General features: G+C 62.0%; 49 protein-coding genes and 2 pseudogenes (1 of these 51 running past the window's edge). 20 read left to right on the forward strand and 31 right to left on the reverse strand.

Annotation, left to right across the window (positions count from 1 at the left end; translation table 11 throughout):
• From GA0061098_RS00005 to GA0061098_RS00045, 9 genes are all read right to left on the reverse strand, one after another.
• A partial coding sequence (locus tag GA0061098_RS00005; RefSeq protein WP_129590793.1) for a transposase occupies window positions 1-282 on the reverse strand: 282 nt, incomplete at its 3' end.
• Window positions 283-441: 159 nt separating this feature from the next.
• Entirely contained in the window at window positions 442-1,860 is a 1,419-nt protein-coding gene (locus GA0061098_RS00010) for a sensor histidine kinase (protein ID WP_091952169.1), read from the reverse strand.
• Window position 1,861: 1 nt separating this feature from the next.
• Window positions 1,862-2,536, reverse strand: a complete 675-nt coding sequence (locus tag GA0061098_RS00015; protein WP_018319980.1) for a response regulator — start codon at window positions 2,534-2,536, stop codon at window positions 1,862-1,864.
• Between the two features lie 196 nt (window positions 2,537-2,732).
• Complete coding sequence (locus GA0061098_RS00020) at window positions 2,733-3,296, reverse strand: MarR family winged helix-turn-helix transcriptional regulator (RefSeq protein ID WP_091952171.1); 564 nt, start codon at window positions 3,294-3,296, stop codon at window positions 2,733-2,735.
• Between the two features lie 458 nt (window positions 3,297-3,754).
• The gene (locus tag GA0061098_RS00025; RefSeq protein WP_091953766.1) at window positions 3,755-4,129 is read right to left on the reverse strand and encodes a YunG family protein; all 375 of its coding nucleotides are present in this window, start codon (window positions 4,127-4,129) and stop codon (window positions 3,755-3,757) included.
• 339 nt (window positions 4,130-4,468) lie between these two features.
• On the reverse strand, window positions 4,469-5,557 hold the full coding sequence (locus GA0061098_RS00030) for a TRAP transporter substrate-binding protein (protein ID WP_091952174.1): 1,089 nt from the start codon (window positions 5,555-5,557) through the stop codon (window positions 4,469-4,471).
• 168 nt (window positions 5,558-5,725) lie between these two features.
• Window positions 5,726-6,814: a TRAP transporter substrate-binding protein gene (locus tag GA0061098_RS00035; RefSeq protein WP_091952177.1), complete on the reverse strand. Its 1,089-nt coding sequence runs from the start codon at window positions 6,812-6,814 to the stop codon at window positions 5,726-5,728.
• A gap of 220 nt (window positions 6,815-7,034) precedes the next feature.
• The gene (locus tag GA0061098_RS00040) at window positions 7,035-8,177 is read right to left on the reverse strand and encodes an Mrp/NBP35 family ATP-binding protein (RefSeq protein WP_091952179.1); all 1,143 of its coding nucleotides are present in this window, start codon (window positions 8,175-8,177) and stop codon (window positions 7,035-7,037) included.
• A gap of 129 nt (window positions 8,178-8,306) precedes the next feature.
• On the reverse strand, window positions 8,307-8,744 hold the full coding sequence (locus tag GA0061098_RS00045; protein ID WP_091952180.1) for a VOC family protein: 438 nt from the start codon (window positions 8,742-8,744) through the stop codon (window positions 8,307-8,309).
• 197 nt (window positions 8,745-8,941) lie between these two features.
• Between GA0061098_RS00045 and GA0061098_RS00050 the strand changes: the two genes are divergently transcribed.
• The 5 genes from GA0061098_RS00050 to GA0061098_RS00070 all read left to right on the forward strand — a co-directional run bounded on the left by GA0061098_RS00050 (window position 8,942) and on the right by GA0061098_RS00070 (window position 13,773).
• A complete protein-coding gene (locus GA0061098_RS00050) occupies window positions 8,942-9,814 on the forward strand; it encodes an NAD(P)-dependent oxidoreductase (RefSeq protein ID WP_091952181.1) in 873 nt (290 codons plus the stop codon).
• A 114-nt stretch (window positions 9,815-9,928) separates the two neighbouring features.
• The gene (gene nhaD / locus GA0061098_RS00055) at window positions 9,929-11,209 is read left to right on the forward strand and encodes a sodium:proton antiporter NhaD (RefSeq protein ID WP_091952182.1); all 1,281 of its coding nucleotides are present in this window, start codon (window positions 9,929-9,931) and stop codon (window positions 11,207-11,209) included.
• A 137-nt stretch (window positions 11,210-11,346) separates the two neighbouring features.
• Complete coding sequence (locus tag GA0061098_RS00060) at window positions 11,347-12,942, forward strand: sensor histidine kinase (protein WP_091952183.1); 1,596 nt, start codon at window positions 11,347-11,349, stop codon at window positions 12,940-12,942.
• 44 nt (window positions 12,943-12,986) lie between these two features.
• A complete protein-coding gene (locus tag GA0061098_RS00065; RefSeq protein ID WP_026202286.1) occupies window positions 12,987-13,190 on the forward strand; it encodes a DUF1289 domain-containing protein in 204 nt (67 codons plus the stop codon).
• Between the two features lie 28 nt (window positions 13,191-13,218).
• A complete protein-coding gene (locus GA0061098_RS00070) occupies window positions 13,219-13,773 on the forward strand; it encodes a TIGR02281 family clan AA aspartic protease (protein WP_091952184.1) in 555 nt (184 codons plus the stop codon).
• Window positions 13,774-14,121: 348 nt separating this feature from the next.
• Here GA0061098_RS00070 and dusA read toward each other — a convergent pair whose 3' ends face one another.
• On the reverse strand, window positions 14,122-15,120 hold the full coding sequence (dusA, locus tag GA0061098_RS00075) for a tRNA dihydrouridine(20/20a) synthase DusA (protein ID WP_091952185.1): 999 nt from the start codon (window positions 15,118-15,120) through the stop codon (window positions 14,122-14,124).
• 669 nt (window positions 15,121-15,789) lie between these two features.
• Here dusA and GA0061098_RS00080 point away from each other — a divergent pair.
• From GA0061098_RS00080 to GA0061098_RS00090, 5 genes are all read left to right on the forward strand, one after another.
• Window positions 15,790-16,797: an AraC family transcriptional regulator gene (locus tag GA0061098_RS00080; protein WP_129590794.1), complete on the forward strand. Its 1,008-nt coding sequence runs from the start codon at window positions 15,790-15,792 to the stop codon at window positions 16,795-16,797.
• Between the two features lie 470 nt (window positions 16,798-17,267).
• Window positions 17,268-18,011 carry a S1 family peptidase gene (locus GA0061098_RS00085; RefSeq protein ID WP_091952189.1) on the forward strand — a complete coding sequence of 248 codons (744 nt, stop codon included), beginning with the start codon at window positions 17,268-17,270 and terminating at the stop codon, window positions 18,009-18,011.
• Between the two features lie 313 nt (window positions 18,012-18,324).
• Window positions 18,325-18,621 (forward strand): hypothetical protein, encoded by a 297-nt coding sequence (locus tag GA0061098_RS43475; RefSeq protein WP_129590795.1) that lies wholly within the window; start codon window positions 18,325-18,327, stop codon window positions 18,619-18,621.
• 233 nt (window positions 18,622-18,854) lie between these two features.
• Window positions 18,855-19,094 carry a hypothetical protein gene (locus tag GA0061098_RS43480; RefSeq protein WP_129590796.1) on the forward strand — a complete coding sequence of 80 codons (240 nt, stop codon included), beginning with the start codon at window positions 18,855-18,857 and terminating at the stop codon, window positions 19,092-19,094.
• A 244-nt stretch (window positions 19,095-19,338) separates the two neighbouring features.
• Window positions 19,339-20,310: an AraC family transcriptional regulator gene (locus GA0061098_RS00090; RefSeq protein ID WP_091952191.1), complete on the forward strand. Its 972-nt coding sequence runs from the start codon at window positions 19,339-19,341 to the stop codon at window positions 20,308-20,310.
• A 5-nt stretch (window positions 20,311-20,315) separates the two neighbouring features.
• Here GA0061098_RS00090 and GA0061098_RS00095 read toward each other — a convergent pair whose 3' ends face one another.
• Window positions 20,316-21,383, reverse strand: coding sequence for a TolC family protein (locus GA0061098_RS00095; protein ID WP_091952193.1), 1,068 nt, complete (start codon window positions 21,381-21,383; stop codon window positions 20,316-20,318).
• A 394-nt stretch (window positions 21,384-21,777) separates the two neighbouring features.
• On the opposite strand from GA0061098_RS00095, the gene GA0061098_RS00100 reads away from it, so the two are divergent.
• The 4 genes from GA0061098_RS00100 (at window position 21,778) to GA0061098_RS00120 (ending at window position 28,330) form a co-directional block, all read left to right on the forward strand.
• Window positions 21,778-22,161, forward strand: a complete 384-nt coding sequence (locus GA0061098_RS00100; protein ID WP_091952194.1) for a hypothetical protein — start codon at window positions 21,778-21,780, stop codon at window positions 22,159-22,161.
• Between the two features lie 1,474 nt (window positions 22,162-23,635).
• A complete protein-coding gene (locus GA0061098_RS00110) occupies window positions 23,636-25,324 on the forward strand; it encodes an arylsulfatase (protein WP_091952196.1) in 1,689 nt (562 codons plus the stop codon).
• Between the two features lie 80 nt (window positions 25,325-25,404).
• Complete coding sequence (locus GA0061098_RS00115; RefSeq protein ID WP_091952197.1) at window positions 25,405-25,782, forward strand: hypothetical protein; 378 nt, start codon at window positions 25,405-25,407, stop codon at window positions 25,780-25,782.
• 415 nt (window positions 25,783-26,197) lie between these two features.
• Window positions 26,198-28,330: a tetratricopeptide repeat protein gene (locus tag GA0061098_RS00120; RefSeq protein ID WP_091953769.1), complete on the forward strand. Its 2,133-nt coding sequence runs from the start codon at window positions 26,198-26,200 to the stop codon at window positions 28,328-28,330.
• 22 nt (window positions 28,331-28,352) lie between these two features.
• Here GA0061098_RS00120 and GA0061098_RS00125 read toward each other — a convergent pair whose 3' ends face one another.
• The 4 genes and pseudogenes from GA0061098_RS00125 to GA0061098_RS00140 form a co-directional block, all read right to left on the reverse strand.
• Entirely contained in the window at window positions 28,353-29,156 is an 804-nt protein-coding gene (locus GA0061098_RS00125) for an LssY C-terminal domain-containing protein (RefSeq protein WP_091952198.1), read from the reverse strand.
• 142 nt (window positions 29,157-29,298) lie between these two features.
• Window positions 29,299-30,309 (reverse strand): SphA family protein, encoded by a 1,011-nt coding sequence (locus GA0061098_RS00130; RefSeq protein WP_091952199.1) that lies wholly within the window; start codon window positions 30,307-30,309, stop codon window positions 29,299-29,301.
• 477 nt (window positions 30,310-30,786) lie between these two features.
• Complete coding sequence (locus tag GA0061098_RS00135; protein ID WP_091952201.1) at window positions 30,787-31,119, reverse strand: hypothetical protein; 333 nt, start codon at window positions 31,117-31,119, stop codon at window positions 30,787-30,789.
• A 1,407-nt stretch (window positions 31,120-32,526) separates the two neighbouring features.
• Window positions 32,527-33,252 (reverse strand): annotated as a pseudogene (locus GA0061098_RS00140) (YiiX/YebB-like N1pC/P60 family cysteine hydrolase); the annotation flags it as partial.
• Window positions 33,253-33,893: 641 nt separating this feature from the next.
• Between GA0061098_RS00140 and GA0061098_RS00145 the strand changes: the two are divergent.
• Entirely contained in the window at window positions 33,894-34,811 is a 918-nt protein-coding gene (locus GA0061098_RS00145) for a catalase (protein ID WP_091952205.1), read from the forward strand.
• A gap of 8 nt (window positions 34,812-34,819) precedes the next feature.
• Here the strand turns inward: GA0061098_RS00145 and GA0061098_RS00150 are convergent, their stop codons facing one another.
• Both GA0061098_RS00150 and GA0061098_RS00155 read right to left on the reverse strand, forming a co-directional pair.
• Window positions 34,820-35,752, reverse strand: a complete 933-nt coding sequence (locus GA0061098_RS00150; protein WP_091953772.1) for a helix-turn-helix domain-containing protein — start codon at window positions 35,750-35,752, stop codon at window positions 34,820-34,822.
• A gap of 106 nt (window positions 35,753-35,858) precedes the next feature.
• Window positions 35,859-36,791, reverse strand: a complete 933-nt coding sequence (locus GA0061098_RS00155; protein WP_091952207.1) for an AraC family transcriptional regulator — start codon at window positions 36,789-36,791, stop codon at window positions 35,859-35,861.
• A 413-nt stretch (window positions 36,792-37,204) separates the two neighbouring features.
• Between GA0061098_RS00155 and GA0061098_RS00160 the strand changes: the two genes are divergently transcribed.
• The 3 genes and pseudogenes from GA0061098_RS00160 to GA0061098_RS45895 form a co-directional block, all read left to right on the forward strand.
• The gene (locus tag GA0061098_RS00160) at window positions 37,205-38,158 is read left to right on the forward strand and encodes a helix-turn-helix transcriptional regulator (protein ID WP_091952208.1); all 954 of its coding nucleotides are present in this window, start codon (window positions 37,205-37,207) and stop codon (window positions 38,156-38,158) included.
• A gap of 18 nt (window positions 38,159-38,176) precedes the next feature.
• A complete protein-coding gene (locus GA0061098_RS00165; protein WP_091952213.1) occupies window positions 38,177-39,127 on the forward strand; it encodes an AraC family transcriptional regulator in 951 nt (316 codons plus the stop codon).
• Window positions 39,128-39,271: 144 nt separating this feature from the next.
• Window positions 39,272-39,475, forward strand: a pseudogene (locus tag GA0061098_RS45895) (MBL fold metallo-hydrolase); the annotation flags it as partial.
• 38 nt (window positions 39,476-39,513) lie between these two features.
• On the opposite strand, the gene GA0061098_RS00175 reads toward GA0061098_RS45895, so the two are convergent.
• The 8 genes from GA0061098_RS00175 to deoC all read right to left on the reverse strand — a co-directional run bounded on the left by GA0061098_RS00175 (window position 39,514) and on the right by deoC (window position 48,868).
• The gene (locus GA0061098_RS00175) at window positions 39,514-40,605 is read right to left on the reverse strand and encodes an ABC transporter ATP-binding protein (protein WP_091952214.1); all 1,092 of its coding nucleotides are present in this window, start codon (window positions 40,603-40,605) and stop codon (window positions 39,514-39,516) included.
• Between the two features lie 84 nt (window positions 40,606-40,689).
• Window positions 40,690-42,150, reverse strand: a complete 1,461-nt coding sequence (locus GA0061098_RS00180) for an extracellular solute-binding protein (protein WP_091952215.1) — start codon at window positions 42,148-42,150, stop codon at window positions 40,690-40,692.
• 28 nt (window positions 42,151-42,178) lie between these two features.
• The gene (locus GA0061098_RS00185) at window positions 42,179-43,216 is read right to left on the reverse strand and encodes a carbohydrate ABC transporter permease (RefSeq protein WP_091952218.1); all 1,038 of its coding nucleotides are present in this window, start codon (window positions 43,214-43,216) and stop codon (window positions 42,179-42,181) included.
• On the reverse strand, window positions 43,213-44,088 hold the full coding sequence (locus GA0061098_RS00190; RefSeq protein ID WP_091953775.1) for a carbohydrate ABC transporter permease: 876 nt from the start codon (window positions 44,086-44,088) through the stop codon (window positions 43,213-43,215). Before GA0061098_RS00190 ends, GA0061098_RS00185 begins: the two co-directional genes overlap by 4 nt.
• 7 nt (window positions 44,089-44,095) lie before the next feature.
• Window positions 44,096-45,019: a ribokinase gene (gene rbsK / locus GA0061098_RS00195; RefSeq protein ID WP_091953778.1), complete on the reverse strand. Its 924-nt coding sequence runs from the start codon at window positions 45,017-45,019 to the stop codon at window positions 44,096-44,098.
• A gap of 5 nt (window positions 45,020-45,024) precedes the next feature.
• On the reverse strand, window positions 45,025-45,480 hold the full coding sequence (locus GA0061098_RS00200) for an RbsD/FucU family protein (RefSeq protein ID WP_091953780.1): 456 nt from the start codon (window positions 45,478-45,480) through the stop codon (window positions 45,025-45,027).
• 80 nt (window positions 45,481-45,560) lie between these two features.
• On the reverse strand, window positions 45,561-47,948 hold the full coding sequence (locus GA0061098_RS00205) for an aldehyde dehydrogenase family protein (protein ID WP_091952221.1): 2,388 nt from the start codon (window positions 47,946-47,948) through the stop codon (window positions 45,561-45,563).
• A gap of 2 nt (window positions 47,949-47,950) precedes the next feature.
• Window positions 47,951-48,868, reverse strand: coding sequence for a deoxyribose-phosphate aldolase (gene deoC, locus GA0061098_RS00210; RefSeq protein ID WP_245323145.1), 918 nt, complete (start codon window positions 48,866-48,868; stop codon window positions 47,951-47,953).
• 341 nt (window positions 48,869-49,209) lie between these two features.
• Here deoC and GA0061098_RS00215 point away from each other — a divergent pair, with 341 nt between their 5' ends.
• Entirely contained in the window at window positions 49,210-50,004 is a 795-nt protein-coding gene (locus GA0061098_RS00215; protein WP_091952227.1) for a DeoR/GlpR family DNA-binding transcription regulator, read from the forward strand.
• 75 nt (window positions 50,005-50,079) lie between these two features.
• Here the strand turns inward: GA0061098_RS00215 and GA0061098_RS00220 are convergent, their stop codons facing one another.
• The 4 genes from GA0061098_RS00220 to GA0061098_RS00230 form a co-directional block, all read right to left on the reverse strand.
• On the reverse strand, window positions 50,080-50,850 hold the full coding sequence (locus tag GA0061098_RS00220; RefSeq protein WP_245323146.1) for a substrate-binding domain-containing protein: 771 nt from the start codon (window positions 50,848-50,850) through the stop codon (window positions 50,080-50,082).
• Window positions 50,736-51,221 (reverse strand): hypothetical protein, encoded by a 486-nt coding sequence (locus tag GA0061098_RS45900; RefSeq protein ID WP_245323151.1) that lies wholly within the window; start codon window positions 51,219-51,221, stop codon window positions 50,736-50,738. The genes GA0061098_RS00220 and GA0061098_RS45900 overlap by 115 nt, the downstream gene beginning before the upstream one ends.
• Before the next feature lie 106 nt (window positions 51,222-51,327).
• Window positions 51,328-52,320, reverse strand: a complete 993-nt coding sequence (locus GA0061098_RS00225) for an ABC transporter permease (RefSeq protein WP_091952229.1) — start codon at window positions 52,318-52,320, stop codon at window positions 51,328-51,330.
• The gene (locus GA0061098_RS00230; RefSeq protein ID WP_091952234.1) at window positions 52,317-53,843 is read right to left on the reverse strand and encodes a sugar ABC transporter ATP-binding protein; all 1,527 of its coding nucleotides are present in this window, start codon (window positions 53,841-53,843) and stop codon (window positions 52,317-52,319) included. Before GA0061098_RS00230 ends, GA0061098_RS00225 begins: the two co-directional genes overlap by 4 nt.
• Window positions 53,844-55,091: 1,248 nt before the next feature.
• On the opposite strand from GA0061098_RS00230, the gene GA0061098_RS00235 reads away from it, so the two are divergent.
• Window positions 55,092-55,988, forward strand: a complete 897-nt coding sequence (locus GA0061098_RS00235) for a LysR family transcriptional regulator (protein ID WP_091952235.1) — start codon at window positions 55,092-55,094, stop codon at window positions 55,986-55,988.
• 6 nt (window positions 55,989-55,994) lie between these two features.
• Here the strand turns inward: GA0061098_RS00235 and GA0061098_RS00240 are convergent, their stop codons facing one another.
• Window positions 55,995-57,074 (reverse strand): isocitrate/isopropylmalate dehydrogenase family protein, encoded by a 1,080-nt coding sequence (locus GA0061098_RS00240; protein ID WP_091952236.1) that lies wholly within the window; start codon window positions 57,072-57,074, stop codon window positions 55,995-55,997.
• A 153-nt stretch (window positions 57,075-57,227) separates the two neighbouring features.
• Window positions 57,228-57,671, reverse strand: the 3' portion of a protein-coding gene (locus GA0061098_RS00245) for an aldehyde dehydrogenase family protein (protein WP_091952237.1). 1,038 nt of this gene lie beyond the right edge of the window; 444 of the gene's 1,482 nt are visible here — the last part of the coding sequence; its start codon lies off the right edge, out of view; the stop codon is at window positions 57,228-57,230.

A 57,671-nucleotide genomic window follows, 5' to 3' on the forward strand; every position in this document is an offset into this window, starting at 1 on the left:
CAAACCAACGAAGCGCTTGAATGACAACCGGTCGCCCAGCGCCTCCTCCAGTTCGCGCTCCGAAAGACCGTAGAGCGACTGCAGCAGCACCGCGCGAAACAGCACAAGCACCGGATAGCCTGGACGACCGGGGCTCCCTTCATCCCGCAAATGGCCGATCAGCTTCTCGAACCGGTACCACTTGACCAGGCCAGCCAACCGATCCAGCGCCGCATTGGCGCCGGCGCCCTTCGGCATCAGCGCTTCCACAAAGCTCGGCTGTCCTGTCCGCTTCACCGCCATCGATACCTCCAAGGCTTTGCCCTAGGGAATCACAACTGGCGGATTACGCAACAGGCCCCTTGTGGGAGAAGGTGGCGCGAAGCGCCGGATGAGGGGTTCTCTCCACGCGCTCGATTGAGAGTGGGACTCGTGGAGAGAACCCCTCACCCGTCTCGCCGCTTATCGCGGCGAGCCACCCTCTCCCACAAGGGGAGAGGGGAAAGAAGCAGCCGCCTCCGCCAGCCGAAACCGCAGCGTGAACTCGGCGCCGCCGCCGGGAAGGTTCTCCACCGCGACCGTGGCCGCGTGATCATCCGCCACGGCGCGCACGATCGAGAGGCCCAGTCCCGCGCCGTCGCTGCGCCGGCGGTCGGCGCGCCAGAAGCGCTGGAAGATCAGCTCGCGCTCGGCCTCCGCGATCCCCGGGCCGCTATCGCGCACGCGCACCGAACCGTCCTCGCGCACCTCGACGTCGACGGTGGTGTCTTTTGCCGTGAACTTGATGGCGTTTTCCGCGAGGTTGAAGACCGCGCGCTGCAGCATCTCCGAATTGCCGTGGATCCTGACAGGCGCGTCGGTACCCCGGAGCGCAATGTCCTTGTGCTGCGCGATCGCAAACGGGGCGATCGAGCCGACCACTTCGGCGCAGACGGCGCGCAGATCCGCGGTTTCGCCGGGATCGAGCACCAGGGTGTCGAGCTCGGCGATCTCCAGCAACTGGGCGACGAGGCGGCTCATGGTTTCGATGTCGGCATGCAGCGCATGCCGTGCCGCCCGATCGTCGAGCGTCTCGATCCGCGTGCGCAGGATCGCGAGCGGCGTGCGCAATTGATGCGCGGCATCCGCTGTGAACTGCCGCTGCACCCGAAAGCCGCCTTCGAGCCGGTCGAGCGCCTGGTTGACGGCGGTGACGAGCGGCAAGATCTCGCGCGGGATCTGCTCCGTCGGCAGGCGGATGTCGGTGCGCGCCGGACCGATATTGCTGGCCTCCTCGGAGGCCTTCCACAGCGGCGCGATCGCGCGGCGGAAGATGATGATGTCGGTGGCGAGCAGGACCAGCAGGATCGGGATGGTGATCCATCCCACGCGCCGGAAGAAATTCGAGACGATGTCGTCGATGATGACGTCGCGGTGTGCGAGGTCCTCGGCGACCTGGATGCGCACCGTCTTGCCGTCGATGTCGCGGGTGACGGCGGCGCCGGAAATGCTCTCCGACGAGCGCGGTGCAGCGGTGGCGGCGGAGCGCCGATGGGAGGAGAACAGCAGCCGGCCCTCGGCATCGCGAATGTCGTACTGATAGCGGCCATACGCTTCCGAATAGAGGCCCTTGAGACTGTCGGGCAGATTGAACGTCAGCAGTCCGCCCGGCTGGACAACGATACGCTCCGCCAGCACCTCGGCCTGGGCGCGCATGGCATCGCGATGCAGCTGGTCGATCTCGGAATTGAGCAGCCAGAACAGCACCAGCGGCAGGAAGATCGCGACCACCGCGACCGCCAGGATATGCAGGAACACGATGCGCCAGATCAGCGATTTGAACGTCGGAGACCTGCCATAGGACCCGGCATAGGATCCGACGTTGGATCCGAGCTGGGCCACGCTATTTCTCCACGTCCATGAGATAGCCGACGCCGCGGATGGTATGGATCACGACCTTGGCGCCGTGTTCGGCGAGCTGCTTGCGCAGCCGAGAGACATAGACCTCGACCGCGTTGGAGGCGACCTCGCCGTCGAGCCCGAAGATGTGGTCCTCGACGTTCTTCTTCGGCACCACCCGCCCCTGCCGGCGCAGCAAAATCTCCAGCACCGAGGTCTCGCGCGCGGAGATGATCCGCGGCTGATCGTCGACGAAGATCTGGCGGCTCTCAGTGTCGTAGACGAGGTTGGCGAGACTGAGCGAGCGGCCGAGCAGCTGGCCCGGCCGGCGCAGGATCGCCTCCAGCCGCGCCACCAGTTCCTCCATCGCGAACGGCTTGGCGAGATAGTCGTCGGCGCCGCTGCGCAGGCCGCTGACACGGTCCTGCAGACCGCCGCGGGCGGTCAGCACCAGCACGGGGAGCGGTTCCATCTTGATGCGCAACTCGCGCAGCACTGACAGGCCGTCGCCGTCGGGCAGCCCGAGATCGAGGATCATCGCGGCATAGCTGACGCTGCTCACCGCCTCGCGCGCCTCGGCCGCGCTGCCCACGATGTCGCTCTGATAGCCGGCCGCCGCCAGCCCGCCAGCGACGAGGCGCGACAGTTCGGCATTGTCCTCGACGATCAGAAGGCGCATCGCATATCCGCCGGATATTCAGGTCACCGCACGCCTCGCGCGGCATCTTCGCTGTCTTCCATCATTCCGGACGCCTCGGCCAGCGAAAAAGCGTCCGGCCGAACCAGCGTCTGTCAGGTTTGTGTCAGCCGACCAGGCGTGCCCCCATAGGTGACCCAAAGGCAGGGGCCTGCAGACGTTCGTAGCAGCTATCCTCCTAGCCTCGTCCCTCGAAATAGGCGCAAAGCAGGGTCGTGTCCTTTGGAGCTATGGATTTCCGGAACAGCCCGCACTTAAAGCGACGATCCTTCCCCTCTCCGCTCTCGATCAGGAACATGCACCTGCCGCAGACGTCGGCGTTGTGACGGCGCTTGGCAACATCGAGCCCATCGAGGACGCGGCGAAGCGTATCGCGCAGCTGAGATCGATCGGGGAGCTCAAGTGTCACGAGCTGATCTCGAAGGACGTTAATTGGATCGCGCTCGAGGAACTTCTCGCCTTCGCTCGTGATGCAGAGCGCAATCGAGCGCTTGTCTTCTGCAGATGGCTTGCGAACCATCAATCCCTTGCTCTCGAGCACGGCGGCGATCTGCGATGCGACGCTGCGGGTCGTGCCCAGAAAGCTGGCGAGAGCCGTGGGCGTCCGCGAGAACCTGTTTGCGCGGGCGAGAAAGCGCAAGGCCATCCATTCCCGATCGCTCAGCCCCGCAAGGCTCCCTTCAAAAAGCCAGCTGTCGGCCGATTGGACCAGGAGTTGTAAAATTTCAATTGCCAGTCTCATTTGAGAAGTCCCACGGGAAACGGCGACCCTGGCATCTCGATCAACGATCGAGAGCCGCCGTGTTCGGTGAATGCTGCATTCCCGTCGGGACTGGTTGAGTCCGGTATACCGTACCGTGAAGCGCGACCGGCGTAATGACACGCCGCGACTTCAGCCCGATTGCCGGATTCCGATAACTCGACCGTTCCGTAAAAGGAACACCGAAAAACTACGCAGCGCCTGGGCGTTGAATGACATGAAATCTCGCGCGTCCGGACGCGATGGTTTCTCGCGGCGCACCGCTGATCAGCAGGCATCAAAGAAGGCCACGCTTGTCAGGTTCGTGTAAGCAATGGCGCTTCAGCATGCAGGATGGAGAGAGCGCAGCGAAGAACCACCTTATGGATTGATACGCTCCGAACAGACACCTCCGGCAAATCTCAACGGAGAGCAACGCATTCACGTTGTCAGATTCACACTCACCTTCGCCTTCTGCCTGATGGTGCTAGCGACCTGGTATGGCTCTGCTGAAATGCTGCCCTTAGTTCGGCTAATTGATCGCTCGTTGCTCCCAGCAATGCGTCGGCCTCATCTGCAGGCAAGTCCGCATAAGCGATCGGCCGGTCGAACTGGCTCGCCGTGAAGTCGTACCTCTTGCCTTCGATCCGATTGTAAAAATGGTCGCCGGCCGGCAGTGGCGTCTTCAGCAGGTCGCCGCCGAAAAGTTCATGAACGAGCAGCGACGTGACATTGCATTGTCCTGCGGCCGGATTGTCCGCCGTCCATTGGCTCGCGGTCGACCGCGACCACGCCTTGAGCAGCGCGCTTTGAACGGCCTCGGGATCGAAACTCATCGTCATGTCCAAACGGCTGCCGACGAACCATATTTCGGATTATTAGATCCTAACATTCTGCTTTGCCCGACAAGTCAAGTGCTCCTGGTTTCAAAGGAGCTGCCGAGCGAAACCATCCCTCGAGAGCCGGTTTCGGAAATAGCCTTCTCCCGCACACCGCAGCACCGACCCGCCTTCACGAAGGCCGCTTGTACCGCCGATTTTTCCCATGACTTATCAAGCCGCTGGCTACTGTGCATGGGGTTGTTTTTCAAATTTTGAGTCGGGCGCCGGCCAGGACGCACAAGAAAACGCCCCGGAGCTTTCGCTCCGGGGCGCTGCATCCCACCGGTGACGCGATCAGCTCTGCGAGCGCCGCGCCATGAAGATGTCGTAGCCGACCTCGGCGACCTGGAACCAGGCGTAGCCGTCGCTCGTGAACTTGGCGAGGGAGTCGTGCACCTTCTTGAAATTGGCATTGGTCGCGCCGACTTCGGCATGCAGCTCCTTGGCGGCCTTGTAGCAGGCATCCATGATCGACGGCGAGAAGGCGTGCAGCTTGGTGCCGCCCGCCAGCAGCTTCTTCAGCGCCAGCGGATTGGCGGTGTCGTAGCGCGCCATCATGTAGTTGTTGGCGTAGTGGCCGGCCTGCTCCAGCACGCTCTGGTAATATTTCGGCAGCGCGTTCCACTTGTCGAGGTTGACGAAGGCCAGCAGCATCGGCCCGCCTTCCCACCAGCCGGGATAGTAGTAGTGCGGCGCGATTTTGTAGAAGCCGAGCTTCTCGTCGTCATAGGGGCCGACCCATTCGGCGGCATCGATGGTGCCCTTCTCCAGCGCCGGATAGATGTCGCCGCCAGCGAGCTGCTGCGGCACCACACCGAGTTTCTGGAGCACACGGCCGGTGAAGCCGCCGATGCGGAATTTCATGCCCTTGAGATCCTCGGGCGTATTGACCTCTTTCCTGAACCAGCCGCCCATCTGGCAACCGGTGTTGCCCGCGAGCAGCGAGACGACGTTGTAGCTCTTGTAGAACTCGTTGAGGACATCGCGCCCGCCGCCCTGCATGTACCAGGCCTGGTTGATGCGCATGTTGGGGCCGAACGGCACGGCCGAACCGAAGGTGAAGGTCGGATCCTTGCCGAAATAATAGTAGGACGCGGTATGACCGATTTCGCAGGTGCCGTTCTGGACGGCGTCGAGCACCTGGAGGCCCGGCACGATCTCGCCGGCCGCGAAGATCTGGATCTGGAATTTGTTGTCGGTCGCCTCGGCGACCATCTTGCACATCATCTCGGCGCCGCCAAACAGCGTGTCGAGCGATTTCGGCCAGCTCGTCGGCATGCGCCATTTGATTTCCGGCATCGACTGCGCGATCGCGGGAGCCGCAAGCGTGGCGGCGCCGGCCGCACCAAGTCCTGTGACCTTGATGAAGTCTCTTCTCTTCATGATTTCCTGCCCTGATGTACCAGTGATTGTGGGCCTTCTTGCCGAGGCTTGGCACCACCATGACGCAAGCCGCCGTTCAATTCCATCCCGATCGCACTGCGGCAAAGAAAAAGCCCGGCCTCCACTGGAGGCCGGGCTTTCCGGTCTTGCGACTTTAGGCCTAGGCGATCAGCCGCGCGTGCGCGAGCGGATCATGAAGCTGTCGTAGGTATATTCGGCAACCTGCCACCACAGATATTCGTCGGAGCGGTAGGCTTGCATGGCGTCGATCGACTTCTTGAAGTCGGGGTTCTTGGCCGAGATATCTGCCCAGAGTTCGTTGGTCGCCTTGAGGCAGGCTTCCAGCACCTCGTTGGTGAAGGGACGAAGCTGGGTGCCGCCGGCAACCAGGCGCTTCAGGGCCGCCGGGTTCTGCATGTCGTAGCGTGCGGCCATCCAGGCGTTGGCGTTGGCCGTCGCGTTGGTGAGGATCGCCTGATAGTTCTTCGGCAGCGCGTTCCACTTCTCCAGGTTGGTGAAGGCATGGACGGTCGGACCACCTTCCCAGAAGCCCGGGTAGTAGTAGTACTTGGCGACCTTGGCGAAGCCGAGCTTCTCGTCATCGTAAGGCCCGACCCACTCGGCGGCGTCGATGGTGCCCTTTTCGAGCGCCGGATAGATGTCGCCGCCGGCGAGCTGCTGCGGCACCACGCCGACCTTCTGGAGCACCTGGCCGGCAATGCCGCCGATGCGCATCTTGAGGCCGGAGAGGTCGGCAACGGTCTTGATCTCCTTGCGGAACCAGCCGCCCATCTGGGTGCCGGTGTTGCCGCAGGGGAAACCGATCACGTTCGACTTCTTGAAGAACTCGTTGGCGAGCTCGTTGCCGCCGCCCTGATAGAGCCACGAATTCTGCTGGCGCGCGTTGAGGCCGAACGGCACCGAGGCGAAGATCGCGAAGGTCGGATCCTTGCCGACGTAGTAATAGGACACCGTGTGGCACATCTCGACGGTGCCGCTGGAGGTCGCATCGAGCGCCTGCAGGCCGGGAACGAGTTCACCGGCGGCGAACACCTGGATCTGGAATTTGTTGTCGGTCATCTCGGCGACGTACTTCGCCAACTGCTCGGCACCGCCATAGATGGTATCAAGCGACTTCGGGAAGCTCGAAGTCAGGCGCCACTTCACCTCGGGCGAGGACTGCGCGATCGCCGGTGAGGCCACCGCGGTTGCCGCCGCGCCTGCTGCCGACACTTTCAGAAAATCACGACGCTTCATCTTCAGGTCTCTCCTTGCTGGGGCGTTTCCCCTTAGCTTCTCTTCTTGCCGCCGCTCATTCCGGCGACGCGTTAGGGCCGCGTCGAACCGAAGGGGCTTGACTGCCGTGGGCCTTTACCACGGAAGCCCCGCTTGCGGAACGCGACAATGGCATGACGGGGCTCTACGAAAGTCGCATGTCTCCCAAAGGGACGAGGAAGGCGTGCCGCGGGCGGCCGGCTCAGGCCGCCGCGATGGCGCCCTTGAGCTGGTCGCGGACCTGCCCTGCAATGGCGCGGTAGATCGCCGCATGAGGACCGTCCGGCTCGCTGTCGACGACGGGATTGCCGGCATCCGAGCTGGCGCGAATCGCCATGTGCAGCGGGATCTCGCCGAGGAAGGGTACCTCGAGCTTCTCGGCCTCGTGCCGCGCCCCGCCATGGCCGAAAATGTCCGACCGCGTGCCGCAATGCGGGCATTGGAAGTAGCTCATGTTCTCGACGATGCCGAGCACGGGCACGTTGACCTTCTTGAACATGGCAAGCCCCCGCCGCGCGTCGATCAGGGACAGATCCTGCGGGGTCGAGACGATCACGGCGCCCTTCAGCGGCACGTTCTGCGCCAGCGTGAGCTGGGCATCGCCGGTGCCCGGCGGCATGTCGACGACCAGCACGTCGAGCTTGCCCCATTCGACGTCGCGCAGCATCTGCGTCACCGCCGACATCACCATGGGACCGCGCCAGATCATCGCGGTCTCTTCCTCGACCAGGAAGCCGATCGACATGATGGCGAGACCGAAGCGCCGAAGCGGAATCATTTTTCGCTCGTCGTTCAGCTCCGGCTTGTCGTGCAGGCCGGTCAGCCGCGGCACCGAGGGGCCGTAGATGTCGGCATCGAGCAGCCCGACCTTGAGGCCGAGGTCGCGCAGGCCCAGCGCCAGGTTCAGCGCGGTGGTCGACTTGCCGACGCCGCCCTTGCCGGAGGCGACCGCGATCACGGCGGCAACGCCGGGGATTTCCGACTGCCGCGCCATCGGCGATTGGGCGCCACCCTGTGGCGGCGGCTTGTGGGCATGGACCGGCTGCACGCCGGGCGTGCCGCGGCTGGGTTGCGGGGGTGGCGGCGGCGCGGAGCCCGGCTTGCGCTCGGCGGTCAGCGCCACCATGACGGTGGTCACGCCTGGAATGGTGCGCACAGCGGCCTCTGCTTCGGCCCGGATGGACTCCCAGGCCCTCGCTTCGGCGGCATCGACATTGATCGAGAAGAACACCTTGCCGTCGGACGCGCTGATCGCGCTCAGCACATTGGCATTGGTGAGCGCGACCCCGCGGGGGGATTTGATCCGGGCGAGAGTGTCGAGAACCTGTTGCTGCGTCACGCTCAAAGCGCATCTCCTGAACGGAGCATGATCCGGACCGGGAGGACGGCACCAGCGCAAAGCGTGGCGCGGCTTTCCGGCAAGGTCATGCTCGAGACTTTAGGATGCCCCATTAGAGCGGAAACGCCCAAAAGGCTACTGCCTGCCGATATCGTCAGCTTTCTCGGCGGGCGCTGCCCCCTGCTCCCTGGCGGCCTCGTAATTCAGCTCGATCATGATCCCGTTGGGGTCGTTGACGAAGATCTGCCAGAGGTCGCCGCCGGGCACCTGGCGGGACTCGAACTTCATGTCCTTGGATGCCAGCCGCTGCTTCATGCCGGCGAAGCCGCGACTGGCGAAGGCGACATGATGGACAACGCCGGAATCCGGCTTTTGTGGCTCGGCCGTCGCAGAAATATCGACGAGGTGCACCACCGCCTTGCCCTCGCTGTACATCCAGGCGCCTGGGAAGGCGAAATTCGGCCGGGCACCTTTTTCCAGGCCGAGCACATCCTCGTAGAAGCGGACGGTCTCGGCCAGATTCCGGGTCCGGATGTTGAAATGATCGAGGACGCCAACGCTCACGCCGCCCATGCTTTCGCTCCCTTTTTTGAAGTCCTTAGGTCCGCCATCCTAGCACAGGGGGCCGCCAAACGAAGCCGTTGCCCTCCCGGCTTAACGGTTTATGGTGCGCCTCCGATCCGCCCTCGCGGCGGAACTTCGAGGACGCCGCCCTGGCGCCCTCGCCCGGCTGCAACCGTAAAACTCAAGCTACGGACAAGGTACCACACATGGCTAAAGTCGCTTTCCTCGGTCTCGGCGTCATGGGCTACCCCATGGCCGGCCACCTCGTGAAAAAAGGGGGCCATGAGGTCACCGTCTACAACCGCACCGCGGCCAAGGCGAAGGAATGGGCGGACAAGTTCGGCGGCAAGACCGCACCGACCCCGAAGGCGGCCGCTGAAGGTCAGGATTACGTGATGTGCTGCGTCGGCAACGACAACGATCTGCGCGCGGTCACGATCGGCCCCGACGGCGCGTTCGCCGGCATGAAGAAGGGTGCAACCTTCGTCGACCACACCACCGCCTCCGCCGAAGTCGCGCGTGAGCTGGATGCGGCCGCGACCAAGGCCGGCTTCAAGTTCATCGACGCGCCGGTCTCCGGCGGCCAGGCAGGCGCCGAGAACGGCGTTCTGACGGTGATGTGCGGCGGCGCGCAGGACTTCTATGCCGGCGCCGAGCCGATCATCACGGGCGCCTATGCGCGGATGTGCAAACTGCTCGGGCCCGCCGGAAGCGGCCAGCTGACGAAGATGGTCAACCAGATCTGCATCGCCGGTCTGGTGCAGGGTCTCTCCGAGGGTATCCACTTCGCCAAGAAGAGCGGCCTCGACGTCGCCGCAGTGATCGAGACCATCTCCAAGGGCGCGGCGCAGTCCTGGCAGATGGAAAATCGCTACAAGACCATGAACGAGGACAAGTACGATTTCGGCTTCGCGGTCGAATGGATGCGCAAGGACCTCTCGATCTCGCTGGCTGAAGCCCGCCGCAACGGCGCCAACCTGCCTGTCACCGCGCTGGTCGATCAGTTCTATTCCGAGGTCGAGAAGATGGGCGGCAAGCGCTGGGATACGTCGAGCCTGCTCGCGCGCCTGCAACGCTGAGGAACGCATTGACGGCCGCAGCCGGGGCAGCTGCGGCCCTCGCGGGTCTCGACGCGGCGCCCGTCGCGACGAGGCTCGTATTGAGCCGAAGAACGGATTCCGGGGGGAATTGACTTGCTGAGCGTGATAGCCGCCGTTTTCATCGTTGCGTATGCTGCCATCGCGCTCGAACATCCGCTCGGTGTCAACAAGAGCGCCTCGGCTCTCCTGGGAGCGGGCCTGCTCTGGACCATTTATGCGCTGTCCGTCGGCGACCCCTCGCTCGTCAACCATCAGCTCGACGAATCCGTCGCCTCGACCGCGCAGATCGTCTTCTTCCTGATCGGCGCCATGACGATCGTCGAGGTGATCGACGCCCACAACGGCTTCGAAGTCATCACCTCGATCATCCGCACCACGAAGCAGACCACGCTGATGTGGATCATCGGCTTCGTGACGTTCTTCCTGAGCGCGATCCTCGACAATCTCACCACCACCATCGTGATGATCTCGCTGATCCAGAAGCTGATCGGCAGCAAGAGCGATCGCCTGCTGTTCGCCTCGATCATCGTCATCGCGGCCAATGCCGGCGGCGCCTGGACCGTGATCGGCGACGTCACGACGACGATGCTCTGGATCGGAGGGCAGATCACTCCCCTCAGCATCATGAAGTCGGTGTTCTTGCCCTCACTGCTCAACCTGCTGATACCGCTGCTCATCATCGGCTATTCGCTCAAGGGAAAGGAGATCGTCCCTCCGCTGCAAGGCCAAGCACAGGCCCTCAGGGTCGAGGTGTTCGAGCGCAATCTGATGTTCTATCTCGGCCTTGGCACCCTGGTTGCCGTTCCGGTTTTCAAGGCCGTGACGCACCTTGCGCCTTTCATGGGTATTCTTTTCGGGCTGGGCATCCTCTGGCTGGTCGGCGAGGTCGTTCACCGCCACAAGGACGAGGATGCGCGCCGTCCCCTCACCCTCGTCCATGCGCTGACGCGCATCGACATGAGTTCCATCGTGTTCTTCGTCGGCATCCTCATGGCCGTCGCGTGCCTGGAGCATGCTCGCGTGCTGGAACTGTTGGCGAGGTGGCTCGACGCCACGGTCGGGCGTCTCGACGTCATCGTCATCCTGCTCGGCCTCCTGAGCGCCATCATCGACAACGTGCCGCTCGTCGCGGCCACGATGGGCATGTACAGTCTGGTGCAACATCCGCCCGACAGCTTCATCTGGGAGTTCATCGCCTATTGCGCCGGCACCGGCGGCTCGATCCTGATCATCGGCTCGGCCGCGGGCGTTGCCGCCATGGGACTCGAGAAGATCGAGTTCTTCTGGTACGCCCGCCGTATCGCAGGCCCCGCCCTGGTGGGGTATCTGGCGGGCGCGATGGTCTACATCGCCCAGTACGCAGCGCTGCATTGACGGCGCAGGCGAGATCAAAATTAACGCCGGGTTAACGTAATTCTTTAGCTCCTTAAGTCACCTCTTAAGGATTTCTTGCCAGAGATAGACAATGCAGAAGGCCCGCGTCCGGCGTGGGCAGGAATCGTTGTTGCTTGATGAGTAACCCCGCTGAAAAGCCTGAGGTTGTGGAGCTTCCGGCCGAGCCGGTGAGCGCTCCATCGGCGAGCAGCCGAAGGGCTGCAGCGCAGCGGGTGCGCGAGGCGCGGGACAAGTTAACGTCGACCAGTGGAACCCGGCCGGCCTTCGACGCCGAGATGCTGCGCCAATATGCCCAGACGCGGCTGTCGGCTTCCTATGTCGTGATGCTGCTGGTGGTCGCGACCGGCGTGCTGTTCGGCCTGTGGATGCAGCCGATCCCGGCCGCGGCCTGGACCGCCGGCATGCTCTGCATCCACAGCGCCATGACCCGCAGTTGCCGGCGCTTCCTGACCGAGCCCGCCTCGCCCGCGGCGACGCGCGCCTGGCGGACGCGGTTCGTCGTACTCGACCTGCTCTATGGCCTGTGCTGGATGGCGATCCTGATCCATCCCGTGCTCGACATGGTCACGGAAACGCTGATGATGTTCCTGATGCTGCTGGTGATCGCAGTGTCGAGCATGCTCGCCGCCAACCTGCCGATCGCGGCCCTCGCCGCCACCGCGCCGGTCGCGGTCGCCATGGCGCTGAGCTTCGTGATGACCGGTTCGCTGGACAATTACATTTTGGCCGCGCTCGCGCTCGCCGCCGAAGGCTATTTCGTCCTGCTGGCGCACCGCCTGCACTCCTCCACCTTCGCCACGCTGGAAGCGCGCGCCGAGAAGGACGCGCTGATCGGCGAGCTCGAACAGGCCAAGGCGATCTCGGACGAGGCACGCCACCGCGCCGAATCCGCCAACGTCGCCAAGTCGCGCTTCCTCGCACAGATGAGCCACGAGCTGCGCACGCCGCTGAACGCCATCCTCGGCTTCTCCGAGGTGATGAAGAGCGAGATTTTTGGCGCGCATGCGGTGCCGGTCTACAAGGAATATTCCGCCGACATCCATAATTCCGGCGTGCACCTGCTCAACCTCATCAACGAGATCCTCGACTTGTCGCGGATCGAGGCCGGCCGCTACGAGCTCAACGAGGAAGCGGTGTCGCTGGTCGGCATCGTCGCCGACTGCCATCACCTGATGAAGCTGCGCGCCTCCAGCCGCGGCATCACCATCCACGAAGTGTTCGAGCAGGCCATGCCGCGGCTGTGGGCCGACGAGCGCGCGATCCGCCAGGTCGTGCTCAACCTGCTCTCCAACTCGATCAAGTTCACTCCGCAAGGCGGCGAGATCTGGCTCAAGGCCGGCTGGACCGCCTCGGGCGGACAATATCTCTCGGTGCGGGATTCCGGCTCCGGCATTCCCGAGGACGAGATCCCGGTCGTGCTCGCCTCGTTCGGCCAGGGCTCCAACTCGATCAAGTCCGCCGAACAGGGCGCCGGTCTCGGCCTGCCGATCGCCAAGAATCTGATCGACCTGCATGGCGGCACGTTCACGCTGAAATCGAAGCTGCGCATCGGCACCGAGGTGATCGTCACCTTCCCGCCGGAGCGCGTGATGAGCGCGCTGGCGCCGCTGTCGGATGATTCCCCGCCGCTCCAGCCGGAGAGTTCCGTACTGCCCGAGGAGAAGCGCCGGCCGCGCCACAAGCCGATCATGAGCGCAGGCACAGGCTCCTAACCAGATGCTTGCAGACATGCCCGACAATCCCCCACTATGTCCGAATGAGCAAAGAAACGCCGTGCGTCGCCGTCTGCATGATCGATCCCAGGACCAAGCTGTGCTTCGGCTGCGGCCGGACCTTGCCCGAGATCGCGCGCTGGCACGCCATGGAAAGCGCGGACCGGCTCGCGGTCATGGCGCTGTTGCCGGCACGCATGACGGAAGCTGGACTGGCGCCGATCGCGGCATCACCGAAACGCACCTGACCGGCCTGCGCGCCTGCGGAGGCGCGCGATGATCCGCTTCCTGCTCGTTCTCGTCATGCTTGCCGGCACGGCGGGCGCGGTCGTCGCCTATGGCGATCCCGATCAGATCGCGCGCGCCAGCCACAAGGTCTCCCACATCTTTCGCGCACAGACGGCAACGCCCGCTCCTGCCGTGCAAATCCCGCGCGGCCAGGGTGGCGAATTCGCGCTGCGTGCGAAGATCAACGGCATCGCCGCGCCGATGGTGATCGATACCGGCGCGACGTCGGTGGTGCTGACCTGGGAAACCGCGAAAGCCATCGGGTTGCCGCTCGAGATGCTCGAATACGATGTCGACCTCGAAACCGCGGGCGGCCATACCAAGGCAGCCCGCCTCACCCTCGACCGTCTCTCCGTCGGCCATCTCGTCGAAAAATCGGTGCCGGCCCTCGTCGTCCAGCGCGGGCAAATGAAAACCAACCTGCTCGGCATGAGCTTCCTCGATCGCCTGGAGAGCTGGGGCGTGCGCGCCGACAAGCTGATGCTGACCGGCTATCCCGAGCTTCAGAGCAGCCATCGTCGCTCGCGCACGGCGCTCGACTAGATCATCCGCGAAGAACCGTCGCGCAGGTCCGACGGCCTCGCTTCACACCGGCCGTGACTTAATCCCTGCGCGGTGCGTGCATGCCGGTCGGTGCGGCGAACAAAAAACGCGAAAACAACCCCATGCACAGTAGCCGGTGCTTGTCCGAACAAGGACTTGCGCGGGACAACGATTGGCCTCTCCGGAGTTATTGGACGCGTCGTGGCTAGACACTGGTGACACGTCGGGCAAAACACCGGCAGAAGGGCAACATCACACAATCCCCCAGAGTCGGCCCGGCCGTCCGTCAAGCGGTGGCGCGTCAACTCATCGACCTCTGAAACATCGCATCAGCCTGCAGGAAGGCAGCTAGGCCGCAGCTTCCTCCGCCGGCGCGCGCGTACCGACGCGCGCGATCGCATCGCGCAGGACCTCGAGGCCGGCGCCTGCCTTCACTCCCTGTTCGGCCAGATGGCGGCGGAAGGCCCGCGCGCCGGGCACGGCATGGAATGCGCCGACGAAATGCCGCGTGATCGCATGCAGCCGCGTGCCGCGGGCAAGCTGCTGCTCGATATAGGGCATCATCGCCTCGAACGCGTCTTGCATGGTCGCGTGCGGCGTCGCCTCGCCGAAGATCTCCTGATCGACGCCAAGCAGCCGCCACGGGTCCTGGTAGGCGGCGCGGCCGAGCATCACGCCGTCGACATGTTCGAGATGCGCTCTCGCTTCGTCGAGGCCTCGAATACCGCCATTGATGATGACAGGCACGTCAGGCATTGCGCGCTTGAGCCGATAGACGCGCTCATAGTCGAGCGGCGGGATGTCGCGGTTCTCCTTCGGAGACAACCCGTTGAGCCAGGCCTTGCGGGCATGCACGATCAGTGCGTCGCAGCCGGAGGCGACCACCGCGCGCGCGAGCGCATCAAGGGCGACTTCCGGATCCTGGTCGTCGATGCCGATGCGGCACTTCACCGTGACGGGAACCGCGACAGCCTGCTTCATCGCATCGACGCACCGCGCCACAGGCTCTGGCTCCGCCATCAGGCAGGCGCCAAAGCGGCCATCCTTCACGCGGTCCGACGGGCAGCCGACATTGAGATTGATCTCGTCGTAGCCGAAATCTTCGCCGATCCGCGCCGCCCGCGCGAGCTCTCCCGGATCCGACCCACCAAGCTGAAGCGCCACGGGATGCTCGCTCGCGTCGAACCCAAGCAGCCGCTCCCGGTCGCCGTGAATGACCGCGCCCGTCGTCACCATCTCCGTATAGAGCAGCCCCCGGCGCGTCAGGTGGCGGTGGAACACGCGGCAGTGCCGGTCGCTCCAATCCATCATGGGGGCGACGGAAAATTTGTGGCCTAAGCTATTCATTTCGCTGATGTATTTACGCTCCGATCGACCCTTCATGTAATTGGACCGATTGAGGAATTGGGTTTGAGTAAGCTTCAGCTGGTTGGCTCTTCTAGGACCATATGTGCATGAATTGGAAGCGAAAATCGCTTCTTCGGATTATCAGTTGCGCACGTCATGCACACGAGGGCGAGAGTGCACACGCCACTCGCACAGCGAATATCAGAGATTTTCGAGGCACTCAGGTTGGAAGTCGGCATCGATTCATACTCACTCAGCGATGCAAGTATAAATCGCATGTTTATGCCGCGCTTATGCGATCGCTGGCCGCTTCCAATCGAGGACCTGCACGCAGGCAGGCAGGATCATGAGCGGCTCCTGGTCAAGTGTGGCAAACGTCTTCCGCCGCGAAGATCGCAACCTGCCGCGTCACAATCCCTGCGTTGATCTATGTCAAACAACCGCGTCGTGGCTGGTTGGCGTGCGGTAGGTGCCCACCACAATAGTGTCGCAAACGCCACATTGATCAGGAGTAGTGCTGGCGCTAGAGTACTACGATCGTATGTTAAAAACGGCGTGAGCTCAGGGTGTAGGCGCCCTTTGATGAAAAAGCCGACAAATTCATTCTAACGATCTGATTGCGTAGCCGTCACCTGCAACAGCGTACTTTTGCGTCTCGGGGGGGCCGAAATGCCCTGGAGTAGAGTTCTTGCGTTTTCAGATCCGTTGCTATGCCAGGCGGCGATCCTAGCTGCCGAGGTCGAGATACTGCCAACAACGAAGGATGCTTTTGAGGTCGAGATCACGCAGGTCGGTGCGAACCGGCTGTGGGTACAAGATTTTCGTGCATCCGCGCCAACAGTCTGCACCGTCGCGTGCAAACCCGAGCGGCGGTCGATCGGTTTTCTGACCGAATCCAATTCGTCGCCCCTCCAGCACTGTGGGTTGGAGGTCTTGCCCGGCGACATCATCGTCAACAAGTCTGATGTCGTCCATCGGCGATCAGGCCCTGATTTCGACTACGGTTCGCTTTCTCTACCGACCGATGAGCTGAATCAAGCAGTCGAAGCGATCATCGGCTGCGAATTCGTGAAAAAATCGGATCAGCGTGTTGTTCATCCACACCCTCAATTGATGTCAGGGCTGTTGAACCTGCACAGAGCGATCGGACAGCTCGCCCATGACACTCCAGATGTACTGCAAATCCCGGAGGTGCTTCGCGCACTGGAGAGCGAACTCATCCATGTCATGGTCCGATGTCTCGCCAACGGCGTCGGCTTAGAACCCAAAACGGGTGACCGTCACCACAATGCGATCGTCGCTCGTTTCGAGGAGTTTTTAGCGGCAAATTCCGACCGGCCGCTTTATCTCACCGAAATCTGCGGCGCCATAGGTGTCGCGGAGCGAACACTTCGCGCCTCCTGTGAAGAGCATCTGGGCATGGGGCCGATCCGTTTTCTCACCCTGCGCCGGATGCACCTCGCGCGTCACGCGTTGCTGCGGGCGGATCCGTTGAAGTCAACCGTCACGCGCATTGTCGCCGATCATGGTTTTTGGGAGCTTGGCCGCTTTTCGGTCACCTATCGCGCCCTGTTCGGTGAATCGCCATCCGAGACGTTGCGGCGCCCCGCGGAGAGGATTTCTATCCACCTCAATCGGCCATCGTCCCTTGTAGTCACCGAACCTGGATACGCCTGAGTTCAAGCAAGCCCCGTATGGGAGCTTGGGCAGTTTGCCGATGCCTACCCCTCCTTGGAAAGTCGCCGTCAGTGACATTGCGACGGCCCACCAATCAGGCCGCAACGCAGCCCAGTCATTTCTCCCCCCTTCACCGGTTACACCTAAGCGCGTCCCTATCGGCAACTCCCTGCTCTACTTGAACCTCGTGCGGGGACCCGGTGCGATGACCGGCTTCAAATCGCCAGTCCTGAATAGCGCACGATCAATTTAGGAACGCCGTGACTTCCCTCGCGTTACTCGAGCAGAGCACAAAATAGGTTGCGCCGGCCGGCTGCTGACACGGCAGATTCTCGACGTCTGTGACAAAGGCGCGACACCGGCCGCGAAAATTCCCGCGCCTTGGGAAAAGCTTCGGATAAGTCGGTCCGCCCTGTTGCCCAGTCGCAGAGTCGCTCGTCCACTGCGATTGGACACGGGGACTCGTTAAGATGCAAGGACGTGCCGATCATCTGCTGTTCGTTTCCTTTCTTCTGTTTGCGACCACCCAGCATGCTGGTGCAGCTTGCGTCGATCCCGCGCAATTCACGCACTCGACGGTCAGCATCATGCGCCATTTCGATGACGCCGACCGCGATGCGCGTCCGAACCTCATCGGCGTGCGAGGCACCGGTTGGTTCCTGTCCCCAACGACGATCGTTACCGCCGAGCACGTGACGGCGGGTATGAAGCTCTCGACCGAGGAGTGGAAGTCGCTCGAGATCGCGGACGGAGAAAACAGCCATTCTATCGCCGCGCGGATCCAGCGCGTGGCAGGGGTCCAGGCCGAAAAGCTCGCAGTCATCGAACTCGAACATGCCGTCACCGCCGCGCGGAGCGTCACAATCCGGAGGAAGCCGCTCGTGCCGGACGAGCAGGTCATGACGCTCGCCTATCCGGCCGGCCGCCTGCATCCCGTGGGAGGACGGTTTGTTCGTTTCGGAGACGATGGGAAGCTCGCCGGCATGGCACTCCTAGAATTCTATGAAGGCGAGAACCGCCTTGTCATCGACCACGGCGCGTCGGGAGCACCAGTGATCGATTGCGATGGCCGGGTCGCGGCAGTCATCAGCAACGTGTTCACGCAGAATATCGTCTGGGCGTCTCACCAAATACGGATCTCGACAGCGTGGGGAATGCCCAATGTCGTCTCCGTGCCGGTCCAGGTGCTGGACGAATTTGCCCAATCCAACTGAGATCCAAGTACGTAACTATCTTGGGCCAGACGTACAGGCCAGCTAGGTCCGTCGGCCGCACGCGCGAGCTCCGCAACAGGCGTGATCGCGTGAAGGCAGAACGCATGGGTGTCTATTGCCGACCTCATGGAGCTGAGCCCACGCTCAGACTGGCAGACCGCTCCTGGCTCGATTCCGAACCTGCATAGTCAACCGCGCGAAGCCGGCGCTAACCTGCCATGGCTTACTATCGGCGGGCTCGGCGGCCTGATGAGACTGCGCATCTTCTTCAGGCACACCACAATGCGGTCAACCGACTATGCCGGAGGGTATCATGCTCATCAAACTGTTGCGAGTGCTCGCCATCACCGCTCCCGTATTAGGGATGACAAGTCTAGCATCGGCACAGGCTACTCCTCCGCGCCATGTTTCGCCGCCGAAGACGATCGATGTAGCCAAGCCAAAAACAGTTTCCTCACGTTCCGTCGTTCGGGACCTGCGGAAAATTTCGCCACCCGTTGATGGCGGCAGGTGCGGCTGTGTCCTTTGGCAAGATTTGTTCGATCGCAATAACCCGAACAATTTGCGATCGGATTATCCCGGTCCACCTGCTCAACCCGGCCAGTTCTAATCGAAGCCCCTATACGCACTCCCAAGCGGATTTTGTGCCGCCCCAATCGCCCGTTTCAGATAGTCTGGTCGCTTGATCTCACCGTCGACCATTCCGCAAACAATCGCGAATCCTTGCCGTACTTGCATAGTCGCCCCCGCTGCGCCGGATATCGTCCTCATAGGCGGGCTGGTACCTATCCGGGAAGCGCTCGGCGTGCCCGTCGAGCTGCTCAGTGTTCGAAGGAGGCAAATATGTTCTGGATGCGAACGCTCTTCGCTAGCGCCTTACTCGTTCCATTTCTTTCAACCTCGCTGCAGGCGCAAACGGCAAAAAAGATGGATGTCAGGGCCGCACGTGCTGAATGCTTCAGGCAGGCCAACGCCGCAGCAAACAGCGTGTCGGTCGGTTTTTCCGGTGCGACTGCCGACAGGCAGGCTCTTGGAATGGACGCCTATCGTGATTGTTGCCGCAAAATGGGGATACGGCCATAAACATTCGGCCGCTATCTGAAAGGCCGCCCCCTCAGGGCAGTCTTTCCATTGATCCCAACGCCTGGTCGACAGCCCTTGCCGCCTGCCGAACTTGCATAGTCGACGGACTCCGCAATGCACCTTCGAAGTTCCGAAGGCGCATAGCCGAAAAGCGTCAATTGCCCAATGCTGGCTCCCTTGATGCGACCCAAGAAGCTTCAACCGGTCGCAAGAACTGTTCCGCCGGTGCGACGGGGCATGGGATATGGCAGAAGGCGGTACACGTGCATTTAGCGATCCGGATGGTTACGCGGCCGCATTTGGCGACGTACGCGTCAACCTCACGATAGCGGGCGCCGGAGATTTCAAGGCTCAGTTGACGCGGCTGAAACTGAACCACCTGCAAATTTATCGGTGCTGCGAGACCCTCCCCCGCATTGCCTATATCTCGCTGCTCCCCGAACGGACCTTCCTGTCGTTTCCAGTCGCCACCGCATCTCTCAGATGCGGCGGATTGGCCTTGCGAAACGGCGACATGGTCCTTCACCGCAGCGGCGAGCGCGTGCATCAACGCTCTAACGGTGAGTGCCAGTGGGGGTTGCTGTCGTTACCGCCCGAGCAACTCGCCGATGGCGGCAAGGCCTTGACCGGACGGCTGATCGCATCACCACCCGCCAACAGGATACTCCGTCCTTCGCGCGCGGTGGCGTCAAGATTCCAGGGCCTGTTCAGGCAAGCCTGCCATCTCGCGGAAACCCGAAAGGTGACCGAGCGCCCCGAGATCGCAAGAGCACTGGAGCAGGAAATGCTCCACGCCATCACCCATTGCTTGGCTGCCAACGAGGCGGACGACCATTCCAGGGGAAGACATCATCACGCCGCTGTCATGGTTCGCTTCGAAGAAGCACTGAGCAAGCGGATTGATCAGAATCTCAACATGCCAACGCTTTGTGCGGAGATCGGCGTGGCCGAGCGAACGTTGCGGATGTGTTGCGCCGAGATTCTTGGCGTAAGCCCTACACGATATCTTTTATTGCAGCGCTTGAACAAGGCTCGCGCCGCGCTGCAGCGAGCCGACCCCTCAAAGGCGAGCGTCGCTGAAGTCGCCCGAAATCATCAGTTCCTGGAGCTTGGCCGTTTTTCGGTGACGTATCGCACCACCTTCGGTGAATCGCCTTCGACCACGCTGCAACGCGCTCGGCAGCTTGGAGCACAGGATTCGGCCGCATCGTCCTGACGCATTCACCACTCCGGCGACCGGACCGTCGGCCCAATATCTGCGGGTGAAGGAAGGCCCGGAGCCGGCGGTTGCGGCTGGCCGGCCGGCGCTAGCAGCTCTCCCCAGTTGGTCCGCGCTCGCATTTGGTCGCGCGTCGCGGCGGTCACGAAATAGCTGTCCTCTCGTATCTGCCATCCGCCCCCGAGCGCGCGGTAGATGGCGGTTGCACCGAGTGCAACATTGGCCAAAGCTGCCGCCACGCTGCTCTCCGCCTGAAACAAATTCTGCTCGGCAGTCAGCACGGTCGTGAAATCTGTAGCCCCTTGCTCGTACTGCTCCGTCCCAATTCTCAAGGCGCCGCGCGCAGCTTCGGCGCTCTTGCGCAGGTATCCGACCTGCAGACGCGACTGCCGGAAGGCGGAGATGCCATCGTCGACCTGCTGCTGCGCTTTGAGGACGGTGTTTTGATAATCGACCAACAGCTGTTGCAGCTTGGCGTCCTGCAGACGCACATTGTTGGTGATCTGCCCGTAGTTCAGGATATTCCATTGAAACGACGGATCGGCGGCATAGGTCATGCCCCTGGAGCTGACGAGTTGGCCCAGGTTGTGGCCGTTGGCGGTGCTGGCCGCGCCTCCGAACGCGCCGGTGATGCTGATGGCCGGATAGAGCTGCGCCTCGGCCACGCCAATCTGCGCGTTCTGCGCCAGCACGGCAAGCTCGGCAGTGCGAACGTCGGGCCGGCGGCGGAACAGATCCGCCGGGATTCCGACTGCGATCGTGCTAGGTGGTACACGTATCCTGCCTCTCGACCGGGCGAGCAGCCCCGCCAGCGAAACGGGTGGGATGCCGAGCAGCACACAGAGCGCGTTCTCTCCCTGTTGCAGCTGGTTGGTCAGCTGCGGAATCGCTGCTCGCGTCTGCTCGAGTACGTTAGTCGCCTGAAAGACGTCGCGTTCGCTGCTGCCGCCCCCAGTGTATTTTGCCTTTGCGATCCTGAGGCTTTGCTCCTGCTTGCTGATGTTGGAACGGGCGATCGCGATCAACTGCTCCGTGGTGCGGATGCCGATATAGGTTGCCCGGCTCTTAATTGCATAATGGCACTCGAAGGTATGTCAGGACAATTTGCCTTCCGATAAGCCATCCAAAGCTAATTTTGGTTCGCAGTGCTGACTATGCAGATTCGGACTCTCGGAGAAGCGCGCAAGCCGTTGAGCAGAGTTTGTTGAAGAGCGCATGCGCGAATTCTGCCGGAAACGCATAGCCAGCTACGCTGCTGCCGCCGACAATGTCGGACTACGGTTCTGTTGCCTCGCGCGAAACCAAAAGAGTGGAAATCGACATACAAATTATAGCGGGGCGCAAGGCCGGCCGTGCGGTCCGCCATTCCAGGCCGGCATGATTGGCCAAGGTCCAACGCGCGGCGAAAACCCATGCGCATGTAGAGGGCCGCTGCCAAGCATTCAGTTTTAAGGAGAATGACCAATGTTGCATAAGGCTTTGATTGGCTTTGCAGCCACCGTCCTTGTAGGCGCAACCTTAGTCCCCGACGACGCGCTCGCCCGTGGTGGTTTCCGCGGTGGCGGCTTCCATGCTGGAGGCTTTCATGGCGGCGCGGCACATTTCCGAGGGGGCACTGTAGCGGGGCGTGGCGTGGCTTATCGCGGCGGCGCCTATCGTGGGGCGGCTTATCGTGGAGCGGCTTATCGCGGCGTCGCTTGGCGCGGAGGATATCCCTATCGTGGAGCGGCGGTTGGCGCAGCGGTAGGGGCGGCAGCGATGGGCGCGGCGGCGACCGGCTATTACGGAGCCTACGGCTACAACAACGGCTGCTATCGTAACGCCTACGGCGCCTGGGTCTGCTCATAACGCGCGCACAGTGCGCTTCGGAGGGCGGCACGTACCATCGGGAGTTACCGCCGCCGCATCCGTCATCTTCGGTCGTTTGCGCCGGAGTAACGCATTGTGGGCACGATTGATACCAAATCTAGAATAGGCGAGATCATCTTGGTCATCGCCGAGCGCTGGTATCCTCGCCGACGCTGCTGGGCGTCGGCAACTCACGGTGATGCTCTGCGATCTCGTCGGCTCGACGGGCCTTCTCCGCACGTGTCAACCGGAAGATCTGAGAGCCATCATTGGGGGCCGAGACAGAAAGATTGGCAAACTGCTTCTCGGCAATGCATCAAATGCTGGAGCCGAGTGGGAATCCTTGCTCGAAACAGCGCTTGCAATTGTTGCGCAAGGCCAAGACGCGCGCCAGTTGGAATTGAGAGCCGCGCTTGACATCGCGAGCATCTGGCGCGGTCAAGGTAGGCACACCGAAACTCATGACCTTCATGCCCCAACTCACACACAGCGCTTCCGGAAGCGAAAGCGCTGCTTGATTCTTCGGTGTGAGATGTTAGCGACCATCAAGCGTAAGATGCTTCTGGCTTAGGGTCTGATTCCCACTCTCTTACAGCATGAGACGTAGGCATCATACGCATATTGCCCAGCATCGCCCTGCGGAAGGGTAGAGGCTTGGCCCTGCCTCGCGGCCGCCGCATGAGCTTCCTTGAAACACGCCGCTCGCGCGTTTGTTTCTTTTTCGCTCTCCTGGGCCGTGATTGGCGAGGTCACAGTCAGGAGAGCGGCCGACAGCACAGTGGCTGACAAAATCTTCCAAGTCATGGGTAACTCCCTTCAGTTGGCTCTAGGCTCAGCATTGACAGCCTGAAGAATGGCGGCCTGATTGGGCCGCTTAGTCTGCCGAGAAGCGTACCAAGTTAATGTCCGGCTAGCGTCGCCGGCTATGCAGATTCGGAATCTTTCAAGGTACCTGGCGCGTGGTCAGAGGGGCCCCCCAACGACTGCTCTTGGCCCCAACTCTGACATCGCAGGCAGTGAGCGGCTACTTCCGAGCTAGCAGCCAAACGGACGGCCGAAATCGGTCAGCAGTTGTGGCTGAAGCACATTGAGACGTTCAGGCAGTTCCCGCCACTGCAAGCGGCAGAGACGTTCAACCTCGATCAGGTATTGGCCAAGAGCGGGGCCTACGGCCCGGCGCAAGGTCTGCTCGACAGAAGGTCGGCAGGTTCACCCCCGTGCTCTATGACGACGCGAAGAAGAACGGTTGGAACGTGATCAGCATGAAGAATGATTGGAAACGCATCTTCGCGTTCCAATAACTTGCCGAAAGTACATAGCGCATCCAGAGCGTTTCGACCAATTTCCCGTCCGCGAGGCGTCCGACCGTGTTGCCGAAGTGTGATCTCCGTCGATCGGGGCAAGATCGGTTGGTGGGTGAAATGGGCGAAGGCTGCGGCCCGCGCTTCAGCAGCCGAAACCAAGGAAGGCCACCATGAGAATGTTCAGAACAATCTGGGGCGCTCTTGCCGTGCTGAGTACCGTCACGACAATGGCGAGCATTCCTGCCTCCGCCCAGCAGGAACGGAAACCAAACATCCTTGTGATCATGGGTGACGATGTTGGCTGGTTCAACATCGGCGCCTACCACCGCGGAATGATGTCCGGCAAGACGCCAAACCTCGACAAGCTGGCATCTGAAGGCATGATGTTCACCGACTATTATGCCGAAGCGAGCTGCACGGCGGGGCGCGCCAACTTCATCACTGGCGAGTTGCCGATCCGCACGGGGTTAACGACTGTCGGTCAGGCCGGTGCCGACGTCGGCATTCCGGACCAGGCAGTTACACTCGCCACCGCCCTCAAATCGCTCGGCTACGCCACCGGGCAGTTCGGCAAGAACCACCTCGGCGATCTCAACAAATATCTGCCGACGGTGCATGGCTTCGACGAATTCTTTGGCTACCTGTATCACCTCGACGCAATGTCTGACCCGTACTGGTACTCGTTCCCGGTCAACCAGGACTACTACAACAAGTACGGCCCCCGCAGCCTGGTCCACAGCTACGCGACGGACAAGGACGACACCGCCGAAATGCCGCGCTGGGGCAAGATCGGCAAGCAACGGATCGTCGACGAGGGGCCGCTGCCGCCGTTTCCCGACATGCAGAACGTACCGAATATGCATGATCTGCCGTTCCTGAAGGCGAAGTACGACATGACCACCTTCGACGAGGTTTTGGTCAAATCCTCCAGTGACTTCATGGACAAGGCCAAGCGCGACGGCAAACCTTTCTTCGTCTGGCACAACACGACGCGCATGCACGTCTGGACGTTCCTGTCGAAGAAGTACAGCGCGATGCAGAACAACGAGACGAACTACGGTCTCGAGGAAGCCGGCGTTGCGCAGATGGACGACAGCGTCGGCGCTCTGCTCAAACATATCGACGACATCGGTGAAACCAACAACACCATCGTCATCTTTACAACGGACAATGGCGCCGAGGTGTTTACCTGGCCGGATGGCGGCATGACCCCGTTCAAGGCCACCAAAGGGACCAGCTATGAAGGCGGCTTCCGCGTGCCGGCCATCATTCGCTGGCCAGGCCGCATCAAGCCGGGTTCGGTCGAGAATGGAATAGTCTCCGGGCTCGATTGGTTCCCGACACTAACTGCTGCGGCAGGAAACCCGAATATTACCGAGCAGCTTCTCAAGGGCGTGACGCTGGAGGGCCGCACCTACAAGAACCACCTCGACGGTTACAATCAGATGGATCTGCTCACCGGCAAGGGCCCATCGAAGCGCCATGAGATCTTCTATTTCGCCGGTCCGCATCTCGGTGCCCTTCGCCACGACAACTTCAAGTTCCAGTTCTTCCAACAGCCACACGGGTGGCCGGGCGAAAAAGACACGACCGATATGCCAACCATGGTCAACATCCGCCAGGATCCGTTTGAGCGGACACCCTCAATCCGCGGTGAAAGCCTGAACAATATGGGCGGAGGTTACATGAATGATTTCATGGCCCGCGAATTCTGGCGCTTCGTGCTTGTGCAACAGGAGGTCGCCAAATTGGCGCAAACGGCCATCGAGTACCCACCGATGCAGGCACCGGCGAGCTTCAACCTTGAAGCCGTAAAAAGGGAAGTTGAGCAAGCTATCAAACAACATCAAGGGCAGTGATAGCCTGACCTTTCAAGATGCGGGCGCTCTCAAAAAGAGCGCCCCCCAACGCACAACGAGATCGTCGGAAGGAGCCTCCAATGAACGGCGCGTTCTTATCACTCGCACTGGTCACTCAACTTGGCGGTCCATTTGTGATACCCGTCGGAGATGTGGTGCCTGTTATCAACGTCGAAAGGACCTGCAAAGAAACGGCGGCCACGGACAAAGCCATGAACCTCGATCTTCCTCAATCAGTTGAGAATTGCATGCGCGACGAGAATTCTGCGCAACAGCAGCTTGCCGCCATCTGGTCAAATTATTCTGCTTCCGTTCGCGACCGCTGCGCGGCCGAAGCGACGCTTTTGGGAACGGGCAGCTATGTTGACCTTTTGACTTGCATGCAGATGACCGACCCAGCGACATTGTCACCAACACCGGCCTTGAGCGGCGCGAGCAAGAATCGGAATAAGAATTAGCGCCGATCACCGTGCTCGTTGCCGAATCTGCATAGCCCGAATTGGCCCATATTGATCAAGCTCTGAGGATCGCAGGTCCTAAAGGGCAGAGCCAGTGGCGCGCAACAAGGGCACGACCGGCAACATTGACAAGCCCCCTCCGCGCGTGGGCACTTCGAAGCCAAGCCTCGGCAAGACGGACAACGCTCGGAGCGCCGCTTCCCGCTCGAAGCCGCTATTCGTGTCACTGGCAGCGGTCGGCGTGATCGCCGTTGGTGGCCTGGTCCTGTTGTTCCTGGGCGGCGGATTGCCTTTGCCCGAAGTGCTTCGCCCCCGAAGCGCGGCCCCTGCCCTGGCCTTTGTCGGCAGCGAAGCCTGCGCTGGGTGCCACCAGGCCGAAACCGCGTTGTGGAAGGAATCTCAGCACAAGCATGCCATGCAGCACGCCACGGCCGCTTCCGTGCTCGGCAATTTCGATAATGCCAGGTTCGACTATTTCGGCGTGCATTCGCGGTTTTTCAAAAAGGACGACAAGTTCTTCGTCGAAACCGACGGCCCGGACGGCAAGCTTGCGACCTTCGAAGTGAAATACACCTTCGGCATTGATCCCTTGCAGCAATATCTGATCGAATTCCCAGATGGCCGCGTACAGGCGCTTTCAATCGCCTGGGATGGCCGGCCGAAGGACCAGGGCGGTCAACGCTGGTTTCATCTCTATCCCAATGAGGAGATCAAGCACGACGACGTGCTGCATTGGACCAGCCTCAATCAAAACTGGAATTTCATGTGCGCGGAATGTCATTCAACCGGCGTGCAGAAGAACTACGACGCGACCAATGATCGTTTCCACACGACATGGACGGAAATCAGCGTTGGCTGCGAGGCGTGCCACGGCAAGGGCTCCCGCCACATCGATTGGGCGCGCAGCCAGCGAAGCTGGTTTGGAAAAGATGATGACCCGCGCAAAGGACTGACCGCCTTGCTGAACGAGCGTAACGGCGTCACTTGGCACCCCGAGCCGAAGACCGGCAATCCGCAACGCGGCATCGCGGCTGCGGTAACACGTAGAGAGGTCGAGACCTGCGGGCTGTGCCACGCGCGACGCGGCGAATTCTCCGAAGATTGGGTGCCGGGACAAGCCTTATCCGACACGCACGCCGTCGCTCTCCTTGCTCGCGGCCTGTATCATGCCGACGGGCAGATGCGCGACGAGGTGTACAATTACGGCCCGTTCAAGCAGAGCAAGATGTTCGCGGCCGGCGTCACTTGCAGCGATTGCCACGAACCTCACGCCGCGAAACTCCGCGCTCCAGGCGATGGCGTTTGCCTGCAATGCCATGTCTCCGACCGATATGAAGTTGCCTCACATAATCGCCACGAGGGCGTAACGCCGGCACTGACTTGCGCGTCGTGTCATATGCCTGTCAGCACCTACATGGTGGTCGACAAGCGGCACGACCATAGCCTTCGAATTCCGAGGCCGGATCTCTCCGTGAAGCTTGGCACCCCAAATGCCTGCAACAACTGCCATACCGACAAATCCGCACAATGGGCGGCCGACGCGATCGAGCGCTGGCACGGGCCTGTCCGAAAAGGTTTCCAGAACTACGCCGAGGCATTCCAGGCGTCCTGGACCGACCGAAGCGACGCGGCTGCGCTGCTGGCTGTGGTGGCGGCCAGTCCCACAGCGCCGGCAATCGCGCGTGCGAGCGCTCTCAGCGAACTTCATTCGCGGGTCTCGCCTGCGAATATTGAACTCGCCCGCAAGGAATTGGCCGATCCCGATCCAATGGTGCGGGTCGCAGCGCTTGACATGCTCGATGGCCTTCCGGGCGACCGGATCTGGCCGCTTGTCTCGTCGCTTCTATCCGATCCAAGCCGCGGCGTTCGTATCAGGGCGATGTTCGTTTTGGCCGCCGTGCCTACTGCCAACCAGCCCGCCTCCGACCGCGCAGCGTTTGAGCGGGCCGCGGCCGAGTTCATTGCGGCGCAACGCCTCAACGCGGACCGGCCCGAAGCCCGCTCGGCGCTTGGAAACTTCCATGCGCGCCGCGGGCTGACAACCGATGCAGAGAGCGAATACAAGGCAGCCCTTCGGCTCAGCCCCCAATACACGCCCGCGGCGATCAATCTGGCGGACCTATACCGGCAACTCAGCCGGGATGGCGAGGGAGAAAGCATCCTGAGAACAGCGATCACGTCTTCACGGCAAGACGGCGGCTTGCACCATGCTCTGGGGCTCACCCTTATCAGGCAGAAACGACCGAACGACGCGCTCAGCGAATTCCAGACCGCAAGAGAACTCGAACCTGACCGGTCGCGCTACGCCTACGTGTACGCCGTGGCGCTGCATTCGTCGGGCCGCGTCGGTGAATCAATTGAAGTCTTGAAGGCCAACCTGGTCGGGCATCCAGACGATCGCGACAGCCTGTCTGCCCTTGTCACGTTCAGCCGCGATTCCGGAAACATCGGTGCCGCACTCGAATATGCTGAGCGGCTCTCTCGCCTCGTCCCGAATGACCGTGAACTAAACCGCCTCACCGACGATCTTCGCGCACGCTTGAAGTGAATGGCCGAGGAGACCGTGGCGATCATTGGCTGAGCGCGCTGCGGATGCCGTGCCAGACCCGGTCCTTCAGGGCTATCAGCGGTGGTGGGGGCATCGTCACTGGCGCTTCTGTTCGCCTGGCACCATCGACGACCAGCGTGGCGACGTGGATTTCTCCATCCGTATAGTACGGATCGCCTTCGCCGTTTCGGCCGAACAAGGTCGGGCCGGTTCCGGAGATCTGGAAGAAGTCTTGTGCCATACCTGCCTCCCGCAAATCCCGCATTAGCAGGTCACGTTCGGCATCGATGTCGGGGGCGATGTGATGGGTCACCTGCCCCGTATCGTGACTGAGACCGACGCCGCGATCGAACGTGATTGAACCCAGCCAGACCGGACGGCCAACGCTTCCTTTTCCAAGGACCATCCAAAGCCGGACGTGATGCCGTCTATCAGCGCTCCTGCCATCCGGCTTCTCGCAGGCGAGCTCTTCCTTTTTTCCGTCATAGTAAAGCGGGCTCACAGGCGCATCATGGTATGGCCGATCGAGCACCACGCTGCCGACGATTTCAATGCTGGAGCGCAATGTGATTGGGTCGGCCGGAAACCAACCGGCTGCATGCATGGCGCGCAGCACATCTTCTTTGCTGCCGACGAGTCCGACATTGAGCGCATCGCCCGGGATGCCGCTCGCGGTACGGGTTACCATGGGCAAGGAAGCGAGGCCCGGCTCGCGTTCGTGATGGCTCCACAATGCAGGCAGTACGACATAGGCCAGCATCAGGTAGGCGATGACCACGCCCGCGGGAATGATCCACCATCGTCGCCTGCCTGCAATCCGCTTCATGCCGCTGCCGCCGTCGACTTGATTGCGATAGATTTGTTCTGTGCGCCTTCATCCCGTGCGAGATCCGCCAAGCTCATCGCCTGGTCAGGATCAATTCAACCGGATGCTCAATTCGTCACAAAGATGGGTGGCACCTGCGCTTCTATTTCGTGAACCTCGGCCTTGAGGACGTAGGCGGCGTTGCCGCCGCAGGCTGAAGATTGAACGTCAGCCAGACATTCCAGCCTGCTGGCCGATTTTCATTGGCGAATTCGCCGTAGGCCTTCAGGTTCAGATATCCCTGCATGTCTCCGACCGGGAAAATGTAACCAACCTGCGGTCCGACGCCGACCACCCGCGACCGGAAGCAGCCGACGCGATCGCCGGAGCCGCTGTCGCAACCGATCTGCTGATAAAGGTAGCCCACGAGGCCGACCTGCCACTGCTTGGTCAGGAATTGCGACGCGCCCCAGTCGAGGTGCATGTCGACGCCGTTCTGATATTGAGTGGACGGGTTGACGAAGTTGTACGTGAATCCCAGCACCGCCGAAAATTCATGCCCGGTCTTCGGATCGAAATAGGTGTAGCCGCCGCCCGCGTCGATAGCCCAGTGCCCAATCCCCAAATTCGCAAGGCGGGTCGACTGGTAGGCGCCGGCCGGGAGGTCGGCGGTAATGTAGGTCATGTAATTGTTGACACCGGCATTCCAGCGCAGCGCGAATTGCGGGATCAGGTCACCGAATGCAATGAGCGAGCTGTCGATGCTGTCGAACCGCGAGAAGGGGAGCGTTCCGCCGCCCGGGAGCGTCAATGCTCCTGTAAGCGATCCCGCCAGCGACGTGGAGTTGGAGCCGTAGACCGTCAACAGGCTGGCAGAGGCCTGCCCACCCAGCACCGGTGTGGCGAAAGTGTAGGTCCCGGCCAACAAGCCAAGATCCACATTCGCATTGACGTTCGCGTTCACGTTGGCCGTCAGATTCGCAGGAAAGCGACCAATCGTGATCTCGCGCGCCCGCGCCACGTCGCCGCCGGCGGAAACCGAAGTGTGATAATAGACCGAAGTCACCGACCAGCCCGGCGCCTGTTGGGGAACGGCCGCGAGGCTGCCAAAAAATCCGGGGATCCAAAAGCTGACGCCGCCTTCATCGGCTCGCGCCGCATCATTGGGGAGCATGAGTAAGGCGGCAATTGCCGCCGCGCCCAACCGCCAAACAAAACCAGCCGTCGATACCGACGTCCCGACCTTTATCTGCATCTGCCGATCCCCACTCTTCTACTGCCCTCCACAGCCGAAGAACAATCCGGCCGCGTGAGGACTCGGAAAACGAGCAGATGCTACCACAGCACGTCTATGCGGAATCGGCGCTTTCCCAGCTTATGCATCTTTAGCGGGAGACTGTGCCTCCCATGCCACATTTTCCCGATGTGCGGATTGGTGTTCTTGCCGTTTTTGCATAGTCAGCCATGCTCGCGACAAGCAAAAGGCGCCGCCGCCAGCGACGCCTTGAAAGTTGAGCAAGTTCAGAATGCGCACTCCCCCAGCAAGGGAGACGGTCACCGCACAAGAAGATCGGACTCCGCCTAGTGTTGCCAGGAACGAGCCGCGCGCTATGCACGGATTAGGTCGATGCCGAATGGCCGATGCAGCGTTCTACCTGCGTCGGAGCGGCGGCAAGCCTCGTTGCCAGATCGCTCCATTGTCGAACTGAATGACCACGCCGTCCGGCGAATAGACCGCCCCCTCGTTGAAGGCATCGATCCAGATCCGGCTCGTCGGCGAAAACCAGTCCGGCCATGCCTGTGCAGGGACACCTGCTTCGGTCAGGAGGTTGAGTGCAGCTCCGTTCTGCGTGATATGGGCAGGCAGGCTTCCGCGGCACCTGTCAACGCACGCATAGATGCCGGTAAGATTGATCGATTGTGCCGACGCGCCCGCGCTGGTGAGCACGGGGAGGATCGCAATAACTAGCCACAAACGCTTCATGACATCACTCCATTGTTCAATTGGTTAGTCAAACTGGCCTCAAAGCTCTCTTTCTGTCGGCCTCTCGTCCATTGTTTCGGCGGATACTCGTCGAGCCTAACGCTTCCGGCTCATCTGACGATATGCAACTCCGGTAGCGGACACCCCAATAGCCACGCCGCGCGTGGAAGGCTGTCAATCGCGACCAGTCGATCCCGTGACGTGATTCCGGCTTCGCTTGTAGTGACCGATATCATGCAAGGAGATACGAGCCTCGCGCACCAGGTTCACCCGTGCCTCAATGGGCATTGGAATGCTGTCCTTCGAACTTGAGCAGTGCACCGCGCTTCGCTGCTGGACGGTCATAGCGATCCGGTCCTAGACGGCAATATTGCTCACAGCGGCAAGCGATCGTAGCGAGAGAAGAAGGTCGTGCCCTTGTTCATTGTGCACCATTTGACCGCGAGCGGAGCCAGCGTGCGTCGGGAACGTGGCCCGCGCTGTGCATTCGGCAGATCGTAGCGGCGGCCACTACCCTGACGCGGCCCTATCCCACTCAGAAGGCCTGCTCACAGCTCACATTGGCCGCCATGAGATTTTTTTTGACCTCCCGGTGCACACGTCGTGCACATGCCGCAGTCTAACCAATTGAAAACTTTGAACTTTCGCTCCAATCTATCATGGGCGCGCAAGATGGGCGGAGGTCAAAACGCCAAATCTGTATTCTCAGTGCACACATGGTGCACACGAAATACCCAGTACACACGTGCGACGAGACTCACTCAGGGCCGCAGAAAAATTGACGCATTGCCGCAGGAGCCATTCTCTTCTCCCTTCACATTGCAAGGCGAGCGACGCAGGTTCAACCGATAGGAATCCGCTTTGGCAACGAAGTCAGCGTTGATCCAATAAATCACATGCGGCGCAACATGAGCGAAGTTGCGGAAGCGACTCAATAGAGCGTGAGAGACATGATGAAATTGGATCACGCAGCCGGTCGATCGAGAGCTTGTCAGATAACATGCGCGTAGGGGAGCACTCTACTATTGCGATCGATTCCGCGTGCGGTCGGTCTGGATACTTCTGAAAAGCGTTGAGTTATACTCATTCCGCGAAATGAGTATAACTCCGCGCGTGCGTCGATGAATCTGGGCCAAGACAGCGGTTGCGCTCAGGCTCCTGACAAACGCAAAGGTCACACGTACGAATCGTGTCGGGCGCGCCGGTTTTTCCTTGTTTTGCCGGACGATATGCGGGATCCGGGTGAAAGTCCACCTCCGACTCATTCGAGCGAGTAAGCGGAAAATCCCAGAAAATCGCAACCGAATGCAAATAGCTCAGCTCCCAAGTATCTAAGTCAAACTTGCGCGATCGGCGCCTTTCTATCTCTGGAGCAAGCGTGCGCTAGGGAGTGCGACCCCTGGCGACCCAATGCATGTCCTTATAGTTGAAACCGCGCGCGAGCGTGGGCTTCACCACCATGAAGTAAGGCGAAATATCGAAATCGCGCGGCGCGTAGAGTGATGAGTGACGCGGCTCGGCGATTTCGCGCCGCACCGTCTGGCTCTCGATGTGCGTAATCGTGGGCAGGATCGGGTAACGCACGGCATCGAATGCTTGCGCAATCAGCGACGAACAGATGATACGGCTCGCGTCGGCCGAGCCGAGCGCGATCGTTCGGCGACGACAACGTAGCGCCGCTGGCCATGGGAAAAACTGCCGCATGAGATCGATGACGTTCTTGAAATCGTAGCCGAGGCCGATGCGTTCGGACGCGTAGCGGCAGACCTTCTCGCAGTCCACTTCGCTCAGGCCCACCGGCCGGCAGATGCGGGTCTGACAATGCAGATATTTTGACAGCGGCGCCGACACGACACCTTCGTCGATGTTGGCTTCGATCAGGACATGAGGCTCGCCGTCAATTGCGGCACACCCTATCGGCCCGACGTATAGCGCCGAATGCGACCAAGCCGATTGAGTGAGATACTTGATGCCGCCCGAAATGCGACCTTTGCCCTCGATCAGCAAAACGTCACCTGGTCGAATAGTGTCGCGTAAGGCCGTCGGATCGATCGGCGTCAACGGCTCACTAAGGTTGGCCGGCTTCTGCAGCCGCGCAATCAATCGTCCAACGCTGTCGATCATCCAGCCCATCGCTCGTCTCCTCTTTTGGAGTGGGCACTGTAATGATCTAGCAAGTTGGATCTGGGACCGCGCCAGAGCGATTGTCGTACCTATAGAGCGATTGCTCTTACCGAATGCGCCACCGCTAATCGGCTGGGCCTTGGCGGGTCAGCTTACGGAACGTCGCCGCGCAGGCTGTTGAAGAAGCATATTCGATATGCTCCGTGCCCTCGCCTTTCGGCCGCAGGTCAATCGCGACGCCGCACAACTGCCAGCAATCGCTCTACAATTGGATCAATCGCTCTGGGGCAGAGCGGCGCCAGGCCTCTACCATCACTGTATCGACGTCAACCGTAGACGGAAGGACACGTGATGATCTGGAAGACTCTCGTCAACCAATCCTTGACTCGTGCATCTCGGCCGAAAGTTCTCACCACTACCTTCATGTGCGCGCTTTCAGCGACGATTCGCCTCACCTCGACGGCGGACGGAGGAACGAAGATTCCGGCGCCACCGGCTCCCATGCATAATACCTTGATTTCAAGCATGACCAGGGACGGCGCTCCGACCTTCGGCAGCGGGTCGAAGCCGACGATGGCCCAGCGGATTGTCTTTCACGGCCCGAGAGGCTGCCGAGTGTGGCCACTTTGGTAAGACGCCGGATTATCGCCATGATCCGGTCCCCAGCCGCCAAACCCGCGTCGATCGTCGGCGCCATGAAAGCGATGGCCGGTGCATCGCCAAAGGATCGCGCGAGCTTTGCCAAGGGGCACTGCGTCCGCGGGATCTATATTCCCTCGGATCGGGCAGACGAGGTCACGAAGTCTCAGAGCTTCACAAGACCATCACGCGTGCTGGCGCGCTTCTCAGTGGACGGCGGCAATCCCCTCATGCCAGACACCGACAATTTCGTGCTGCGCGGGTTCAGCTTCACACTCGGGGATATTGGCCATCGCTCCGATATTCTCACGCAGAGCGCTCCCGTCCACTATGCAAGGACAACCGCGCAAATGTTGGCCTACTTGAAGGCGCGCATTCCCGGATCCGACGGGCGGCCTGATCCGGAAAAAATCAAGGCGTTCTCCACCGCCAATCCCGAGACGCTGCATCAGGCAAGCTACATGGCCGCCCACGCACTTCCTGCAAGCTTTGCCGACACCACCTACTGGGCCGTCCACGCCTTTCCCGCAACAAATCGGAGTGGCGAGACGCAATTCATCAAATTCAAGGTCGTCCCGGTCGGCAGTCAAGCTGCACTAGCCGAAGACGCGGTCACGACGAATGGAGGCCTTCTGCGCAAGGACCTGGAAAACCGGATTGCGGCACGCGATATCCGGTTCAGCCTAATGGCGGTGCTCGGTCGTCTCGGGGACCCCATACTGGATGTCACGATCCGATGGCCGCATGAGGACCGTCGGGAGACCGTGCGGCTCGGAACAATCGTGATCACTGCAATTGAAGCGAACGAAGCGCCCGATGGATCGGTCTTCAATCCGGCAGACCTCGCCGAAGGTATTGGGTATCCACCCGACCAGATCTTTGCGGCCCGGCGCGCCGCCTACGCGATCTCACTGACACGGCGCCGCTGATCGAATGATCAGCTTTCGCTCTCGTTGGTGCTCTGCGCTTCGCGGCGCCACACTGCGGGGCTGGCGCCGACTTGCGCCGAAAACACCCGCGTAAAGTGGCTTTGATTGGCAAACCCGGCCGAGATCGCGATTTCGGCCAGTGACAGGTCTCGCGCGGTCATCAACTGCTTGGCCGCCTGCACACGCTGGCGTAGCAGCCATTGGTGCGGCGGCAGGCCGGTCGAGATTCGAAACGCGCGCGAGAAATGGCTGACCGAGAGGCCAAACTCGGCCGCGATCTGTTGCAATGAAAGCGTCCCGCCGAGGTCGGAGTCAAGCCTTTCGCAGGCTCGCTTCACCTGCCAGGGGGCTAGACCGGTCCTGGGCGCTCTAACGCGCCACCTCAATCCGCCATAGATCTGCGCGGCATGCGCGGTAAAAGCGAGCATCGCGTAATCGATGAAGAGTTGGTTGATCTCGGCCGGCTTACGCAACGCTTGCAGCAGTGCCCCGCCGATATGACGGATGACCGGGTCGTCATGACCGGCACCGAGTTGAGCGGGGAGCTCACCCACGCGCGGTGCATTGGACTGCTCAGCGATAGAGTCGAGCGCCGTGCGCGGAAGATAGAAATGGAGCGCGTGGAATGGCTTGTTGATGATGTAGCGCACATCTTTCTTCATGTCGTACAGATATGTTGCACCCGCACGGATATCGGCCTTGATCGCACGCCTGCCGCGCTCCCAGGTCTCACAATTCGGGTCATCGTAAAGCATCAGGGTGACAACATTGGCATCTTGAAGGCCCATCTCGCCGGACACGCCTTCAATGGGTGCATCATCCCGGGTCTCAGTAACGGCTATCTCGGCGTTACGAAGCGAACGCGTGATCAACGAAACCGGTTCTTGCTGCAGATGAAAAAACCGCTTCACAGTCTGACCGTAGAAACCTGACGATTTCATATGCACCGCCCCCTTGAGTGGAGCTGCACGGAATAAGCGATCGCGATCGATTGACGGTCACGACCGCTGTGAGGATCTTGAAGCAGCCGTCCGGGGCCGCCCGCAATCACATGTCACCTTCGGAGCCGCCAACTGCCTCGCGGCGCCATGCCGCCGGACTAATGCCGACCTGCGCCGAAAACACTTTCGTGAAGTGGCTTTGATTGGCAAACCCGGCCGAGATCGCAATCTCCGACAACGGCAGGTCTCGCACGGTGCTCATCAACTGCTTGGCCGCCTCGACGCGTTGGCGCAGCAGCCATTGATGCGGCGGCAGGCCGGTCGAGATTCGGAACGCGCGCGAAAAATGACCAACCGAGAGGCCAAACTCGGCTGCGATCAGTTGCAATGAAAGCGTCCCGCCGAGGTCCGAGTCGAGCCGTTCGCAGGCTCGCTTTACCTGTCTGGGCGCAAGACCGCCGCGCGCCGGTCCGGCAATGCTTTGCAGCCCGCCATAGGCCTGGGCGATATGCGCGGTGAACGCGAGCATCATGTGATCGATGAAAAGCTGGTTGGCCTCACCCGGCCGACTCATTGCTTCCAACAGCACTGCCCCGATATGACGCATGACCTGGTCGTCGTGGCCGGAGCCAAACTGACAGGCGAGATCGCCAACGGGCGGTGTACGGTTTTCTCGAGCGATGCCGTCGAGCGCCGAACGCGGCAGATAAAAGTGGAGGGAGTGAAACGGCTTGTCGATGATGAAACCCGGATCGCTCCTGAGGTCGTATAGATACGTCGTGCCGGCCCTGACATTCGCTTTCCCGACGCACTTGCCGTGATCCCACAGCTCGCAGTCCGGATAATCGTGAAGCTTCAAGCTGACGAAATAAGCCTCATCGGCCACCGAGCCGGAACGACCGGGCACAGGATTATCATCGCGGGTTTCGGTGACCGCGAGTTCGATGCCGCGCAGCGAACGCGTGATCAGCGAAGGCGGTGCATCCCTCAGATGCAACTGCCGCCTGACCCTCTGTCCGAAGGTGCTCGCCTGTGCCATTTGTTCGGACCATTCGCGAAGTTTGATCGGGCCGCCCAACTCGCTGCCATCCCTATCTCGCGGCGCATTATCCGGCACCTGAGTGCGGAGGTCTAGGTTGGCGGCGGCGCGAAACGCGATTGTGAGCATCGGCCGCCGTGACTGTCACAAAGCGATTTTGGAAGCGACTTCAATATCCACCCCCCTGATTGGGGGACCTCCCCTCCCGTCACATAAAATGGCGCGCCGAAGCGCTTTGAGCAGAATCAGACAAGACGCGGCCGTTTTGGGAAAGACCCCGTAGTTCTACGCGCCTAGAACGCCGCGGAGAACTCGACGCCCAGCGGAGCCGGCACAGGGAAACGATGGCTTCACGCCGGCCCGCCAGCCACCCCGGCGACGCGAGTGCACATCTCCTCTGAAGGCGCATCTCCATGAGCGAACCGATCTCGCGTGATTCTGCGCATGAAAATCCGTCGGCCGCGTCCAGCGCGAGCCAACGCCAATTGCGGAATGCCGAGCAGCGTTCCGCCGACGCGGAGATGACGCGCGTCCTCCACACCGAACCGGTCCGCATGGCACTCGACCCCTCCGGGGCCGCGATCGCCCACTGGAAACATGACCCGTTACACGATGTCGTCGAGCCCATGAGCGACCACGTCATCATGGCTTACAATGGCCGGGTGCAGCACGTGGAGCGGCGCTCCGGAAGATCGATTGCGAAGGGAACGTTCCGTCCAGGGGCCGTGATCATCATTCCGGAAGGGTCAAGCTCGCGGTGGGATATTCCGAAACCGGTGGATGTCGTTCAGCTCTATCTGCCGACCACAACGCTCGCGCGCGTGGCCCGCGAAGCCGACACGGCCACTGCGGTCGATCTCCGGGAACGAACCGGGCATCCCGACCCCGTTACATCTCGATTGCTCCTGAGCGCGGCCGACGCGCTGGAGGGCAACTCCGCCCTCGATACGCTGTTCAGGCATCAGCTCATCGACCTGCTCGCGACGCGCCTGCTGGCTACGCACACCGCCTCGCCCACCGCGTTCCAGCCGACCATCGGCGGGCTTTCGCCAAACGTCCTGCTTCGCGCCATCGAACGCTTGCGTTCGGACAGCGATGCCGACGTCTCGCTTGCAGCCCTCGCTTCGGATGCCGGCCTGTCGCGCTCCCACTTCTGTCGCGCCTTCAAGGAAAGTACCGGGCTCTCACCCCATGCCTGGCTGCGGCAATACCGCCTCGAGCAAGCCATGAAGATGCTGCGCGACACCGACACATCGATCGTGTCGGTGGCGGCCGAGCTTGGCTATGCCTCGCAGACGGCATTCGCTGCCGCCTTCATGCGGTTGACCGGAGAAACCCCGACCGATTGGCGACGAGGCGCGCGGTAGCAACGCGAGGATAGCTTCATGAACAAACCAATCGTGAACGATCCCCTGAAGGCTCTGCTTCGCGCACCCGATGCGTACCATGACGGTTCGCCGGCCGCCCAGCGGCGCGCTGCCGAAGTGGAGATGGCGCGCGTGCTCAAGACGGCGCCGCTACAGATGGCTTCAGACCCCGCCAATGGCGCCATAGCGCACTGGAAGCACGGGGCTCTGCATGACGTGGTCGAGCCGATGACCGACCACGTCATCATGGCCTATCCTACGGGCGTTCAGCGTCTGGAGCGGCGTACCGGGAAATTGCTGGCAACTGGAACGGCGCGTCCCGGCGTCGTGACGATCATTCCGGCGGGTTCAAGCTCGAAATGGGATATTCCCGGCCCTATCGATGTCATCCAGCTCTATCTTCCGCGCACGACGCTCGAACGCGTAGCCCGCGAAGCCGACGCATTCGCGCCCGGCGATCTCCTAGAACGGACGGGGCATCCCGACGCCATCACATCCAGCTTGCTGATGTGCGCGGCGGATGTGCTGGAGGGAAATTCGTCCCTGGATGCCCTGCTCAGGCAGCAACTGACGGATCTCCTGGCCACGCGTCTGCTGGCGGCGCATACCGGCGCGCCAGTAACGTTCGAGCCGGCCGTGGGTGGGCTGTCGCCTCACGCGCTCCGCCGTGCCATTGAACGCCTGCGCTCGGGCAGCGATGCGGACGTATCGCTCGCTGCGCTCGCATCTGACGCCGGCCTGTCTCGCTTCCACTTCTGCCGCGCCTTCAAGGAGAGCACCGGGCTTTCGCCGCACGCCTGGCTGCGCCAGCAGCGGCTCGAGCGAGCCATGAACATGCTGCGCGATACCGACGCGTCGATTGAGCTGGTGGCCGCAGAGCTCGGTTACGCTTCGCAGACGGCGTTCACGGCGGCATTCAAGAAGCTGACGGGCAACACCCCGAGCGATTGGCGCCGGCGCATCCGGTAACAGCAATCTCTCTGCAACCGCGTCAATCGCTCTGGCGCGGCCGCAGCTCCGATCCCGTAGATTTGCGGTATCGAACATCGACAGCGGAGGGAGACGAACAATGGCCTGCAAGCACTGTATCGCCCTCCTTGATATCGTACCACGGCGCAGGGTCATCGCGACCCCGACTGGCACAACGGCTTCGAACACTATCCCGAAGAAGCCGCCCGCGCGCGTACCAGCCTTTTGCGAGAGCTGGCTGAGACCGGCGGGTTGCTGGTGGCCACGCATATGCCGTTCCCATCCGTGGGCCATGTGGCCGTCGCCGGTGACGCCTTTCGTTGGGTACCGGCCTTCTGGGACTACTGAAGATTAGGGATTACCTGCATCGTCCGGAGACCCACAGGCTATGAAATGGCCATCCCCGAAACCTTGTCGAAAAGGTGTGTTCGCTTCAGATCGATCGCAACGTCGACGGGACGATCCGGCGCCGCAGCCACACCCACTGGCATCTGCGCCGTGAACGGAAATGCGCCGACGGTGCCGATCACGAGCGTATGCGGCCCGAGCGGCTCCACGTCTTTCACCAACAACCGGACGGAAGAGCCTGCCGGCGCGTCCTGCGGCAGCACGTGGTCGGGCCGGACGCCGAGCACGACTGGCTTGCCGATGCTCCCTGCATAGGCCGCCTCCCGGCATTTCGGCAATTGCAACGCCGTCCCCGACGGCTCGGTGAAGACCAGTGCACCGTCGCGAGCGGCAATTTCGCCATGGATGAAGTTCATGCTGGGCGCGCCCATGAAGCCCGCGACGAAGAGATTTCTGGGCTTCTCGTAGATCGTGATCGGATCGGCCGCCTGCTCGATCCGGCCGCGATTCATCACCACGACGCGATCGGCCATGGTCATGGCCTCGACCTGATCGTGCGTGACATAGACGATCGTCTTGGCGAGGCGGCGGTGCAACGCCTTGATCTCGGTTCGCATCTCGATGCGGAGCTTGGCATCGAGGTTCGACAACGGCTCGTCGAACAGAAACACGTCCGGGCTGCGCACGATGGCACGGCCGATCGCCACGCGCTGACGCTGTCCGCCGGAGAGTTGCTTGGGTCGGCGGTCCAGATATGGCTCGAGGTCGAGAACCCGTGCCACGTCCTGGACCGCCCTCGCGATGCCGGCGCGCGACTCGCCCCGCACCTTCATGCCGTAGCCGATATTCTCCCCGACCGTCATATGCGGATAGAGCGCGTAGTTCTGGAACACCATCGCGCAATTGCGCAAGCCGGGACGCAACTGCGTCACATCGCGGTCGCCGATGCGAACGGTTCCGCTGGTGACCGTCTCCAGTCCCGCGATCATGCGCAAGGTCGTGGTCTTGCCGCAGCCCGACGGTCCGACCAGCACGACGAACTCCTCGTCGGCCACGCTCAGATCGAGCCCCTCGATGATCTTGTAGGGCCCGTATGCCTTGCTGACGTTCTCGATCTCGACGCGCGCCATGGAATCCTTTTTCCGCCCCTAATGTCGACGGCCAACAAAGCCCGGATGATGCTCGCGCATCATCCGGGGAAGTCTCAGCGGAGGCTAGTTCTTGGGCGGGAGGCCCATCGCCGCGCGATAGGCGGCAAGCTGCTTCGCGCGGCCGAACTCGTCGGTCAGGCGATTCCATTCCTTGGCGACCGTGTCCAGTGCCGCCTGCGGCGTGGTCTGGCCGGCTAGCGCCTTGCCTAGCTCGATCTCCACGACCTCGGTGTAGGAGAAATAGCCGGGCAGACGCATGTCGAGCGCAACGTTCTTGCCGTTGATGGAGTCAGCCTGCGCGCCGAGATATTCCTTGGCCTCCTGCGGCGAGAAGATCTTGCTCCACAACTCCAGATTCGCGGTGTGCGACTTGCGGTAAGGGTTGACGCCGGTGCCGCCGGTGATCGCGGCCTGGCCAGAGACTTCGGGGCTTGTCAGCGTCTTGACGAAATCCCATGCCGCCTGCTGGTTCTTGCCCACCTTCGGCACGCCAATCTGCCACCCTCCGAACGCCATGAAGGGTGCCGGCAGGACTGCCGGGAACTTGTCCCACTTCTTGGTTTTCGCATTCCAGATCTCGTCAGAGCCGGGCAGCACCGCGGAGCCGACCTTGCCTGAGATCTTCGATTGCTTGGGGTCGGCCGCGATCACGCCGGTGTCGCCCCAGCCGATCGATTCCGCCACCTGACCGCCGGCCACGGCCGCGTTGACCTCGCCGAACGAGAAGTTCAGCGCATTGGGCGGGCCAAGCTTTGAGGCGCGGATGTATTCTTCCAATCCCTTCACCCAGCCAGGATTGTTGATCTGGGCATCCATCGTTTCGGGGTCGAAGAACATCGCGCCCGGATAGTTCGGGTTGTTGGTATAGGCGGCCGCGTGGCTGAAGAAGAACCAGAACTGCTGGCCGCCACGACGGAAGGCTTCCGCGGTACCCCAAAGTCCCTTGTCGGGGCGCTGGAAGAACTCCGCGATGTCGAGATACTGCTTCCAGGTCTTTGGCGGCGCCAGGTCGTAGCCGTACTTGGCCTTGAACGCGTCCTTCTCCTTGGGATCGCTGAACAGGTCCATGCGATAGGTGTAGGTGTGGACGTCGCCGTCCATCGATTGCGAATAGATCTTGCCTTCCCACACCATCAGACGTTCGCGATAGGCCGGCTCGACATCGTCCCAATCCTTGCCCGATTGCATCGCCTTCGGCATCTCGCTGAGATAAGGGACGAAGTCCGGCAACCAGGCCGGCGCAAAGCTGACCAGGTCGAATGTCGCGTCCGAGGCGGTGAGCGACGTCACGATCTTCGGGTAGAGCTCCGACCACGGAAACTCGACGACATTGACCTTGCCGCAGGTCTTCTTGGTCCATTCATCCGCGCCGAGCTTGAGCGCCGAGGCGATGTACGGCCCGGTCTGCGACGCCACCGTCAAGGTGACGCCGGAGTAATCCGGACTACAGGCCGCGTTCGCCTGGCCCGCCGCGCAAGCCATCGCGAGCGAGGTGGTCAGCATCAGAAACGTCCGTCGCAACATCGTCCAGTCCTCCCTAGATGAGTTTTTGCTATTTGATTGCCCCGAGCAGCAGGCCCGACCGCATCATGCGGCTGAGCAGGCCCGCCATGATCATCATCGGAATGATGGCGACGAGCGCCGCGGCCGAGATCGCCCACCATTCGTCGCCGCGCTGACTGTTCTGTCCCGCCACGAGGATCGGCAGCGTCTGCCATTTGGAATTGGTCAGGAACAGCGCGAACAGGAACTCGTTCCAGACAAAGGCTAGCGTGATCATGAACGTCGCCAGCAGCCCGTTCATCGACATCGGCACCACGATGCCGAGAAAGATGCGCCAGCTCGGCACGTTGTCGACCATCGCGGCTTCCTCCACCTCGATCGGGATCGCCTCGAAGAAGTCGCGCATCAGCCAGACGACGATCGGCAGCGAGAACGCGACGTAGCACAGCGTCAGGCCGACAAAGCTGTCGATGAGCTGGAAGCCGAGCCGGCCGATCTCGCTGTAGAGCAGGTAGAGCGCAAAGGCCGTGACGATCGGTGGAAACATGCGCTGGCTGACGAACCAGAACAGGATGTCCTCATTGCCGAGGATCGGGCCCGGCAGCGGCAGACGGTTGGCGACGATCGCAGCGGCAAGCGCGAACGGGAACGCGAGCAGCAGCGCCTGCGGCCGGGTGAATCCGAGCGAATTGTTGAACAGCAGATAGCCGCCGAGCGCGAGCAGGAAGAAGATCAGGCCGGCGCCGAACCGTACCCTGAATTCGAACCTGACCAGCGCATAGGCCGCCATCGCCCCGATGGCGGTTGCGATCGCTGCCGCCGACAGTCCGACGATGGTCGAGTTCAGGAACGTCCGGAAGAATTCACCCCGGATCCCCTGGTAGAGATCGATGAAGGGCTGAAGGGTCGGCGTGAAATCGACGAACGGAATATAGGTCGGGCCGCCGACCACGCCCGGCGGGGTCTTGAAAGCGGTCACCACCACCCAATAGAGCGGAAACGCCGTGATCAGGCACCATGCGAGCACGCCGACCGCGACCAGGCGGCGACTCCAGCTCGACAGTCCGGTGAGGCCCTGCCCGCTCATCGGCGCTTCTCCAGATGCGGCCGCAGCAGCGCCAGATAGGTCACGCCGATGATCGTGATGGCGATCAGGAACAGGAAACTGAGCGCGGACGTGTAGCCGAGATTGAACTTCTTGAAGCCCTCCTGATAGGCGAACAAAGTCAGCGTCTCGGTGTCCACGCCCGGTCCGCCGCCCGTCATCACGAACACGGTGTCCATGATCTTGTAGCTCTCGATCAGGCGGATGAAAACGACGGCTGCGGAGATCGGCAGCATCATCGGAAACGTGATACCCCAGAACTGCTGCCAGGCGCTGGCGTTCTCGAGTTCGGCCGCCTCGTAGACATCTTCGGGAAGCGTTTGCAGTCCGGCCAGCATCATCAGGATGATGAAAGGCGTCCACTGCCAGATCTCGACCGCGATGATGCAGGCGAGCGCCCAATGTCCATTGGTGAGGAACGGCAGGTTTGCCAGACCGAACATGGACAAGAACTGGTTGAGCGGCCCCATGGTCGGATTGAAGATCATGCGGGCCACCAGCGCGACGGCAACCGGGGCCAGCAGCATGGGCAGCAGCAAGGCCACGCGAAACAGCCGCTCGCCGGGAATGCGCGCGTTCAGCGCGAGCGCGACGCCAAACCCGATGACGTATTGAAGCCCGACGGCGATGAACGCGATCAGCGTCGTCGTGACGATCGCGTTCCAGAAGCGCGGCTCCTGCAAGAGCGTGGCATAATTGCCGAACCACACCACGCGCGGCGGAATTGGCGGAATCAGCCGATAGCTGAGGAAGCTGGTGGTGAACGAATAGATCAACGGAAAGATCGAGATCGCCAGCACGACGAGCACCGCCGGCCAGATGAAGACGTGCTTGATCGGATCGTTCCGCATCATCAGCAAATCATCCCTTCAACAGGGCTTCGATCTCGGCCCGGCGCGGCATGGCAGGCGCAGTCCCCGCGCGCGTCACGGAGATCCCGGCTGTCGCCGAACCGAAGCGCGCGGCATCCAACGGATCGGTGCCGCCCGCGAGCGCTGCTGCGAAACCGCCGACGAAGGCATCACCCGCACCCGCAGTTTCGACCACCTTGCCGGCGGCGAACGGCGGCACATGCAGCGAGCGATCTCGCCCGTGAAACAACGCTCCGCGTTCGCCGAGCGTGATCAGCGCCGTGCCGGCTCCCTTGGCCAGCAGCGCATCGCCGGCGCGGCGGGCGCCAGCAAGATCACCCACCGCGATTCCGGTCAGTGCTTCGGCCTCGGTCTCGTTCGGAACGACGTAGTCGCACAAGGCAAACAGGCTGTCGTCGAATGCGCCCGCAGGAGCCGGATTGAACACGGTGATGCTGCCCGCAGCACGCGCGATCTCGAGCCCGCGCTGCGCAGCAGCGACCGGCTGTTCGAGTTGGGTTACGAAGACGCGGCTGGCGCGGATCGCATCCGCCGCCGCATCGACGTCATCAGGGCTGAGGCCGTCGGCCGCGCCGCTCACGACGATGATGGCGTTGTCGCCGCGCGTCTCGTGGACGTAGATGAAAGCGGCGCCGGTCGGCGCCTCCTTGGTCCTGGCCACGCGCGGCCTGATGCCTTCGGTTTCCCAGGTCTTGATGGCGAGATCACCGAAGGCATCGCGGCCGATCCGGGAGATGAAGGTCACGTCCGCGCCCGCGCGCGCCGCCGCGACGGCCTGGTTCGATCCCTTGCCGCCCGGCCCCATGGCAAATCCCGAGCCGGCAATGGTTTCGCCGATCGCGGGCATGTTGCCGGCGCGGAAGGCCAGATCGACGACGAAGATGCCGAGGATTGCAACGCCAGACTTGCTCATGGTCGTCACTCTCCGTCCGGCGCGATGACGCCCTTGGTGAACAGGAAACAGCCGTAGAAGCGCCGCTCGCCGGTGGTGATCACGCAATAGGCCGCCTTGGCCTTCTCATAGAATGCATGGCGCTCGACCCCGACCAGCGGCCAGGATTTCCCTTCGGCGCGGTCGATCACGGCCTGCACCTCGCACTGCACCGGCGGCACCTCCTGGGGCTGGCCGACGATCTCCATGCGCATCGCCGCGTCGTGGACGAACGTATCGAGCGGCATCACCGAGAGAATGGCTTCGATCGCCTTGGCCGTACTGACATTATCGATGCGGAGCAGCTCGCCGAACACGGTCTGGCGCGCGATGGAGTCAGCGGGGAAATTAGTATCGCACACCACGAGGCGGTCCCCGTGTCCCATTGCGCGCAAGGCATAGAGCACGTCGGCATTGAGCAGTGGATTGATGCCCTTGAGCATGTTGCGTCCTTCCCTCGTCTTCAAAATGCCCGAACTCTGACGGTCCGGATGCCAATCCATATCACCGCAAGGTGGCGTCTCTAGTCTCCGTAGGGAATCCAGATGTTCTTCACGTGAACCGCGTGACGGAGCAGGATCGGCCCTTCGCTCGCCGCCCGGTCGTACCAATCGAGCGCCAGCCCATGATCGACCAGCGTGCGCTTGAGGTTACCGACCGACAGCCGCTCCGCCACTGTTGAAGCCTCCTGCGAGCCGAACACCCAGAGCGCGTCGACGTCGTCATGCTCGGCAAGGACCTTTGCAAGGCTATCGCGCTCACCGGTGACGATATTGACGACGCCTGCCGGCACGTCCGAGGTCTCCAGCACCTGGTAGAAATCGGTCGCGGCCAGCGGATGCCGCTCGCTCGGGACTGCGACGACACGGTTGCCCATCGCGATCAACGGGGCCACCAGGCTGATGAAGCCGAGCAGCGGCGCTTCGTCCGGACAAGCCACCCCGACTACGCCGATCGGCTCGTGCATGGCAAGCGCCACGCCGCGCAATGGCGGCGCATGGATCGTCCCCTCATATTTGTCGGCCCAGGCCCCATAGCTGAACAGCCGCTCGATACTCGCCTCGACCTCGCCGCGCGCCTTTACGGGCGAAACGCCGGTCATGTCACCGATGCGCCGGGCGAACTCGTCGCTGCGCGCCGACAGATTTTCGGCAAGGTAGTAGAGGATTTGGGCGCGATTATGCGCTGTTGCCCGCACCCACGCCTCGGCCGACCGTGCGGCGGCCACGGCGTTGCGGATGTCCTTGCGATTGCCCTCACCGACTTCGCCGAGATGCTTCCCCTTCGGCGACAGCACTGCGCACGAATAATTTCCGTCGGGGCGGACCTGCTTGCCGCCGACGAACAGCTTTGCCGTCCGATCGATCGACGGCGTGCCGAATCCGGCGCCCTCGGTCGAGGCTTCAGACGGTGGCGGCAGCTTGGCCCGCGCTTTGCGGCCGGTCCACGCCTTCGGCTTAAGATACTCATAGAGACCTTCGCGGCCGCCCTCGCGGCCGAAGCCGGACTCGCGGTAGCCGCCGAAGCCGACGCTGGCGTCGAACAAATTGGTCGCATTGACCCAGACCACGCCGGCCTGAAGCTTTGGCGCGATGTCGAGCGCGAGGCCAATGGTCTCGCTCCACACGCTGGCGGCAAGCCCGTAGCGCGTGTTGTTGGCGAGCATCACGGCTTCGTCGGGCGTGCGGAAGGTCATCGCGACCAGCACGGGCCCAAAGATCTCCTCGATCGCCACGGTCGAGGACGGATGCACGTTCCAGAGCAAGGTCGGGGGATAGAAGCATCCCTCTGCGGGAATCGCGCCAGACGCCTGATACTTCTCGGCGCCCTCCTTCACCCCGGTTTCGACCAACGCCTTGATCCGCTCGAGCTGGACAGGAGCGACCACCGCGCCCATGTCGATCGTCTTGTCGAGCGGCGGCCCCACCCGCAGCGTCTCCATGCGGCGGATCAGACGCTTGCGGAACGTCTCTGCGATCCCCTCCTGCAACAACAGCCGCGATCCGGCGCAGCAGACCTGCCCCTGATTGAACCAGATCGCATCGACCACGCCTTCCACGGCGCCATCGATATCGGCGTCGTCAAACACGATGAACGGCGATTTGCCACCGAGCTCGAGCGTCAGCGACTTGCCGCTGCCTGCGGTCGACTGGCGGATCAACCGCCCGACCTCGGTCGATCCGGTAAAGGCGATCTTGTCGACATCAGGGTCTTCGACCAGCAACGCGCCGGTGGCGCCGTCACCCGTCACCACGTTCAACACGCCAGCCGGGAGGCCGGCTTCCGCCGCCAGCTCAGCGAACAGCAGCGCGGTCAGCGAGGTGAATTCCGCCGGCTTCAGCACCACGGTGTTGCCGGCCGCCAGCGCGGGCGCGATCTTCCAGGCCAACATCAGCAGCGGGAAATTCCAGGGGATGATCTGGCCGATCACACCCACCGGGACATGGTCGGCGAACTCGCGCTCCTGCAATTGCGCCCAGCCGGCGTGATACAGGAAATGGCGCGCGGCGAGCGGCACGTCGAGATCGCGGGTTTCCCTGATCGGCTTGCCGTTGTCGATCGCTTCCAGTACCGCGAACAGCCGCGCGTGACGCTGGAGCATGCGCGCCAGCGCATAGAGATGACGGGCCCGACCGTGACCACCGAGCTTTGCCCACGGTGATTGCGCCGATCGCGCTGCGCCGACGGCGGCCTCGACATCGGCCGCGACACCTTGCGCGATTTGAGCCAGCGTCTTGCCCGTGGCCGGCTCGATCGTCGTCAGATGCTTGCCCGAAGCCGGGGCGACAAATTTGCCAGCGATGAAATGCCCGAATGTCGCGTCGTGACGCTTCAGCCAGGCCCGCGCCTCACCGTCCGCCTCAGGAGCAGGACCATACTCCATCGTCTCGTAGTAATGTGCGATGCTCATGCTCAGCCCACGGGGTGACGGTTGAAGGCCGAATAGCGGCCGGTGACGTGATGCTCGAGCTGGCGCTCGATGTCGGCGAGCAGGCTCGAGGCGCCGACGCGGAACAGATCCGGTTCGAGCCAATCGCGTCCCAACTCCTCCTTCATCAGGAATTGGTAGTTGAGCACGTCCTTCGCCGTCGAGATTCCGCCGGCCGGCTTGAATCCGATCTTGAAGCCGGTGCGCTCCTCATAGACCCTGATCATGCGCAGCATCGCCAGCGTCACCGGCAGCGTGGCATTGACGCCTTCCTTGCCGGTCGAAGTCTTGATGAAGTCGGCGCCGGCCATCATGCAGACCATCGAGGCCTTGGCGACGTTGCGTAGCGTCTTGAGGTCACCAGTTGCCAGGATCGTCTTCAGATGCGCATCGCCGCAGGCGGCGCGGAAATCACGAACCTCGGCGTAAAGCGCCCGCCAATCTCCGGTCAGCACGTGCTCGCGCGTGATGACGATGTCGATCTCCTGCGCACCGTCCCTGACGGACGCCTCGATCTCCTTGAGTTTCAGATCGTGCGGTATCAGGCCTGCAGGAAATCCGGTCGAGACCGCAGCGACCGGGATGTCAGATCCATCGAGCGCTTCGACCGCGGTTGCGACCAAGCGGTGATAGACGCAGATCGCGCCCGTGTGCAGCCCGCGCCCGGCAAAGCCCAGGGCCTCAAGCAGGTCACCTCGCAGCGGGGCCCTCGCCTTGGCGCAGAGGCGTTTCACACGCTCGGTCGTATCGTCGCCGTTGAGCGTCGTCAGGTCGATGCAGGTGATCGCCTTGAGCAGCCACGCCGCCTGTGCATCCTTCTTGACGGTGCGTCGGCCAGGCAGGCTCGCAACGCGGTGCTCTGCGGCCGACAGATTGATCCTGATCTCATCGACCCAGTCCATCTCGAGCGCGCGGCCGCTGTTGCGCGCGATGGCATGCGTATGGTTGTGATCCCGCGCGTGTGGCTGCGCCGGCACCGCGGATGGATTTGATATCAAGACGCCCTGCGCCATCGGTACGCCGTGCGGTGCTAGCGAATCGGCTGAAGCGCCAGATAGACTGAATGTGCCGATTGCAACATGTGATCCTCCCATCCCTTGTCCGCCGGAGCTTCCGCTGACCTGCCATCGCCTGACAGCAACTGCCCTTTGGACCATATGTTATTATTGTAACAAATTCACGTTGCTAAACTCACATCATTGTAAGATCATTGTCAACCGGATAAGCAAGCTCGGTGACCAAAATGGCTGAAACACCGAACGCACGCTCCAGCGAGACCCGCGTCCAGCGGCTGCAACGGCTGCGCCGCGCCGTCGAAACCAGCGGCGCACTGCATCTGAAGGACGCCGCGGACTTGCTGAAGGTGTCGGAGATGACGGTCAGGCGCGACCTTGCCGGCCCGGAGGCGGCGCTCGCCCTGCTCGGCGGCTACGTCGTCAATGCGGCCGCGCCGACCGGGATCAAATACACCTTCGAGCAGGAAATCGACCAGCACACGCAGGACAAGCGCCTCGCCTGCCGAGCCGCAGCCGCCTCGATCAGGGAAGGCGACACCATCTTCATCGACTGCGGCACCACCATGCAGTCGCTGGCGGATTGTCTGCCCGAGGACATGCCCCTCTCGGTGATCTGCTATTCGCTGAACGTCGCCTCGATCGTCACCCACCGGCCGGCGACGCAGGTGATGCTGATGGGCGGGCTTTACCATCCGTCGTCGCAGTCGTTCTCGTCGGACGACGGCCTGTCCTATCTGCGGCGGCTCGGGGTCAACAAGGCTTTCATCTCGGCCGGCGGCCTGCACTGGACCCGCGGCGCGAGCTGCTCGAATTTTCACGAGGTCGCCATCAAGCAGGCCGTCATTGCCACTGCGATGGAAAGCATCCTCGTGGTCGACGCCAGCAAGCTCGGCAGCCTCAAGCCGGCCTTCTTCTCCGACGTCGGCTCGTTCTCCCGGATCATCGTCGGCGGCTCCGTGCCGGCGGACACGCGCAAGCACTTCCGCAGCCTTCCCGTCGAATACGTTACCAGCGCGGCCTGATCCGGACGGGGCTGGTTCACCCGGATCAGGTCGACGATGCACGGTCCCGAAGAACCGCGCATCGGTATTACGGGCTCAGTTGCAGGCGGGCTTCGCCTTGTTGCAGGCATCCGTCAGCTCGGCCGGCGGGTCCTTCTTGAAGACGGCCTTGTAGGATTCCAGCACGTTCGACTGCGTCACCGGCAGCGACTGCACACCGACCCAGCCCGGCGTTTCCTTACCCAGCAGCGCATTCATCATCGCCATCGCCTCGGCGACGCCCTGGTCATAGGGACGCTGCGAGCCGGTGGCCTTCAGCGGACCTCCCTTGGCAATCTCGATCGCCGATTGCAGGCCGAGATCAACCGTCGTCATGGGAATATCGATGCCCTGGGCCCGCATCGAGCTCAGCGTGTCGAGCGCCGGCTGATCCCACACCGCGTACAGTCCCTTGACATCAGGGTTGCCGGTCAGGAAGTCGCCCGCGATCTGCGAAACCTTCGGCGGATCGGTGAAATCGACCTGCTTCATCTTGATGTCGGGCCGGTTCGCCTTCATCCACTCCCGCACACCCTTGGTGCGCTCGTTGGTGCTGAAATAGTCGACTCCGAAATTGACGAGACCGATGGTGCCGCCCTGCGGCATACAGGACGCCAGGATCTGTGCCGCGATCTGGCCGTTGCCCTGGCTATCCGCCGAAACCATCGTCGCATATTCCTCCGGATGCTTCAGCCCGGTCGGAATGCTGTCCATCAGCACGAGCTTGATGCCGGCTTTGGCGATCTTCTTGTAGGTCGGCGCGGTCGCAGTGAAATCGACCGGGATCGAGATGATGCCGTCCGGATGCTGCTGGATGGTGTTCTCGATACGGCGATCTGCTTGTCCACCTGATATTCGGCGGATGCCACGCCCGTCACCGTCACGCCGTACTTCTTCAGCGTGTCGGTGATGCCCTGAATCTGGAGCTGCGACCAGTCGAGGTTGACCGTCTGCATGGAGATGCCGACCTTGAAGTGCTTCTCCTTGATCTTCGCGGCGTCGGCCTCCGACAGCGCGAGCACCTCGGGCGAAGCCGCCTTCTCGCCGTGGGGTCCCTGGCCGACGATCGATTTCGGCCCGAGCTTTGCGAGATCGACACCCTTGACGCAGGTCGCGGGCACTTCGGCGCGGGCCGAGGGGACGATCGAGACGGCCGCAGCAGCAGCCATCAACACAGTTTGTCGCAAGATTGGTTTCATTGTTTCCTCCGCTTTTTGGTCGCCGATTCACCGGAGGGCCAGCGACCTTGCCCCTACCCACGCAACGCAGATGAACTTGTGGCTCACGCGCCGCGCCTGACTTCGACTAGCGTTTTGTGAAGGCAACCGCGGCAACGATGATCGCGCCCTTGATCACGAGCTGCATCGGCGAGCTCACACCGAGCAGAACGAGGCCGTTGTTGAGCGTGCCGATGATCAGGCTGCCGAACAGCGTTCCCAGGATGTAGCCGCGCCCGCCAAACAGGCTGCAGCCGCCGAGGATCACCGCGGCGATGACGTCGAGCTCCATGCCCTGCACGACGTCTGGCCGCGCGGCATGTGATCGCGCGGACAGCACCAGCGCAGCCAGGCCCGCCAGCGTGCCGGTGAGGACAAAGGCCGCGGTCGTGATCCGTTTGGTGTTGATGCCGGAATAGAGCGCCGCGGTCGGGTTGCCGCCGACCGCGTAGATGCGACGGCCGAACACGTTGTAATGCAGCAGCAGGATGCCGACGATCATCGCCGCCAACGTCCAGGCGATCGGAACCGGTATGCCGAGAAACGTGCCTTCCCCGAAGATTGCGAAATAGGTCTCGTTGGTAATGATGACAGGCTTGGTGTTGGTCACCATCATCGCCAGCCCTCTCGCCATGCTCAGCGAGCCCAGCGTCACCAGGAAGGACGGGATCGACAGCTGCGTGGTCAGGATGCCGTTGATCAGCCCGACCAGCGCGCCGGTGCCGAGCCCGGCCACGGCGCCCACGATCCAGCTGTTGTTGATCTGGCTCATCGCAAGAGCGGCCGCCATGCCCGACAGCGCCAACGTCGATGCAACCGACAGGTCGATCTGACGCGAGATGATGATGAAGGTCATGCCGATCGCGATGATCGACACCAGCGTTGTCTGGCGCCCGATGTTCAGGAAATTGTCGACTGACAGGAACCACGGCGAGGACAGGCTGAACACGACCAACAGGATCACGAAGGCGATGTACAGCATGTAGGGCCGCTCGCCCCGCAGCAGATTCTGAAGAATCTTGCGGCGCCGGTCGGACCGGGTCGACGAGGCGACGACGCTGGGAGCAGTCAGTTCGGTCATGCGGGAAGCCCTTGCAAGTGGCCGGGCCCGGAAGCCTGGTACATCTGGAGGAGATGGTGCAGCTCTTCGGCGTCATCGATCTCGCCGCGCGACAGCGTGCGAGCGACACGTCCGTCGACGATGACGGAGATGCGGTCGCAGAGCTCGATCAACTCGACCAGATCGGACGAGACGACCAGAACCCCGCTGCCGTCGCGGGCGGCATTCCGGATCACAGCATAGATCTCCTCGCGTGCGCCGACGTCGACGCCGACCGTCGGCTCGTCCAGGAGCAGCACGCGTGGCCGCGGATCATTCCATTTCCCGAACACGACCTTTTGCTGGTTGCCGCCCGAGAGCGTCCTGACCAGGCTGGAAGCACCTTGCGCTTTCACCGCAAGCCTGGCGACCGCACTTTCCGCACGCCTGGCCGCGGCGCGTTGCTGCATCCAGCCCCAGCGCGAGAAATGGGGAATCCGCGGTAAGGTAATGTTTCGTTCGATCGAATGGTCCAGGACCAGGCCCTGCACGTGCCGGTCTTCCGGCACCAGCGCGACGCCCTGCTCGATCGCATCGGATGGGCCCGTCGGCAGCCATCGGCGGCCTTCGATCTCGATTGCGCCGCTCTCGATCGGCCGGAGGCCGAACACCGTCTCCAAAATCTCCGTACGTCCGCTGCCGATCAACCCGGCGAGGCCGTGGATCTCGCCCTTCGACACGGAAAGATCGACAGCGCGCAGCCGGTCGTTGGACACGTCCGACAGCGACAGAACCGGCGATGGATCCAAATCACGCTTCGGAGCGGGCTCGTTGCGCGAGACAATTGATGCCGATCGATCAGTTCCGATGATGGCGTTCACCAACCGCTTCATGTCCGTATCGGCAGTAACAAACGTGCCGGCATTGGCGCCGTCGCGCAGCACAGTGACGCGCTGCGATATCTCGAAGACCTCGTTGAGCCGATGGGTCACATAGATCACGCCGACTCCGCGGCGCGTCGCCTTCCCGATCGCATCGAACAGGATCCGGACTTCATCCGATGTCAGCGAGGAGGTCGGCTCGTCGAGGATCAGAAGCCGGACCTCTCCCATCAGCGCCTTCGCGATCTCCGTCATCTGGCGGTAGGCGAACGGCAGCGAGCCGACGGTCGCTCGCGTATCCAGGGGAATGCCTAGCTCTTTCAGAAACGCCTCGGCCCTGGCCATCAGCGCGCGTTGCCGGACAAAGCCGAAAGCTGCGCGCGGCTCGCGGCCGAGCAACAAATTGTCCGCGACGCTCAGGGATTCGACCAGGCTGAGGTCCTGATAGACGACGGCGATCCCCGCCTCGCGCGACTTCGCCGGACTGTCGAATTCCACCGGCTTGCCGGCGATTTCGATCGTGCCATTGTCGAGGGCATGAACGCCGCTGAGGATCTTGATCAGCGTGGATTTTCCGGCGCCATTCTCGCCCAGCAGCGCGTGCACCTCGCCAGCACGGACCTCGAGGTTGACGTCGCGTAGCGCTCGCACGCCGCCAAAGCGCTTTTTGATGCCACTGAGCATCACAAGCGGGGTCGATGGCCGAGGTTCTGCTCTAACCGAACCGGACAATTCCAAACTTTTCCTCCCGTCGGCCCCGCGAAGGCGCTGGTACGATGGTGACATATTGTTATTTTTGCAACTTATATTGTTATAATTCTATCATACGGACGGCATGTCAAGGCAGATCCGTCCGGAAGCGGGTTCGGATGACCGCTACCCCGGTCGCGCCTCGTACCCTCGCGAATGCCGACACGATCAGCCGCTTTCCAGCGGGGACCTGCTCGACATCAGGGACAGCCCGCGGTTTGCGACACGCTCTGAAACCCTAGTCGTCCTCAGATTAGGGCGTCATTTTGCGTTCGCGGACCGGAGACGATTCCGAAATCTGATGGGAGACGGCATATCTCGCCGTGCGCGAGGGTAATCACGTTCTGTCGCTGGGGCGCTTCAAAAGCATCCCTTGGAACGTCGATTGCCGCTGATGCCGACTTGCCCGGTGATCCCGTCGTTGACGGCAGGAACGCCCTGTGAGCCACGTACGCGCACCGCGCGCCGGACCGTTTGGCAAGACGCACATGGTGAGATGGCCAAGGCGGAGCCCCGGCCGAGGCGTATGCAAAGCTGCCGGTATTCGCTTTCGAGGCTGCGATCAGTTCGGCCACGTCTAATATGGGCATGACGGCCGGCACACGATGAAATTCGGAGCCGTTCCCACAGGCATCAACGGATCGAGATCCATCTCGGAGACAAATTGCGCGCAAGCATAGGTGCTTTACAGCCAGCTGCAGCGAGATCGATAGGCAGCAATCAAGAGCGCTACGAAGAGCTTCGCCCAGTCGAACGAGAGCCGTTGTCGTTTGCGTCGCGACCTTCGAACCACGCTTAACTCGGGCGAAATTCACCTGCCTGCCCAACTAAGGCGCGCTGTCTCGCATAGGCTGTCGCAAGATTATTTTTGACTTGCCGGTGCACACGTCGTGCATACGCAGCCTTCTAACGAATTGAAAAACTTGATCTCTCGCTCCAATCCATCATGAGCCCATTTGAGCTAGCTAAAGCCACAGCAATTCAAGCCGATCAAACGCGGTCCTTCGTTCACCTAGCTTGCGCTACGAGCATCTGCCTCAATGAATCTGGAACTATGCTGCAGCGCGACAGCGTCTTGTTTTCATGAAGACGGCAGCCTATTCCGACAGATATACATGTCGATCGGCGCTGGGTTCGTTCCACATTCTAGAATCGCACAAGAACCCATCGAGGTATTAGGACTTGCCGAACATCAATCTCAAGCTGCTCCACACCTTCCTCCTCGCCGCTGAGCACGAAAGCTTCCGGAAGGCTGCAGAAGAGTCCAACCGGTCTCCTTCTGCGGTGAGCATGCAGGTCCGCGACCTGGAGGAGCAGATCGGCGTTCTTCTGTTTCGCAGAACGCCGCAAAAGGTACTGCTCACGGCCGAGGGTCGAATCCTGTTTGAACAGGCAAAGCGCGCGCTTCAGGAAGTCCAGTTCGGGCTCGATCAGCTGACGGAATCAGCTCAGTCTCGCAGCCGTCATATTCGAATGGCCTGCGTTCCGACACTGGCGTCCGGATGGCTTCCTAACATCCTTGCAACGTTCAAGGTCCGTCATCCGCGAAGCCAGGTGCAGCTCATGGAGATCTCCACCGCGCCCATGCTTGAACTGCTGAAGCGGCAGGATGTCGAGTTCGGCATTGGTCCGGAGGTCCCCGACATGGGAGACTATGAGTTCGAGCCAATCCTTGAGGATCCCCTTGTTGCCTGCGTACCAGCAGTGTTCGACGAGGGCCAATCGAGCACCAGCTTCGCCGATCTCGTCGAAAGGCCGGTCATCCTGTTGTCGAAAACGACCGCGGTTCGAGGATTGATCGACGAGACGCTGGAGACGCTTGGCGTCCGCCTCGACGTGCAATTCGAAGTCCAGGCCGCCACGACGGCACTCGCCCTCGCAGCGTCCGGCCTCGGCATCGCAATCGTACCGCGGGTCGCGCTGGTTCAGGCCGGCGTTCAGCAATTTCGTGTGGTCCCGATCTCCGATTACGTCAAGCTTCGCCGGATCGGCTTGATCACCACGCGCGGCCCGGCTCGGCGTCCGAACACCGAGCAACTGATATCATTGATCCGTTCGAGTCTGGCTCAGCTTCGCTGACCGCACTCAGAGCAACTTCAGAAGTGCATCGACAACCTGATTGGTCGTCGCATTGCCGCCGATGTCGCGCGTCCTCAGCGTAGCGTCTTCCAGCCCGGCGCGTACGGCAGCTTCGATCCTGTCGGCCCCAAGCCGCAGCCGGCTGTCCCGATAGCGCTGATCCAGACTCCTCAGCATCAGAATCGACGCCAGGATGGTTCCATAGGGATTGGCAAGTCCCTTCCCGGCGATGTCCGGCGCCGAGCCGTGCGAGGCCTGAAAGAAACCGATCCCGTCACCAACCTCTTCCGATGGCGCCATGCCCATGCCGCCGACAGTCGCCGCACCGAGATCCGAAATGATGTCGCCGAACATGTTCTCGGTGACGATCACGTCGAAGTGCGACGGCTTGTTGACGAGATGAACCGTCATCGCATCGACGAGGACGTGCTCGGATTCGATGTCGGGATAGTCCTTGGCGACTTCGTCGAAGACGGCGCGGAAGAACGCATAGGTGCGCAACACGTTGGCCTTGTCGCAGCATGTTACGCGGCGCCGTCCGTCCTTCGGCGAACCGTTTCGCGTCCTGGCAAGCTCGAAAGCGAACCGGACGATTCGCTGGATACCCTTTCGGGTCTGGACCAGCGTATCGACCGCAACTTCCTCTCGCAGCAGCGCACCCGCACCGCGCGCAGCGTACAGCCCCTCGCTGTTCTCCCTGACGATGACATAGTCGATCGACCCTGGACGCCCGAGCGGAGACGGTACCCCCTTGTAGAGCTTGATGGGCCGCACGTTGGCAAACAGATCCAGCTTGAAGCGGAGCGTCAACGTGAAATCCAGCCCGGCTTCGGTGCCGTCCCGGTGAACCACACCGGGAATGCCGGCCGCCCCGTGGAGAATGGCGTCCGCCGCGCGACAGCCCTCGAACGAGGCCACCGGAAAGGAGTCTCCCGTTTCGAGAAAGTGAGCGGCGCCCGCCGGGTATTCCACGAACTGGAGCGTACCGGCCTGGACACCGGTTTGCAGCACCGCAACCGCCGCACGACCAACCTCAGGTCCAATTCCGTCGCCATGCACGACGGCAATCTTGTAAGTGTCCTTCATGATACTCGCTCGATAAATTTGATCGCGTGGTGATAGCGTCGCTTCCCTCGCGGCAGGATATGCACGGCGTCGCATATTCTGCCGCTGCTCGTCGGATGATTCGTCCGGCACAGCAATTGCCACGACCGGCCGCGAGCTGGACGAATGTCCGGCTCAGTCCAGCTTGATCCAGACCCCCTTCGTGTTCAGGTATTCATCGAGCTGCTCGGTACCGCCCTCACGGCCATAGCCGCTCATCTTGTAGCCGCCGAACGGCAACGCGGGATCGATGGCGTGATAGGTGTTCACCCAAACCGATCCTGCACGCAGGCTCCGCGAGAGGACGTGCGCCTTGCTGACGTCGCGCGTGAAGACACCCGCCGCAAGCCCGTACGGCGTCGCATTGGCTCGGTCCACGGCCTCATCCAGCGTATCGAACGGCAGAGCGGAAATGACCGGACCAAAGATTTCATCGCGGGCAATCTGCATGTTGTCGGAGACACCGGCGAAGACAGTCGGCTCGACGAAGTTACCCTTCGCGAAACTCCCCTCTCTCAGTCTCCGGCCTCCGGTCACGACCTTCGCGCCTTCGTCGCGTCCGCTGTTCAGGAAGCCTTC

Source organism: Bradyrhizobium shewense, assembly GCF_900094605.1.
In the GTDB taxonomy this organism is placed as follows: domain Bacteria; phylum Pseudomonadota; class Alphaproteobacteria; order Rhizobiales; family Xanthobacteraceae; genus Bradyrhizobium; species Bradyrhizobium shewense.

Coding starts and splice junctions, on each gene's coding strand:
- GA0061098_RS00120 (WP_091953769.1), top strand. CDS start 26,198: ATGCAGCACGCCACGGCCGCTTCCGTGCTCGGCAATTTCGATAATGCC.
- rbsK (WP_091953778.1), bottom strand. CDS start 45,019: ATGAGCAAGTCTGGCGTTGCAATCCTCGGCATCTTCGTCGTCGATCTG.
- GA0061098_RS00150 (WP_091953772.1), bottom strand. CDS start 35,752: ATGAAATCGTCAGGTTTCTACGGTCAGACTGTGAAGCGGTTTTTTCAT.
- GA0061098_RS00045 (WP_091952180.1), bottom strand. CDS start 8,744: ATGGGCGGCGTGAGCGTTGGCGTCCTCGATCATTTCAACATCCGGACC.
- GA0061098_RS00115 (WP_091952197.1), top strand. CDS start 25,405: ATGAACGGCGCGTTCTTATCACTCGCACTGGTCACTCAACTTGGCGGT.
- GA0061098_RS00015 (WP_018319980.1), bottom strand. CDS start 2,536: ATGCGCCTTCTGATCGTCGAGGACAATGCCGAACTGTCGCGCCTCGTC.
- GA0061098_RS00155 (WP_091952207.1), bottom strand. CDS start 36,791: ATGGCACAGGCGAGCACCTTCGGACAGAGGGTCAGGCGGCAGTTGCAT.
- GA0061098_RS00180 (WP_091952215.1), bottom strand. CDS start 42,150: ATGTTGCGACGGACGTTTCTGATGCTGACCACCTCGCTCGCGATGGCT.
- dusA (WP_091952185.1), bottom strand. CDS start 15,120: ATGAATAGCTTAGGCCACAAATTTTCCGTCGCCCCCATGATGGATTGG.
- GA0061098_RS00185 (WP_091952218.1), bottom strand. CDS start 43,216: ATGAGCGGGCAGGGCCTCACCGGACTGTCGAGCTGGAGTCGCCGCCTG.
- GA0061098_RS43475 (WP_129590795.1), top strand. CDS start 18,325: ATGCTCATCAAACTGTTGCGAGTGCTCGCCATCACCGCTCCCGTATTA.
- GA0061098_RS00090 (WP_091952191.1), top strand. CDS start 19,339: ATGGCAGAAGGCGGTACACGTGCATTTAGCGATCCGGATGGTTACGCG.
- deoC (WP_245323145.1), bottom strand. CDS start 48,868: ATGGACTGGGTCGATGAGATCAGGATCAATCTGTCGGCCGCAGAGCAC.
- GA0061098_RS00110 (WP_091952196.1), top strand. CDS start 23,636: ATGAGAATGTTCAGAACAATCTGGGGCGCTCTTGCCGTGCTGAGTACC.
- GA0061098_RS00225 (WP_091952229.1), bottom strand. CDS start 52,320: ATGACCGAACTGACTGCTCCCAGCGTCGTCGCCTCGTCGACCCGGTCC.
- GA0061098_RS45900 (WP_245323151.1), bottom strand. CDS start 51,221: ATGAAACCAATCTTGCGACAAACTGTGTTGATGGCTGCTGCTGCGGCC.
- GA0061098_RS00175 (WP_091952214.1), bottom strand. CDS start 40,605: ATGGCGCGCGTCGAGATCGAGAACGTCAGCAAGGCATACGGGCCCTAC.
- GA0061098_RS00085 (WP_091952189.1), top strand. CDS start 17,268: ATGCAAGGACGTGCCGATCATCTGCTGTTCGTTTCCTTTCTTCTGTTT.
- GA0061098_RS00065 (WP_026202286.1), top strand. CDS start 12,987: ATGAGCAAAGAAACGCCGTGCGTCGCCGTCTGCATGATCGATCCCAGG.
- GA0061098_RS00035 (WP_091952177.1), bottom strand. CDS start 6,814: ATGAAGCGTCGTGATTTTCTGAAAGTGTCGGCAGCAGGCGCGGCGGCA.
- GA0061098_RS00125 (WP_091952198.1), bottom strand. CDS start 29,156: ATGAAGCGGATTGCAGGCAGGCGACGATGGTGGATCATTCCCGCGGGC.
- GA0061098_RS00200 (WP_091953780.1), bottom strand. CDS start 45,480: ATGCTCAAGGGCATCAATCCACTGCTCAATGCCGACGTGCTCTATGCC.
- GA0061098_RS00020 (WP_091952171.1), bottom strand. CDS start 3,296: ATGAGACTGGCAATTGAAATTTTACAACTCCTGGTCCAATCGGCCGAC.
- GA0061098_RS00050 (WP_091952181.1), top strand. CDS start 8,942: ATGGCTAAAGTCGCTTTCCTCGGTCTCGGCGTCATGGGCTACCCCATG.
- GA0061098_RS00240 (WP_091952236.1), bottom strand. CDS start 57,074: ATGAAGGACACTTACAAGATTGCCGTCGTGCATGGCGACGGAATTGGA.
- GA0061098_RS00135 (WP_091952201.1), bottom strand. CDS start 31,119: ATGAAGCGTTTGTGGCTAGTTATTGCGATCCTCCCCGTGCTCACCAGC.
- GA0061098_RS00165 (WP_091952213.1), top strand. CDS start 38,177: ATGAACAAACCAATCGTGAACGATCCCCTGAAGGCTCTGCTTCGCGCA.
- GA0061098_RS00030 (WP_091952174.1), bottom strand. CDS start 5,557: ATGAAGAGAAGAGACTTCATCAAGGTCACAGGACTTGGTGCGGCCGGC.
- GA0061098_RS00130 (WP_091952199.1), bottom strand. CDS start 30,309: ATGCTCCCCAATGATGCGGCGCGAGCCGATGAAGGCGGCGTCAGCTTT.
- GA0061098_RS00190 (WP_091953775.1), bottom strand. CDS start 44,088: ATGATGCGGAACGATCCGATCAAGCACGTCTTCATCTGGCCGGCGGTG.
- GA0061098_RS00215 (WP_091952227.1), top strand. CDS start 49,210: ATGGCTGAAACACCGAACGCACGCTCCAGCGAGACCCGCGTCCAGCGG.
- GA0061098_RS00230 (WP_091952234.1), bottom strand. CDS start 53,843: ATGCTCAGTGGCATCAAAAAGCGCTTTGGCGGCGTGCGAGCGCTACGC.
- GA0061098_RS00025 (WP_091953766.1), bottom strand. CDS start 4,129: ATGAGTTTCGATCCCGAGGCCGTTCAAAGCGCGCTGCTCAAGGCGTGG.
- GA0061098_RS00100 (WP_091952194.1), top strand. CDS start 21,778: ATGTTGCATAAGGCTTTGATTGGCTTTGCAGCCACCGTCCTTGTAGGC.
- GA0061098_RS00080 (WP_129590794.1), top strand. CDS start 15,790: ATGCCCTGGAGTAGAGTTCTTGCGTTTTCAGATCCGTTGCTATGCCAG.
- GA0061098_RS00060 (WP_091952183.1), top strand. CDS start 11,347: ATGAGTAACCCCGCTGAAAAGCCTGAGGTTGTGGAGCTTCCGGCCGAG.
- GA0061098_RS00160 (WP_091952208.1), top strand. CDS start 37,205: ATGAGCGAACCGATCTCGCGTGATTCTGCGCATGAAAATCCGTCGGCC.
- GA0061098_RS00070 (WP_091952184.1), top strand. CDS start 13,219: ATGATCCGCTTCCTGCTCGTTCTCGTCATGCTTGCCGGCACGGCGGGC.
- GA0061098_RS00145 (WP_091952205.1), top strand. CDS start 33,894: ATGATCCGGTCCCCAGCCGCCAAACCCGCGTCGATCGTCGGCGCCATG.
- GA0061098_RS43480 (WP_129590796.1), top strand. CDS start 18,855: ATGTTCTGGATGCGAACGCTCTTCGCTAGCGCCTTACTCGTTCCATTT.
- GA0061098_RS00205 (WP_091952221.1), bottom strand. CDS start 47,948: ATGAGCATCGCACATTACTACGAGACGATGGAGTATGGTCCTGCTCCT.